The sequence below is a fragment of the Providencia sp. NPDC089933 genome, from assembly GCF_049545585.1.
GTDB lineage: Bacteria > Pseudomonadota > Gammaproteobacteria > Enterobacterales > Enterobacteriaceae > Providencia > Providencia huashanensis.
On the sequence record NZ_JBMWDT010000007.1, the window covers coordinates 115,344 to 173,014 of the forward strand.

Consider the following 57,671-nt stretch of genomic DNA (forward strand, 5'->3'; position numbering starts at 1 on the left):
ACGACCATGAGCCTGCTAATGAGGAGGAACGCTGGCAACAGCGAATGGCAGAGTTGGATTTCCATGCCGTCGTTGCCAGTTACTCAGATAATGTTCTCTTAGTGTTTATCTGCCATTTTTTACAGCGTTTACTTAAAGATTTAGCGGTTTGTAAAGACATTTACCTGAAACCCGAACCAGTAGATAGATGCCAAGGCATTGAATATCAGTATCAATTAATAGAGGCATTACGCCGTAAAGATGCCGCTAAGGTACAGGCGGTGATGGAAGAGCACATGAATTATGCCGAGCAGGCAATGTTGGCTCTACAAGCCACACTGCAAGAACGTTTTTTAAGTGAAGATAGGTAACATAATGATAGATAAAGCATATCTAACCTCAGTATTAAAGACACTTTTATGTACACCTAGCCCGGTGGGTATGACTGAGAAAGCGGTCGCACAAACGCACCAATGGTTGACTGAGTTGGGTTTTACACCGCAGTATACGCGCCGTGGAGTGTTATATATTACATTCGGTAATGATGAACCCAAACGGGCACTTGCAGCCCATTTGGATACCTTAGGGGCAATGGTTACTCAGCTCAAACCTAACGGGCGGTTAGCGTTACGTAATACGGGCACTTGGGCTGCGCGCTTTGCTGAAGGCGCTCGAGTCACCGTGTATGGTGATAATCACCAGTATCGCGGCACCATTCTACCGTTAAAAGCATCAGGTCACCGCTTTAATACCGAAGTGGATACTCAAGTGGCTGATTGGGATAACTTAGAAATTCGCCTTGATGCCCCATGTTATAGTGCGGAAGATCTACAATCTCATGGTCTGAATGTGGGGGATATGGTGGCAGTTGATGCCCAACCTGAATTTATTGACAATGGGTTTATTGTTTCTCGTCATTTAGATGACAAAGCAGGCTGTGCGGTGATGTTAGCGGCATTAAAATCGCTAGTGGACGATGGTGTGCTACCGGCTGTTTCTTGCCAATTGATGTTCACGATTTCTGAAGAGGTCGGGATTGGAGGGACTCATGGCTTTGGTGAGCAAGTTCAGGAATTATTAGCGATTGATAATTCTGTTTCAGCGCCTGATCAAACAACACGTGATGACGCATTAACATTGGCATTTCGTGATAGAACGGGGCCATTTGATTTAGCGATTACGCGCCACTTACTGCAATTATGCCAGCAATATAACATCCCTCATGTGCGCGATACATTTAAACATTACCGTTCTGATAGTGCGGCAGCTATTGATGCTGGGTGGGATATTCGGGCTGCATTAGCATGTTTTGCCTTAGATAGCTCCCATGGTTGGGAAAGAACGCATATTGATTCACTGGTTGCGTTAGCAACATTGGTACGACGTTATATTGAAAGTGATTTAGTGCCATTACCGGGGCAGTAATTTTAAAGCCATCTTCTGATAAAAAAAGAAGATGGCTTTAATCCTATGTATCACTAGCTTAGTTTGGCTTGCGATAAATATTTATCCATCTCATCTTGCGGTACCATACCGCCACCGGTCGCCCAGACAAGGTGGGTGGTATTGGCCATGACTTCTGGTGTCAGTGACTTAGACTGTAAATAGTCTGTGTTTTGGGTGACATGAACACTGCCGGTCATACCTGCTAGTGCGGAAGGCTCGAGCTTAATCGACTCCGTTTGATTAAGTAAGCTTAATAGGTTGTACATCTCGGTATCATCAATCGTGTAATAACCATCAATTAAACGTTCCATTGCACGCCCCACAAACCCTGACGCGCGGCCCACTGCAAGGCCATCAGCAGCCGTGATGTTATCAATGCCGATTTCTTGTACTGAAATGGCATCATGGAGCCCTGTATGCACGCCAAGCAACATGCAAGGTGAATGTGTGGGTTCGGCAAATAAGCAATGTACCGCATCACCAAAGGCTAACTTCAAGCCAAAGGCAACGCCACCCGGGCCTCCGCCGACACCACAAGGCAGATAAACAAACAGCGGGTGTTGGTTATCAACAATAATGCCTTGCTCTACAAATTGTTTTTTCAAACGTAAACCTGCAACCGCATAGCCTAAAAATAGTGTGGTTGAGTTTTCGTCATCAATAAAGAAGCAGCGCGGGTCTTTTTCAGCTTCTTTGCGGCCTTGTTCGACCGCAATGCTATAATCCTGTTGATATTCAACAACATTTACGCCGTGAGAACGTAACTTATCTTTTTTCCACTGACGTGCATCCGCCGACATATGTACACTGACACTAAAGCCTAATTTTGCACTCATAATGCCAATAGACATGCCTAAATTGCCGGTTGAGCCAACGGCGATACTATATTGGCTAAAGAATTGTCGAAACTTATCTGAGGATAGAATTTCATAATTATCATCAATTGATAATAAACCGGCTTCTAAAGCGAGCTTTTCCGCATGGGTCAAAACTTCATAGATACCGCCTCGCGCTTTTATTGAGCCCGAAATAGGTAGGTGGCTATCTTTTTTAAGTAACATTTCCCCAGTAATTGGCGTTTCATAACGTGTTTCAAGAGCACTTTGCATATTGGGAATAGCAACCACGTCGGATTCTATGATCCCTTGTGTGGTTTGCGTTTCAGGAAACGCTTTCATTAAATATGGGGCGAAACGTGTTAAACGTGCCTCGGCGTCTTGCACATCCTCGAGGGTCAACCCCACATAGGGTAAACCCGCTTGTGTGGTGGTTGAGTTTGGGTTAAACCAAGTAACTTGCTTTAAATCGATTAAGTCCTGAACTAAAGGGGTGTCAGCAATTAACTTATCAATATTTATCTGAGTCATAATTACTCTCTTTTAAATCACAAATGAAAGTGCAAAGGTGCCTGCCAGCGCAACGAGGGATGCGATAAGTGTGGCGACACTGTAAAAACGAAATGTTTCAGCTAAGGTGGCATTACAATATTGTTTGACCAGCCAGAACAAGGAGTCCGTCACGATGGTACAGCCAATTGCGCCTGAGCCGATGGCTAATGTCATGATCTCAGGGCTGATATGCGGGTACATTGGCATTAATGGGGCAACAATTGCAGTGGCGCCCATCATGGCAACGGTCGCAGAGCCTACCGCAGCATGTAGAATGATAGCTACTAACCAAGCCAATAGGATTGGGTGCATATCAATGCCTGAAAGAACCAGCGCAAGGGAATCGCTTAACCCACTTCCTTTTAAGATGCCATTAAACGCCCCTCCCGCACCAATGATTAATAAAATATTGGCGATGGAACTAAAGCTTTCTTCCGTTTTACTGAGTAGCACGCTCATGCCCATATTACGGCGAATGCCCAGTACGTAATAAGCGACAAATGCGGCAATAAACATGGCAGTGATTGGGTTACCAATAAACTGTAAAAGGGTAAATAATTGATTGTCTTTGCTCATGTTCAAATCTGCTGCGGTTTTGATCAACATGAGAATAATTGGCAGTAAAACGGTAAATAAAGTGGCACCTAGCGAGGGTAAATCTTTTTCTTCACGGACTTCTAAGTCAGAAAAGGCTTCTGGTACCGTTTTAAAAGGTAAGCGCTCACCTAAGAACTTTAGGAATAATGGCCCGCCGACCAGTGAGGCGACTAAACCAACGGCTAAGCCCGCAACAATCACAGTGCCAATATCTGCCCCAAGTTCATTAGTGACAAATAGTGCAGCAGGGTGTGGCGGAACGATACAGTGTACGGCCATCAGCGCAGTACATAGCGGGATAGCCAGTTTTAATAAAGAGGTATTGGTTTTTTTGGCGATGGAAAATGCCAGTGGGATCAACAAAACAACCCCCACCTCAACAAATAGAGTGATACCACAGATTAAACCAATTAGTACCATGGTGACGTCTGGAGTTAACCAACGGCTTTTCTGTAGGGTGATCCCGATGCGCTCTGCTGCACCTGAAATCTCCATCATTTTCCCTAGTATGGTGCCTAGTCCAATAATAGCGGCTAAAAAACCGAGTGTACCGCCAATCCCATTTTCGATAGCATTCACCATCTCTAACGGGTTCATTTTCATTGCAATACCGACAAAAAAGCTGGCGAGTAACAGGGCTAAAAAAGGGTGAAACTTAAATTTAATAATTGAGACTATGATCAGCAAGATACTAATAACCAGAGTACCGAGCATCCACATTGTAGAGTCCATATCCTACCCCTAATCATTTTGTTGTTGTACTTCTATTGGATAATAAATATGCAAGGGTGACAAACGATGAAACCTAAGCTTTAGATGAATTCAATTAACTCAAGTGCGTGATATGGGTCATATAAAATACCAATATTAGGATTTGCATCATATAAATTCACCTTAAAGGCGCTATATTGTTGATAGCGACGAGCTGGGTCATTTCTCAAATAAGGGGGGAAGAGGTTGGTGTCATCGAATTTGAATCAATTTGAACAATCCGGTTTTATTCAATGGAATAAGCGGTTATCGAGCTATCAATTATCCCGCCTACATACCTTTGAAGCTGCGGCGCGACATAGCTCTTTTGCCCTAGCGGCGCAGGAGCTTGCCCTCACACCCAGTGCGGTAAGTCATCGTATTAATACCTTAGAGGGAGAACTGGGTTTTAAATTATTTGAGCGTTTTCATCGGCGTATTGAGTTAACTTCCGATGGTGAGCGTATTTATTGGGCGTTACGTAAAAATCTGGATGATATTAACCAAGAAATTATTGATATCAAAAACCAAGAAATTTCTGGGGAATTAACAGTTTACTCACGCCCATCGATTGCCCAGTGCTGGTTGATCCCGAAAATTGCAGATTTTGCTAATCAATACCCATCGATTCAATTAAATTTATTAACAGGGAACGATGATGTTAATTTTCGCGGCTATGGTATTGATGTGGCAATTTATTATGATGATATGACAAGGTCTAATCTCTATTGTGAAGACCTGATGTCAGAGTCGATGGTTCCAGTGTGTAGTCCGAAATATGCCCAGCAATATGATTTGCTGAATAATATTCATCAACTAAAAAACTGTACGTTACTGCATGACCGGCAAGCATGGAGCAGCAATTCCGACTATGATGAGTGGAAAGCATGGAGCGAATACTATCAGCTACCCTTGTTTCCCCACCGCCGAAACCTGTGTTTTGACCGTTCAGACTTAGCTATTGTAGCCGCAATGAACCACGCAGGTGTAGCAATGGGGCGCAAGCAGTTGGTGGAAAAGCGGATTAAAAGCCGTGAGCTCGTGATGCCTTTTGGCGATACGCCATTAACCTGCCAACAGCGGTATTACTTTGCGATGCTTAATGATAAGCGGCACCCAAAAGCGGATATTTTTATTCAGTGGTTAAAACAGCAGGTTAGCTGAATATCGCAAGTAAAATACAATAGCTTACCGCAGGGCACAGTACTTTCCCCTGTAACCGTTAATACAAAAATTATTGCGGATTAACTAAACAAAAAAGGCAGGGCCTAATGTCAGCACTGCCTTTTTATCGATATAAAACCTTAATTAGCGGCTCAGTGCATCCGCCACGGATTTAAAACGAGCAAATTTATCGCGTAATTGCTGATGCCCAACGGCATTGGGTTGGTAAGTTGTCATTTTCGCTGTACTGGCTGAAATGGCGACATCGAAGCCGGAATAATAACTTGTTCCAACGGCAGCACACAGCGCCGCCGCTTGGCAGCCAGACTGTTGTATGTTGACGACATCTAACGGTAAATTACTCGCATCACAGAACATTTGCATCCACAATGGGGAGTGGGTTGGGCCACCCGTAAAGCGAATGGACTCAGTGGTATTATCGAGCCCAACAATGCGGTCTTGATGCAGCAAGTGAGAGAACACAATACCTTGGTAAATCGCGTAAACAATATCTGCATCTGTATGGTGAGAACTTAAACCTAATAGGCCGCCATGCAGGTTACTATGGTAATTAGAGCCATATAGCCAAGGGAAAAATAGGATATCATTTTGCCTTGTTGCCCCTTCGGCTACGCAATGGTTAAGTACCTCATAGTCCTGTAAGCGTTGATTGAAGAAATGGCGCGTAAACCACGCGAGGTTACTGGCTGACGTTGGGCTTCCTTCATGGACAAAATAAGTACCTGGAATACAGTATTTGCTCCAAACATACGGGTAATCTGATGGGATAATTTCATCAAAAACACGGGTGGAGATTGTCCATGTCCCAGCAACTGCACTCAGTTTATCTTTTTGATTGACGCCCGAAGCCAAGGCTGCACCGACAACATCGAAGAAACCACCAAAGACAGGCGTCCCTTCTGTCAGGCCACATTCTGCTGCTGCTTTATGCGTTACAGTCCCCGCAAGTTGGGCTGAATTGATCACTGGTGCTAATTTGTCATTGACCTCGTCAATACCAAATAGTTTGCATAAGCTAGGGTCGTAACTTGATTTAGTTTGGTTAAATAATTGGCTACCTGAAATATTAGTTTCTTCACAGGCAATTTGGTCAGTAAGGCGATAGCGAATATAGTCATGTACCATTAAAACATGACCTGTACTCCGGTAGTTATCGGGTTCGTTTTCTTTTAACCAGCGTAGTAATGCGACGGGGTGAGAAGCCCAGAGCTGCTGTAAACTCAGCGGATAGGCTTTGTCTGCCGTGCCATTTTTATGCCATTCATCAACAATGGCCTGAGCGCGGGAATCCGAAGATACAATCCCATTTCTAACGGGTTTGCCGTGTTTATCGAGTAAATAGAGGCCCTTACCGTGCGAAGAAAAGCTAACGCCCGAAATTTGTGAAGCATTCAAGCGGCTATTTTTAATCGCTTCGCGGATCACGCTACAGGCTGCTTCCCATAGCACATCCATATTTCGTTCACTAAACCCTGCTTCAGGGCTCTCAGTGGGGAAAGGGTGCTCTGCAACAACAATTTCTTGGCCTTCAGGTGTGTAGACTCCCGCTTTAATAACAGTACCACCAAGGTCGACACCCATAAAAAATGCATTCATTGTGGGCTCCTTTAAGCGTTGTACCAACCAGCTTGTTGCATTTTATCTTTTATCCAATGGCGAGCCTTAATGATTTCAATCAATGGTTCTTCTGCTTTTTCTGTCCACATTTCAATCAAAAAGGTACCGCGATAATTTAAACGCTTTAATAGTTTGAATAAATTCACAAAATCGACACAGCCTTCCCCAAAAGGGACATCACGGAATTGGCCTTGGCAGGTTTCTGTTACCGCGTAGGTATCTTTTAAGTGAATAGCCGTGACGTGCTCAATACCTTGTGTGAATTCCTGTTCGACATTATTCCCCCATGCGGTCAAGTTACCCACGTCAGGGTAAACAGAAAACCATGGAGAGCGAATTTTGTCAGATAGGGCTTGCCACTTAGTGATGGAATTCATAAATGGCGTATCCATGATCTCTACGGCACACATTACCTGAGCCGCTGCGGCAACTTCACTGACCCATTGCATCCCTTTTTCAAAATGGGCAATGGTCTGTGCATCTTGCTCTTCATAATAGACATCGTAACCTGCAAGTTGGATAGTCCGGATCCCAAGGTCTTGCGCTAATTTGATGGCTTTTTCCATCAAGGAATAAGCCATCATGCGAGTTGCTTCATCGTGGCTACCGAAAGGGAAACGGCGGTGACCAGATAAACACATTGTTGGAATACGCACGCCAGTTTGCTGGATGGCTTTGACAATGTCTAGGCGCTCAGCTTGGTTCCAGTCCAAGCGTGCAAGGCGTTCGTCGGTTTCATCCACTGACATTTCAACAAAATCAAATCCAGCGGCTTTAGCTAACGCTAACTTCTCTAACCAACTGCTATCTTTAGGTAATGCTTTTTCATAAATTCCAATTGGATGCTTGCGCATGGTGTTCTCCCTGAAAAATTTAACTTTGTGGTGATGTTTTATTAAGGCGCTGGTTGCGGGTCATGGCTCGTTTAGCACTCCATCTTTCTTTGAAGAATTTGAACGCCAGTGCCAAAATTAGGGTGATCCCCCAAACCGCAAGGTTAAAGTGCAGGCTGACTCCCAGTAGGCTTAAACCCGTTGCGATGACTTGTAAAACTAATAAAGCGCAGAATACACGGCTAACTTTCCCAACTCCGCCAAATGGGTTAGTCCCACCTAATACAATGGCAAGGATGGTGAGTAATAAATAAGAGTCACCATAGCCCATACGTGCAGAGTTAAAGCGTGCCATCATAATGAGGCCTGCAAGTACGCACAGAAGGCTAGAAATGGTATAGATGGCGATCATTACGCGGTCTGTACGAATACCGCTGAACCATGTGGCATTGATATTACTGCCACTCATGTAAATGTTTTTCCCTAAGCGTGTACAACCTAAAAATAGGGCTAACAAGATAGCGGTGACAATAAAGATAATCATAGCAATAGGGACACCAAATACAGTGTCAGCACCAATAGCACGTACAATCGGTGGCATACCGCTGAGTGCGGCACCTTTAGTAAGGTAAACCCCAATACCACTGATAATGGTCATCGTACCAAGTGTGACTAGAATTGGGTGGGCACCGATATGGGAAATCATTAGCCCTGTCAGTGTGCCAATAATTACCGCGATGACCGTTGCACCGACTAATGCCAATAATAACCACATTAATTGCGTACCAGTTCCTGCCTCCACGGGTAGGTAATTAATAAAGACCCACGCCATAAATAAGCCCGTTAAGTTAGCGGTGCTGATAATCGCAAGGTTTAAACCACCGCTTAACATCGGGACAAACATGGCAAAAGTGAGTAAACCTAGCTCAGGTAATTGGAAGGTAATACTTAAAAAAGTATTTTGCGTAAAAAAATGCCCCGGCATAGCGATGCTGAATGCAGCTATCGCCAATAAGAAGATTGAAAGCAGTCCGATAACAGAGCCATCAATTTTAAAAAAAGCGTGTTTTTTCATGGTGATATTCCTGTTAAACAAAACCTACGTCCGTCTCTTTGCGTTTTTTGTAGTGAGTAATACAAATCGCAATGAGGATAACCATGCCGATGACGATATTGACGAAATAGTTAGAGACGCCAATTAAGTTGAGGCCATTCTTTAAGATACCGATCAGGAAAACCCCCATGAGCGTACCGATCACCGTACCGCGTCCCCCCGACAAACTTGCCCCTCCTAACACCGCCGCAGCAAGTACATCGAGTTCTCCTCCTACGAGGGCACTGGGTACCACTTCACTCATTCGGTAAGTTTGCAACATGCCACCAATGGCTGCCATAGCACCTAGATAGCCATAAGCGAACAAATAAATGACGGAAACTCGAATACCAATACGAGTCGCAGACTCTTGGCTGCCCCCAACCGCATATAACTGGCGGCCAATATGGGTTTTATTCATTAAAATCCAAGTCAGGAAGGCAATACCAAGCATCACTAAAAGAGGCAGGCCAACTTGGTAGTATTCCCCATCGACTTCGAACGGCAAGATAGTCACAGGGTCTACCCACCAATCGGGTAAATCATAAATACTATGACCATTTGTTAACCACATCAGCATGCCAAATAACAATGATTGCATACTGATGGTGATAATGATGGAAACCACATTGAGGGAGTAAATTAATATTGCATTGATTAAACCAAAAGCGATACCAATGATTATTGCCAATGTGATACTCAGGGCTGGGCTAGCAATAATTCCTTGTAATAACCATGTTGCTATGACGTATTGAACGACGGAAGCTACGGCCGCAAAAGAAATATCTATCCCACCAGTGACTAAGACGACAAATAACCCTAAAGCAAAGACACCTGTGACTGCATAGCTTTCACTTAGGTCGAGTAAGTTTTGAATAGTCAGAAATTGTGGGCTCATAGCAGTAAAGAAAACCACCATAATGATAATGACCCAAATTAACCAACCTTCAACTGATTGTGGTCGAAGTTTTTGCCAATTAGCCATTGATGATTTCCTCCAACTGTTGCTCATTGATGGAATCTGTCATGATTTCTTTGACGATAGTTCCTTGTTTCATATGTAAAATTCTGTCGCAGTTATAATAAGCTTCGGAGGCTTCATCGGTAATTAGAAGAATTGAAATCCCCACACCAGATAAACGGTGAATTAATTTATAAATACTGTCTTTTGCACCAATATCGACACCCACAGTTGGGGAGTCTAAAATCAATACTTTTGGGCGAGTTAAAATCCATTTAGCAAGAACCACTTTTTGTTGGTTACCGCCAGATAGCGTGGAAAGGGGGTTATTGGGGTCAGTTACTTTAATATCTAAGTCAGCAATCCACTCTTGGACAATGTCTTGACATTGTTTTTCATCAATCAAATGCAATGGGGTTTTTAAACGGTCAAGAATGGAAATGACCATATTATCGGCGATAGATTGCTGTAATATCGCACCTAACGTTAGGCGGTCTTCGGATACATAGCCAATACCGTGTTTAATCGCTTCGGTATTGTTCTTCAGCTTAACGGGTTTACCTTCAATACGTAACTCACCATTATCGGGGTGAGTAATACCAAATAAAGAGAGCGCTAGCTCAGTACGGCCGGAACCGAGCAAACCACATAAACCTAATACCTCACCGCGTTTTAAACTCAACGAAATATCTTGATATTGGCCTGAGCGGCTGAAGTTTTTAACTTCTAGAACCGTACGTCTATCTTCCGCATTGTTTGGGGGTTTGCGTTCATGAACGATGTCTAAACCGGTCATGAGTTCGGTAATTTTGCGGGTGGTTAAGCCTTCAGCAGGCCATGTGCCAATTTTTTGCCCATCACGGATCACCGTAATGCGGTCAGATATTTCCTTGACTTCTTCAAGTCGATGACTGACAAAAACGACGGTGATCCCTTTGTTTTTTAAGTAGTTCACTGTCGATAGTAATTGATTTACTTCGGTTCGAGTGAGGGACGCCGTTGGCTCATCCATAATTACTAGGCGAGCATCCGCGACTAAGGCACGGCAGATAGCGACTTGTTGGCGCTGAGCAATGGGTAAAAATTGAACTGGCGTATCTGGGTTAATGGAAAAAGCGAGTTCATTGAGTATTTCTAACGCTTTTTCGCGCAATTTCTTTTTTTGGAACCAACCAAAATACCCTTTGAGGTTCAGCTCAAAAGCGATATTTTCAGCCACCGTTAAGTTAGGGAATAGCGATAAGTCTTGATAGATAACCTGTACGCCTAATTCACGAGCTTTATCGGGTGTTAACCGGTGGTAATTTTTGCCATCAATCTCGATTTTACTGCCATTATCAGGAGCGTACACACCGCTGATAGTTTTGATCAGGGTACTTTTTCCACACCCATTGGTGCCTGCTAAACAGTGCACCTCACCTTTGTTTAGCGTCAAATCAATATTGCGTAATGCACGATGACCCCCAAAGCTTTTGGAAAGGTCTCGTAAGGTGATGAGTGGGTCGGATTTGTCAGCTTTTGAGGTGGTTGTCATAGGTATAATTCCTACTGCAAATAAATTGGTGTTGGCTTGTTTGTCATAGCGCAAGCTGTTGCGTTGTTGGCTACAACTCGCGCTATACAAAACAGTAAATTCAAAATGCTAATTAATATTGTATTTTTGTTTTAAATGTTATTTTGCTAGTGAAGAATTACAGGCCGACTTCAACCAATTTTTTGGTGTTTTCGATATTCAGATTGACAGGGTTATCACTTAAAATGGTATTGCCACTGACTTTAATTTCACCCATATCACCGATTGAAACGCCATCTTTAATTTCTTCACCGTTCATCATTGCAGTCGCAACTTGAACGAAGACTTGTCCTGCAACTTTAGGATTAGAAATGTAGCCACCATCAATAGCGCCTTTTTCTAGTAACTTAATGCCTTGGCCTGGGGTAAAGGTGCCGAATACACAGGTGGTATCATTTTTGCGGCGCTTATCAATAGCACGACCTGCACCGATAGGGCCTTGCGAGCCAAATGACATAATGCCTTTTAAGTCTTTGTGCTTAGATAACAGGTCATTAGCGGTACGCATTGAATCATCAACGGATTCTGCAACACCAAAACGGTCATCTACCATTTGCATTTTTGGGTAATTGGCTTTTTGATAAGCAATGGCAGCATCCGCCCACTCATTAACAAGAGGGACCGTTAAACTGCCGACGAACATGGCGTATTTACCTTCTTCACCCATACAAGCTGCCATATCTTTCATATGGTTAGCTCCCATGCTTTGGGTATCAAGTAATTCAAAGTCCCAGTCTGCGTTGGTTTGATTTGGAGATTCGTGAGTAATGACTTTAATACCAGCTTCTTGAGCGCGTTTTAATACAGGCTCAAGTACTTTTGCATCGTTAGGAACGACACCAATGACATCCACTTTTTTGGCGATTAAATCTTCGATGGCACGAACTTGTTCTGCTGGATCAGCCGTTGTAGGGCCAACTTGGAATGCGTTAACGCCCAGTTTTTTACCTTCTTCGGTGATCCCTTGTTCCATAACGTTAAACCAAGGAATACCACCGACTTTAACGACTACGCCCATCGTGAATGGCTTTTGTGCTTTTTGTGATTCGGCCATTGCGACATTGGAAAACAGTGCAACGCTCATTAAACAAGGTAAAACTAATTTTTTCATGTTCATAGTTGTATTCCTTAGTGTAGATGGATACTAAATAGAGATCTCTCATCAACATAGGGTCAATGTTATTATCTCATTTAGGTATGCCTATAATTAAGCGCTAAGGAATTATGGGTACATAATATCCCTGCACTTTTTAATACAGAAAATAAATGAATGATTATTATTTTACTTACATCACGGTTACGGACTTTTTATATTTTAATAAATTACTTATCACACTCGATAATATTTAAATTCGGGAATTGTTTTTGAAAATTAGTATCATTAAGCTTGTTAGTAATGAGTACGTTAATATCCTCAAAGGTACAAACTTGGCTAAAAGCATATTTTCCGAGTTTACTGTTGTCGGCGAGCAAAACTTTATTCTCTGAAACTTGCAACATAATATTTTTCAGCTTTGAATTTATTTCGCTACCATCACGAATACCATTTTCAATATTAAAACCTTGGCATGATAAAAATAAGGTTTTTATCTGAAAGCTACGAATAATACTTTCTGCAATAGGGCCATGAAAATCATCATGACGTTCTGAGTATTCACCACCAATCCCAATCACTCGTACACGATCACGGCAAGCCAGTGCTTGGATAATTTTGACCGAATTAGTGACAACAGTAATATCGATATCAGGTATTTGCCGTGCTAAAAACCAGCAAGTACTGCTGTTATCTAGCATAATACAGTCGCCGGGTTGGATAAACTTCAGTGCAGCCTTAGAAATTTTCATTTTCGCATCAGGGTGTTCTTCGGTTCTTTTGCGAAAGGATTCTGCACCATCGACCATTTGACTGAGTTTGACCGAAGAAGGTATTACATTGACCATTGGCATTTCTTCTTGGTCAATGGCAACGGCACCGCCGAAGCTACGAATAATTCGGTTTTCTCGCTCTAGTACTGTTAAATCACGCCGGATTGTTTCTTGGGAAACAAGACATAACTGAGCTAATTCACGCACTAACGCCGAACCATTTTGTGAAACATGAGAACAAATTAATTTATGGCGTTCGGCTTGTAACATGTTTAACTCCTATTTTTTCCACGATATTTATTCTGCCTGTGTTGCTTTTTTTTTGTCGTGATTAGATTCAAGTATTCCATTCTTGAAAAAAACAAAGCCGTTTAAAGTGATCTTGTATAGCTATATTTGAAAGCAATATGTAATCGTTACATTTTAGTTGTGATGTACGGCGCATTATTTGCAGTATCTTTCTGTGTTACTCATAAGAAACAAAAAAAAATGGGCTAACTCGGTCATATTTCCACGCCTAAATATTGACTTAATGTGACCAATAGTGACCGATTATGACCGATTGACTGTGGTTTGTTGCGAGTTTGTAAATGTGACCGCTTTTTAAATCAGCAAAATCTGTTTACCTTAATAGGTAGAGACAGGTTATCAACACACAAAATATACCCAGAGAATAAATTTTTGTTGTTGATATTAAAGCAAATTTTATAGCTAGGGGATTATTATGTTAGAACAATTGAAGCAACAAGTCTTTGAAGCAAACCTCGCATTACCAAAACATAACCTAGTGACCTTTACTTGGGGAAATGTCAGTGGCATTGATCGCCAAGCAGGGTTAATGGTAATTAAGCCATCCGGTGTGGATTATGAAACCATGAAAGCAGAAGATATGGTGGTTGTCTCACTGGGAACGGGAAAAGTTGTTGAAGGTAATTTTCGACCGTCTTCTGATACAGATACCCATCTGGCACTTTACAAGGCATTCCCTGAAATTGGCGGTATCGTGCATACTCATTCGCGTCATGCCACTATTTGGGCACAAGCGGGGCAGCCATTAAGTGCATTAGGCACTACACATGCAGATTATTTCTATGGTGAAATTCCGTGCACGCGTTTAATGACAGAAAATGAAATTGCTGGGGATTACGAAAGGGAAACGGGTAATGTCATCATTGAAACATTTAAAGAAAAAGGTATCACAGCCAAAGATGTTCCCGCAGTATTAGTTAACAGTCACGGCCCATTTGCATGGGGGACAAACCCTGATAATGCGGTGCATAATGCGGTTGTCTTAGAAGAAATCGCTTATATGAATTTATTTACTCGTCAATTACAGCCTGCTGTAGGGGCAATGCAGCAAGAACTGTTAGATAAACATTATTTACGTAAGCATGGTAAAAATGCCTATTATGGGCAAAAGTAAAGAATTAAATGTAGTGTAATTGACATAATAAATTGATTAAAAATAACAAATACTATTTCTTGATTTTTATTATAGTCAAGGAAGGGGTTATTATACAAATAACCACAAAGAAATGCAGTGTGATTATTACTGTTATTAAAATAATACCCCTTAAAGAGATACCATCATAAAACTGTTCATTAAAGTTTAAATATAATGTTTATATACCCATATCCTAAAATAGAAAATAGGCGGTAATTAATTATTATCTATAGGGAAATGAAATTAAGACAATAGAATAGGTTAGAAGCGCCCCTATTGTTTCCTAATAGCGAAAACAATAGGGGGCAGTTTATTCTAAAGTGTGACGCCCATTTTAAAAATGGCTAATTCGCGGAAGTCATTCACTTCATTTTTGGTTTGTTCTCCATTTACGACCTTAACCACATGTTGAATAAAGTCAGCCAATAACTGATCCATGGATTTACCGGTTAATAAGGCACCTGCATTAAAATCAATCCAATGGGGTTTTTTGGCGGCCAGTTCATTATTAGTGGCAATTTTTAATGTTGGTACAAACCCACCATAAGGAGTTCCACGACCCGTAGTAAATAGCACTATATGGCAGCCTGCGGCGCCTAATGCACTGGTTGCAATCGCATCGTTACCTGGAGCACTTAATAGGTTAAAGCCCGGTTTTGTTAGGCGTTCGCCGTATTTTAATACATCCATTACTTGGCTGGTTCCCGCTTTTTGAGTACAACCAAGGGATTTTTCTTCTAGCGTAGAGATACCGCCTGCTTTATTACCCGGAGAGGGGTTCTCATAGATAGGTTGATCATGAGCAATAAAATATTGTTTGAAGTCATTGATCATATTTACTGTTTTTTCGAAGGTTTGTTGGTCATGACAATGGTTCATTAAAATCTGCTCAGCACCAAACATTTCTGGCACTTCGGTTAAAACAGTCGTTCCATTATGGCTGACAAGGAAATCAGAAAAACAGCCTAATAGTGGGTTGGCGGTGATCCCTGATAACCCATCAGATCCACCACACTCAAGGCCAAATTTCACTTCACTAAGCTTGCCTGACACACGTTTATCTTGTCTAACTAATTGATAAAGTTCATTAAGGTGTTCAACGCCCGCTTCAATTTCATCTTCCAATTGTTGACATACCATAAATTTAACGCGATCAGTATCGAAATCACCTAATGTTGCTTTAAACTCAGCCACTTGGTTATTTTCACATCCCAACCCAATCACCAGAACGCCCCCTGCATTAGGGTGTTTTACCATATCTTGCAAAATAGTACGGGTGGTTAAGTGGTCATCGCCTAATTGAGAGCAGCCTAAGGTATGGTTGTAAAGATAGACCCCGTCAATATCAGTCGCTTCATTGTGCTGTTTATTGAAGCGTTCGATCATTTTTCTTGCAAGGGCATTGACGCATCCAACCGTTGGGATCACCCAAATTTCATTACGGACGGCAATGTCACCGTTATTGCGGCGATAAATTTGTACTTCAGGGTCAGGGAGAGTTGCCGCAATTAGGTTACATTCTGGGTCATATTCATAGTCATTTAATGCACTTAAATTTGTTGCAATATTATGAGTATGCACATGCTCACCAGCACTAATTGCAGTGGTTGCATGACCAATTGGGGAACCGTATTTTAAGATATTGTGATCTTTTTCAATCGGCACTAATGCGATTTTATGACCGCGGGCGACATCCTGTTTTAGGGTGACGGAGTGGTTATCAATAGTGATAGTTTCTCCTACTTGCCTATCAGTTAGCGTAACAGCGACATTGTCATTGGCATGTATTTTAATTATATCTTTTATCATGTTTAGTTCCCTGGGCTGGAAATCGGATGTAATGGGATCAACCAATCATATCAAGGTGTGATCAATCATTTTATTGACTAAATTTCAGGCATTATACTATTTGGTTTATATCTTTTAAAGGTGTTATACCAATTTAACTGTAATTTCTTTTCTTAACATTTTCTATTTCACCCAGACATGGTAAATTTCGTTATACTTAGAGCGTTTAGATGCTGGTTACACAGGGTTGTATTGCGAAAGGAGAAAATGATGAGCTCACAAGAGAGTGAACCACGCTTATATCAGCAAGTTGCCGCTTTGGTTAAAGATAGAATTGAAAATGATGCGTACCCAATAGGGACAAAACTCCCCGCAGAACGCTTACTTGCAGACGAAATGAATGTCAGCCGTACGGTGATCCGTGAAGCCATTATTATGTTAGAAGTCGAAGGTTATGTGGATGTTCGCAAAGGCTCAGGTATACATGTTATTAGTAACCGGTCTAACAACTCGGTTAATACGGACAGCGGGCTCGAGTTTAGTCGTTGTGGCCCATTTGAATTACTACAAGCAAGGCAATTGATTGAAAGCCATATTGCAGAGTTTGCCGCGACTCAAGCAACTAAAGAAGATATTTTAAAACTGGTTGATATACAAAAAAATGCACGGAAAGAAGACCGCTTTCGTGATTCAACGTGGGATTTAGCATTCCATATGCAAATTGCAGCATCGACTCATAACAGCGCCATGGTAATTATTGTTGAGCAGATGTGGAGCCAGCGCTTGCGTAACCCATACTGGTTAAAACTTCATGAGCACATTGATAATAGGTCGATTGAAAGTTGGTGTGATGAACATGACCAAATTTTACAGGCACTTGCACGCCGTGATGCAAAGGGGGCAAGGCAAGCAATGTGGCAACACTTGGAAAACACTAAAAAAATGTTGTTTAATGCCACTAGTGATGACTTCGAATTTACCATGGATCGTTACTTTTTTGCGGATAGTCCAACCGTCGATCATAACGATTAGTTATTCCTCATCATCTTCAGAGATTTGCTTTAATGCGGGGAGATTCACTAAGATAATTTTCCCGTATTTTGCATCGATCCAACCTAATTTTTCCCAAGCAACCAAGCGCTTATTGATGGTTTGTCGAGTGGTATTAATGATCGTTGCTAGGTCATCTTGTGTTAGGTATAGGCTAAGTTGGATGCCTTTCTCATGGGGTTCTCCGTACCCTTCGGCTAAGCTAAGCAGCCGTTTAGCTAACCGAGCAGAAACTGACAATAAAGCGCTGTCATTGATAATGGTAAAAGCGTTGCGAATGACCTTACACAGTAAGATATTCAATGATTGATAAAAAACAGGGTATTTCTCTAAGATTGTAGCTAAGTCTTTTGGTGAAATCGTCAACAAAATTGTTGGGCTAATCGCTTTTGCATCGTGAGTACGGGCGGATTTATCTAACATGGCAATTTCGCCAAACCAGTTCCCGGGGGAAAGATAGCGGAATACACATTCACGCCCATCAGTAGAGATGGAACTCACTTTAACGGAGCCTTGAATGACGGCGTATAGCCCTCTAGCTGGGTCGCCTTGGTAGTGAACCATTTCGCCATCGTTATAAAAACGTAGCGTTGCGCATTCCATTAATATACTAATCAAATAGTCAGGTAAGTTATTAAACCAGCTATTGGTTTGTAAAATTTCAAGAATGTTTGCATGGGGCAAAACTAACTGGCTATTTTGTACTGCAATGTTCATCTGAATGCTCCCTGCATGAAATAAGCTGACTTTATCATGACATTTGGTAGGGGTATGTTCAATCCTGAACCACCGCAATATTTGATTAAACCTCTTTGTGTAATAAATGAAAGCTAATGTTGCCATTAATTAAGTAAAAACGAGCCACCGATGGTGGCCCGGGAACAAAGATTTAATCTTCGAATCGTTTTTCAATACCTAATCGTTTTAATGTCAGTATTAAAATACCGCCAATAAAGGCAACGAGCGCGATAAAGTACAACCCAGCTCGCGCAGATTCAAACGTCGTTTCTGCCCAGACTCTTAAGTTTGGTGCCACAAAACCGCCTAAGTTGCCCACGGAGTTAATTAAGGCAATACCGGATGCCGCAGCGGTTCCACCTAAGTAAGCCGATGGGAAGCTCCAGTACAGAGGTTGCATCGCTAAGTGACCTGCTGCTGCCACACACAGTGCAATAATGGCAATGACTGGAATGCTATCGAACAAGCCGGATACAGCAATCCCCGCAGCCCCTAACATAAAGGTAATCGCAGCCACTTTACGACGCTCTTTTAGGCGTTCAGAAATGCGCGGGACATAGTAAACTGCGATAGCCGCACACAGAGGTGGAATTGCCGTCACGAAGCCGACTAATATTCCAACTTTACTGCCTAATAGCGTCCCGATTTGGGTTGGCAGGAAGAAATAAATACCGTAACCACATACTTGAACAGTGAACCAAATTAAGCATAAATAGAGAACTCGCATATCTAATAGCGCACTTAAAGCGCCTTTTGGACTATGCCCTGCTTTGGCATTTTCTTCTGTGGCTAATTTAGCGGAAAGCGCACTTTTTTCTTCTGCTGTCAGCCATTTTGCTTTTTCTGGACGGTCATCAAGGTAGAAAAATACCCAAATCCCGACGAGAGAGGCGAGTAACCCCTCGACAACAAACATTAACTGCCAACCATATAAACCGAATGCGAATGATGAGCCTTCTAGTGCGAGTAATGAACCGGATAATGGTCCTCCAATAATAAAGGCTAATGGTGCACCAAATAAAAAATAGCCAGTGACACGGGCACGAATATTTTGTGGGAACCAGAAAGTTAAATACAGAATAACCCCTGGAAAGAAGCCCGCTTCACTCACGCCTAATAAGAAACGCAAGACAATAAAGGTAGTTTCATCGTGAGCGAACATCATTGCCGCTGAAACTAACCCCCATGTGACCATAATACGTGATAGCCATACACGTGCACCTATACGGTACAGTAAGATATTGCTTGGTACTTCAAATAGTGCATAACCAATAAAAAAGATCCCTGCACCAAATGCATAGGCGGCGTCACTTAACCCTGTTGTTAATTGAAATTCTTGCTTTGCAAAACCGATATTTGAACGGTCTAAATACGCTAATATGAACATTAATACCACCATGGGTATTATTTTTCGTATTGCTTTGCTGGTAGCCGATGATAAATGATCAGTATTGGTGGACATGGTTCACCCCAGTTTTGTAAGGTAATAATGTTATCTATTCATTTTTATTACGTGTTTAGCCCACCGCTGAGTTATCAGCAGGGTAGAGTATAGAGCTAATGAATAAGTAACTTAAAATGAATAATTCTTGTTATTTATTTCCCTTTCTCGTGGTGTTAGTGATGAAATAGCGAAAAAGGGAATTATTATTATTTCACGTTAAATTTAGCCAATGCTTCCGGTTTTAACGTCGTACCGGCTCCCGGAGCCGTTGGGGTGGTATAAACACCATCAATGACTTCAACTGGGTCAACAAAGCAATCCAATGTCCATGGAATAAATTCCAGTAATGAACAGGCTGGATGTGCCATGACTAAGTGCAATTGTGCTTGCATCATATCGCCATGGTGCGGTGTTACTGGTAAGTTAAATGCCATACCTAAATCCGCAATTTCCCATACCGCAGTTAAACCGCCGCAACGGGTTGCATCTGGTTGTAGGTAATCAACCGCGCCAGCAAGGACAAATTCTTTAAATGAATCATTGTGATACAGTAATTCACCTAACGCGATTGGTGTATCCATGTAAGCTGCTAGCTGCTTGTGACTTACCACGTCATCGTGCCACAGTGGCTCTTCAAACCATTTAATGTTGAAATCATTTAAACGGTGGCCATATTGCTTGGCGATGCTGATATCCCATTTACCGTTAGCATCGACCATTAGGTCAATATCATCGCCAATTGCATGGCGAACGGCTTCGATTCTTTGTAAATCTTCACGTGGATCTGGCTTGCCAATTTTCATTTTGATCGCTTTAAAACCTTCTTCGAAGATCATTTTTTTACAATCATCAACGAGATCGTCTTGGCTACGAACCAGCCAACCGCAGTCAGTATTATAAGCGTTCACTTTATTGTGTTTTGAACCGCCAAACAGTTGCCATAGTGGCTGATCGGCAGCTTTCGCTTTGAGATCCCACAAGGCAATATCAATGGCAGAGATAGCCATTTGCATCAAGCCACCACGACCTACCCAAATATTGGTCGAACTACGAGTGAGCTTACGATGTAAATAACGTACTTCAGTTGGGTCTTCACCCAGCAGCATGGGGCCAAAAACATCTTCAATGATGGTGGTAATTAAACGATCTGTAGTGATATCCGCATGTGTTCCTGTATGACCATAACCGACTAACCCACATTCAGTTTTGATCATGACACCCGGCATTCCCCAATGGGTAATGCTATGCGTCGAATCACCAATTAGATCATTAGTGACCGGAACGTGCATGATAAAGGTACTAATTTCTTTTATTTTCATTGTTATTCCCAGGTGTTGAAAGGTGGTTGATTGCCAATCTAACAGTGGGAAATGGAATTAACTGTCAAATGATTTACAGATCGTACCTTGAAAACGTTTTTTACTGATAAACATGAGCTAGATCTCTTTATTTTGTATGATACATCAAGGTTAAACCACCTAATTGGTATAATAACTTTTGTAAGAAATAAACACTGATTAAAATGAGTATTGGGGCTAAGCTGTAAGGGGGGTTAGCTGCTTGATAAAGAAAGTGAGGTAACAGGGGGGCGACCTCTCAATAAAAATTTTTCATGGGGTATAGGGTTAATTCTTCAGTAGGTTTAGAATAATTAATGCAAACTTTGTTGGTAATGGATAAAAAATGTGTAAACAATTACTTGTTTTATTTTTAGTCTTATTCATAAATTCTATTTCCCCATCTTTAGCCACAGTTGTTGAGCATAATACGCAGGATTGGCGGTTAGCCGATATTCCCCCTAAACTAATCCAAACCCAAAAAACAGAAATTATTTTTTCAAGGGTCGCGGGTGAAATGCGTGCGGTGGCTGAACTTAACCATAATCATGGGTTCTATGCTTATAACTCTTCAGGGGATTATAGCGCGATGCAATTTGGTAATGATTATGCGTTTGTAAAGGCAACAGCACTTGCGAATAAACCCCCTCGTTATATTCCAGATATTGATAGGTTAAATGACTTACAAAAACCCGTTTATGATTATCTAATCACACGGCAAAAAACGCCTGTTTATCAATCAGCTGATAGCAGTGGCCGGCAAATTGCCTCTTTATGGGCAAACTTACGTTATCCGGTCGTCGCTAGAATGATAAAAACCGATAAAATAGGTACAAAGACAGCTTGGCTGACAATTCGCTTAGGTGACAGACTAGGGTATGTTCATCTGGATGATGTTGCGTTGGATAAAGGTATTCCAATCTTAACTTATCACCATATTTTACAAGATAGTGAAAATAAACTGTTTCGTGAAACATCGACAGCCACTTCAGTGGAAGCATTCAGTGAACAAATGAATTACCTCAAGCAAGCGGGTTATCAAACCCTTTCTTTGCAGGATGTGGAAGATTATTTGAATAAATCAGCTAACTTGCCCGGCAAAGCCGTGGTATTGACTTTCGATGATGGTTTGAAATCCGTATACCGTTATGCGTTACCGATTTTAAGGCAAAATCATCAGCAAGCAACTTTGTTTGTTATTTCTTCAAGGGTCAAAACTCATCCAGAAAAGTGGTCTGCAGATTCGTTACAGTTTATGAGCAAACAAGAAATAAAAGATAGCCAAGATGTATTTAATATTCAATCGCATACGCACTTTTTACATCGTTTGGATAACCATAACTCACCGATTATTTTTAGCCGTAAACAACACACGGCCATGTTGGATTTTAAACGCTCAATGAGGCTACTTAGCCATTTTGAGCCAGAGCAGCGCTATTTAGCCTACCCCTTTGGTGGCTATAACCAATCTGCAATGGATGCCGCAAAAGAAGCGGGCTTACACCTAGCTTTGACGACAATTCAAGGGAAAGTGAAGCTAGGGGATAACCCATATGCCTTAAAACGCTTGTATGCATTTCGTACCGATCCCCTCGACAAATTTTCTCAGATGGTTGGGAATAGCGAACAGAATGTGGTTAATCAAAATATTATTATCGACAGGTGATATCCCGTTTAATGCACTGAATTCCTTTCTATCGGTATTCAGTGCATATCGGCTTGTTTGCCAGTTCCCATTTCCTTTAAGAACCGCTGCTGGTAGATAAACAGTTCCTTGGCATTGATACAGTGATATTCCATTGAGAACTGCTTTGCCGTTTGTTCGATGATCTTTGCAAGGGCAGGGTAGTGGCGGTGATTCCAGTTGGGAAACAAATGATGAGTTAAGTGCAAGTTTAAACCACCTAGCCAATAGGTGAGCCAACGAGGCGTGGTATGCCAATCATAAGTGGTTGAAAATGTATGTGTATAAAACCCGTGGGGCATATTACCTTCTTGGGGTGGGGTGTAGAAGGTTGCCTTTGCCCAGTGTGTGCCGAGTATCAAAACAACAAATATGAGTGATGCAAACATTTGGCTAAGCAAATAAGTGAGCAGCAATGTACCTAAGCTGATATCACTAACAACTAAGATAGGGATAATAATAGCGATAAACAGATGGAGAAATTTTGCCAATAAAAAGGTACTAAGCCCTTTCTGCCCTTGATGGCGCATATGTGGGGCGACTCTCGTGAAGTGAAACCTATCTAACCAATCAAAAAACCAGATCAACGCCGGAAATGTCATGGCTGCAACCAAGGGCCAGTACAGATGTTGCGCCCGCATAAAAGGGTACCAGCGTTGGTATGGGGTCTGCCGTAGCACAAAATTTTCTTCAATATCTAGGTCATAGTGACGAATATTCGTGTGGGCGTGATGAAAAATAATGTGTCTAACACGCCAACACTCAGGGTCTAGGCCAAGTGGGATAGTGACCCAGAAATTAAGCCAATAGTTGGCTTTCCCATGTTTAAAAATCGCATTATGGGAGGCATCGTGGACCAAATTAATCGCCAACAACAGGGCAAAACAGATAAAGAGCGGATAAAAAGTGAAAAAAGCCCATTGCGCATTCGCGCACAAGGCTACGATGTAACTGCCGAAACAGCACAATACTAAAACTAGGCTTTTTAAATAGAAGCGTAGATCTGCAAAACGGTGATCTGAACGGTCTTTTAAATACTGCATAGCAGCATTGTTTAATGCTTTTTGAAAAGCCTGATCATGGCGATGTTGATAACCTAATGGTCTTAGTGGCTCATTAGACATTGAGCACCTGCACTGGTTTACGACCAATGCCAATGAGCATCAGCAAACTATGTAACCACAGCGCACTGGTCGAAATTATCCAAAATGGGCTTGTCCATTGCCAAATAAATAGAATACAAATAAGTAATAAGCAGGCTATAAAAAACCAGCTTATTAAGCCACTTTTACGGCCATCTGATATCCCTGATAGGGCAATAGTTCCCAGTGCTAATAAAACAAATAAAATGACTTGTTGCTGTGTTGTACCTTGATAACCGTAGCCGTATAGGTAGACATAACCAATTACTAATATAAATAGCAGAAGTGTTCCTATCACAAGAGCAAATTGGTTAGTGCGAAATAACGGTGATGGTTTTTGGGTTGTCTGCCGGCGGCGATTAATAATTTTCCAAAAAGGTAAATTGCTATCAATAAATGGGTTCTCGGATGCTGGTGCACCCTTGATACCAAAATGGTGCTCTGTTTCTGGTAGCTTGGAAAAAGTGCCAAATAGCTTATCCCAAAAAATAAAACTACCTGCAAAATTACGGTTCGAGTAGTGCCCTTCCTTTACATGATGAACTCGGTGATGCTGTGGTGTCACCATAAACTTTTCTAACCAACCAAGGCGTGGGATCAACGCGCTATGGTTAAAAAATTGGATGGTATAGTGCAAAATGGAAACAGTAATAAAGACTTCTAAAGGCACCCCGATAAGAGCCAATAACATAAAAAATGGGATTGAGGTTAGAGATGAATACCATGAATTACGTACACCTAATGATAGGTTGTAGTGTTCACCTTGGTGATGTACTACATGTACTGCCCATAATAGGCGGTAAGTATGGTGTAAGCGATGCAGCCAGTAAAAGCCAAAGTCCCACGCTAAAATAGCAAATATCCAAATTAAAGCTGTTGGCCAGTTTTCAACAAGGTTGAATGAGTAGTGTGTAACGACAAAGCCATAACAAAAAAGCTCTAACCCTCTAAATAGCCACAACATAATATGACCAGAGTTCAGGTTAAAAACCAATTCCTGCCAACTTACCGACCCCTTTTGTGTTTTGGCGATCACTAAGCCTTCAACAATGACGACCGCTAACATAAAAATAATCGGAAAGGTTAATTCATTCATGAGCGTTTTCTCTCTAAGCCGTATTTTGCCATGTGGACAACCAACAGCGCTCCACAAGCGGTTACTGCTCCAGTGATAACATCAATAAATAAGTGGCGTTTTAGTACCAACACAGACACACAAATGGCTGCGGCCCATAAAAAGTACAACAGTGTTCGAAATTTATATTTTACCGACCATAATGCATTCAGTACGACAAGAGTCAATGAGACATGTAGAGAAGGTAATAAATTTTGAGGGCTATCAATCTTGATTAAAGCGGATAAAGCGTGAGCCGAAAATGAGGTTAAATCATAATCGTAATATTGCATTGTGGTTGGATACAGTAAATAAACAGCGCCAGAGACTAAGGCACATAATTGCATAGCAAACATTAATGACCGAGTTCGTTCTATTGGGCTGCAAAAATAGCCTAATGGGATAAACAAAAAGAAGGATAGATAAAACCAAACCGCACTAGGGGAGAACGGCACCGCGCTATCAACCGCACTTGGAGCCAGTAGATGGACATTATCTGTATTTTGACCAGTATAACTATACACAATGCCGACTGTTCCCCAGCCGATTAAGCAATATAACGCCCTAATGAATAACGTTTTAGTATTCATTGCTCTTCCTTTCGAATAATCCGGCGTTTTTTAATAGAGAGAGCTTGTTGAATTGGCTCAGATGATAATTGCCAGCGTAACTGAGTGATATCGACTTGCTGACGAGTGAAATAGTTTTCGAGTTGCTGTTGGCAATCATTTAATTCAAGCTGTGTACATTCCGCTTGTAAAATTAATAACTGGCCTTGCTGGGTCAACCGAAAGTCAGCGGTAAGGGGAATGCTATTGGCAATGACTCGGGCGCAGGGGTCTGCAAAGATAGTCACCGTATTCCCTTTTTGGTCGGGGAGTTGGAGTAAGTCATCACAACGGCCTTCGATACGTTCAATCGCTAATTCAGGGGAACCGCAGGGGCAAGGTGTTTTTTTCACAACTAAAACATCATCGAGTTGATAACGGACAATCGGCTGAGTTTTCCGCGTGAAATCAGTGATAATCGGAGAGAATCGTTCATCATCGATCCAGTTAGGTTCAATATGAATAAAGGCTTCATTTAAATGTAGAGTTCCATGCGAACAAGTACAGCCTAAAAAACCTTCAGTGGCTTGGTAGACCTCACCAACACTCGGGAAGCAGTTCTGTAATTTTTGTTTATCATGTTGTTCAAGCACTTCCGCCACTGAAATGACTTTTTGTACTTTTAATTGAATTTGTTGGCGGCTAATCGCTTGGGCAATAGCGCACAGCACTTGAGCTGGGGCAACAATAATAGAAGGTTGATATCTTTCTAGTTCGATTAATTGTTGTTGAAAATCCGCGAAAAGGTCATAAAAACGCAGGGATATCCAGCGGTTATTGACGCTTTCATACAGGTTATTATTGGCTCTAAGAAATAACGCAATACGCTCACCGTTGAACAGCCCACTCGGTAACATTTTGGCTAACATACTGCCAGACCAGATATTTTGCTCCTCAGGACTAACAACAAAAAGGCCGCGGCGACCTGATGTCCCAGAGGATAACCCAACACTATATTTCCCTACTTTAGGGGCAAAATCGCGAGATTGCTCACTTTTTTGTGCACAATCGAGTAATGTTTGGCGAGAAAGCCCTGCGGTATTCATCGTATCAAAATGACTCATCATGATGTGTTTATTCATGATGGGAAAATCATGGAGTGGTTGATGAATATACGGGGAAAAATAGCGGCTATTAGCCAATGTTTTTTGCTTGAATTGTGTTAAGCGCTTTTGCTGATAGGCTTCAAGTTGTTCACGGTTTTCAAATTTTAGACGGCGTGCTCGCCAATAGTGCCAAAGCATGGAAAAGATCACTGCAATTCACCCTCGTGACAAAGTTGGATGACAATATTTTGCTTATCAATTTCATGTAATTTATTCAGCGTTTCATAATACGCTTGCTTATCATCCATGATGATATTAGCAATCGCCATTGGCCCACGTAATTGTTTATAGTTGGTTGGTGACCACGCGGCATCCCCCGCAAGGAGCACCCAACCTGTATTCGTTAAAACGCATAAACCAATGTGACCTGCTGCATGACCAGGAAGCGGTACAATTAATAAGGTCTTTTGCTTATTTACGGCGTAACCTTCGCCTAATATTTGCAATTCATGAGGCAAAGAAACACGCTCAAACCCTTCATAAAACACAGTGCGTTGTTCAAAATCATCGGGTAATAACCCGCTGACAAAGGCATTTTTTAAGGCGGCAAAACCAGTTAAGTGACGTGTTTTTGCCCACCCATCACCAGAGCAAATAATGGGGATCTCAGGGAAGTCACGTAGCCCTGCGATATGGTCACCATGAAAGTGAGACAAAATAACGGCATTAATATCTGCGGGTTTTATTCCATCATCAGCCAGTTGATTAACTAATGCCTGTTTACTGTCGAAGTAAACTGGGGTAATGGCTCGATATAACCGCATAATTCCGTGGCGAGTATGATCATAAAAATGCGTCGCATAACCAGTATCAAATAACCAACGTTGGTTTTCATCGTTAATTAACCATGCTCTGGCAGGAAATTTACAGGATTTAAAGCTCGCACCTTTAAGGGCGACGCAACCTGGGTGTGTGCAATACCCCACTTCATACTGGTAGATGGTTAACATAAATTCTCCTGCTGTTTTAACCATTTCGCCGTTAATTTGACCCCTTGTTGCATCGTATATAAAGGGTAATAACCGAGTTCTTGTTGTGCTTTTTGGTTATCAAGTGTCATGGTGAAATAGGCGGCTCCAAGGCTATAACGCGTCAGTAAGGGTTCTTTTCCTGTTATATAGCCAATCGCTTCTAAAAGAGTTGCCAGACCATACAGTAACGGGTAAGGCGCAGAACGAATTTCACACTTTAAATTCAATTCACTAAACAATTGTTGAAGCGTTTGCTTTAGCGCTTGAGGCTGTTGATTGGTGATATTGTAGGCAGCTCCACTTTTAAGTCCATTTTTAACAGTCGCTAATTGCATACTGTGAACCACATTTCCCACATAAGTGAGGTCGAAATGGTTATTTCCCCCATTAGGTAATATCAATTTACCTTGGCGTGATTTTATTTGTGCTAATAACCTCGGTAAAAGTACACGGTCATGAGGTCCAAATAACCCCCTTGGACGTAAAATAGTGTAGCGTGTTGTTGGAAACTGGCTCACACACTGTTCGATAACGGTTTCTGCTAAATATTTTGTTCTTGCATATTGATTGGCAAAATGGGTATTAACCGTCGATTCACTAATATCTTGCTGGTGTGTGAAATTGAAATAAATTGCAGGGGTAGAAATATGAATAAAGCGCGAAACGTTAGCTTCACCAGCGGCAGTTGCTAAGGTTTGAGTCGCATGTATATTTGTTTTTTCAAAGTCTTGGCGCTTTCCCCAAGGCGAAGAAAGTGCGGCACAGTGCCATATTGCATCACAGCCGGCCATTAGTTTTTTGGCATCTTGCTGGGTTAAATCGGCCAATTCTACTGAAATAAATTTAGCACCCATTTGGCTCAGTTGTTGACCTGCTTGTTGATTACGACCACAAGCAATGACTTCAATCCCCCTTTGCAGTAAATATTCGCTAGCATTGCGTCCTAGCCCACTGGTTGCGCCGGTGACTAATATTTTCACGGGATAAGTACCATTGCACATAGTGCTAATCCTGCTGCTGTTCCGATTAACATTGCACTTTGCTTTTCATAAAACCGACCGCTAATAATCGCCTCATGTAATGCTGAGGGGATAGATGCTGCGACTTGGTTACCACGATATCGATAGATATCAATCAATTGGTCTGTTGTTACCCCGACACGTTGGCGCATATGCTCTAACGATAAATGACTAGCTTGGTGTGGAATAACTGTCTCTATTTGCTTGAGTTGTAAGCCTGATTCATGAAAAACCTGTTGCATAAAGTCTTCAATTAAAGAGGAGGCTAAGCGGAATAGTTTTTTACCTTGCATATGGAAAAGGAAATCATCCTCAGTCATACCTGAACGCGGATTACGCCTTGTACCGCCAGCTCGGATTTCACAAAAATCAATGCCAGCAGTATAAGTTGTATGGGTATAAGAAATAATACCGCTAGTTCCATCGCCTTTTTCAACGATCACACAAGCTGCACCATCCCCAAAAATCAATGATGATTCCTTGTCCTGCCAATCAATTCCCCGTGAAGCAATATCTGCAGAGACGATAGCAATTCGCTGATAAGCACTGGTTGCGAGTAAGCCCGCGGCAACTTGTAATGCGGTAATAAAACTAATACAACTGGCATTGACATCAAAGCATGCAATGCCTTCCCTTAAGTTTGATTGCTCTAGGATATGCGCTGCGGAGCAGGGTAACGCCTGAACAGGGATAGCAGAGGCATTTATTAGCATATCAATACTTTGAGGATTGATATGACTAGCGTCCAGTGTGTTTTGGATCGCCTGAGCTGCCAGCTCGGCTTGCGAATCAGTATTACTGGCATGATAGCGGTATTCAATGCCTGAATGTTTTTCAACAAACCCTATCGATTTATTGAGTTTTTCATCAAGCATTGAAGAAAAAATTTTATTCTTAGGCAGTGCTACACCAGAAGCTATGATTTTAAGTGGGGTGATTAAGCTATTACCAGACATATAAAGTAGTGCCTATCTAACAAAGATGGGGGTAATAAATATCAGAGTTCTACCATTTAATATATAGGAATTACGGAGTTATTATTATCGGTAAACTCTTTATGAACCTCGTCAATTAGCGCGTAAATAATTGTTTGCCATGCTTTAGGTAATGACGATTGCCAAACAACGTCAATTTGCCATTGGGCTTGCTTGTGATGTTGAATAGGAATAAAGCAGATATCTTCCCGGCTAATATGCCTCGCACTGTATGGAACAAGGCTTACGCCTACTTTAGCGGCAACCAATGCAATAAGAGTCTGAATATCATTAGCTTCCTGCAATGGGGTAATTTTAACCCCCTCAGATTGCAGGTAGCGCTGAATTTGCTGATATAGACCTAAACCGCGTTGAGCCCGTAATGTAAGTAATGGATATTGCGCTAAGTAGTCATTTATTGTGTTTTTCTTCTGATGACCTTGGGCTATAGCAAGAGCGAGTACTTCCTGTTTTAATTTCTGGCTTGTAAGTGTTTTTGTAGCGGCTGTATCAAGGTGGCGAGTAAAGGCAATATGCAGTTGATGTTCTTGAAGCTGTTTTTCCATTTCATGGGAGGGCATATCATCTAGTTGAATCGCAATATTAGGTAATTTTTCACGAAGCCGTGCAACAAAAAAAGAAGCTTCCTGAAAAGTTGAAATCCCAAAGCCGACATTTAAGGACAATGGTGGTTTTTCTCCAAGAGCGATAGCTTGGTTAAGCAACTCCATTATTTGGTTAATAGCTTGTTTTGCATAAGGTAATAATGCTTGGCCCGATTCGGTGAGTACAGCACCGTGGCGACCACGCTGAAATAATATTATACCTAATTGGTTTTCTAATAATTTTATTTGCTTTGTTAAAGCCGGTTGGCTAATACAGAGGCGTGACGCGGCTTCACGATAGTTTGCCGTATCAGCGAGGGTAATAAATGCACGAAGAAGCCGAGTATCCATTATGGTTTGCTGCACACCTCTTAGTTGAAATGTATTAACTCTATAATATCCACCTTATTAATAAGATACTATAGAGTTTCCGGTCTTATGGTTTAGTGCTTTTACTTGGGTTAGGCACTGAAGGTGGTGTCTGGCAAGCAAAACGAACACGACGAATATCCGTTTCATTGCCTATTGTTTCATTGATCATTCGGTAAAGTTCTGGCCGTCTTCCCGTTAGCCAACGTCGACCACTTGATGTTGGCAGTAAGTTGAGGTCAAGATCCGCAATGACCATATCATCGTCAATGGCTAAGCTTTCGTTGATAATCCGCCCATAAGGGTCAATTATCATCGCATTTCCAGTACGAATTTCATCATCATCTAAACCTACGCCATTACTGAATAGGTAAAACACACCGTTATCATGGGCTCTAGCTGGTAGCCAGCGCATCAGCCATCCACGCCCATGTTCCCCTTGAAATGCATCAAATAATGCTTGTGGGTTATTTTGCCTATTTTCCCAAAGGTTCAGGTCGAGTGGTTTCATTCCATATGGGCTACTTGAATGAGTTCCTCCTGTTTGATGGGGAGCAAGAATAATATCAGCACCTAGCAGTGCGTTGATCCGCGGGTTTTCTATCAAATTATTATCCCAGCAAATTAAGATCCCCACTTTAACCCCCCATGGGGTATCGAATACCGTATAGCTATCTCCACTATGGATAACGGGGTGTTCAAAGGCATGTAATTTTCGATGAGCATGGTATTGCCCATCCGGCATGCAGGCAACCCAAGTATTGTAGCATTGCCCATCTAAGCCTCTTTCAATTAACCCGACACCGATGAGCATATCTAATTCTTTAGCCCGCTGGCGGATTAGGGACAATGATGGGCTATCGTGTAGTGTTTCACTGAGCGCATAAACGGCAGGAGCAGCTAGTTTAGGAACATGCCAGTAACCAGTTATGCACATTTCAGGCAAAACAAGTATTTTTACTTTTTGTTTTGCGGCTTGGGTAATGAAATGGTGAATACGCTCTAGGTTATAAGCTTTGTCGCCAGGTTTATGTTGGAATTGCACTGTTGCAACGCGAAGTAATGATTGTGTTTGCATAGAATCTCCTTGGTTAAGGAGATCAAAGCAGGTTATTCGCACAAAAAATAATGAGTTATTTTCTTGTTCAATTACTATTTGTTATCGGAAGGGTGTCCTTAGTTGTTATCAAATATATATATCGATAAATAAATATTTTTAAATATATTATTTCGCATAGCATTCAAAAAAAGACTTTTCTTGGTGTTGATATCTTTATAGCGTTATTGATCTTAGTTTAACCCATTGACTAATATATTTTCTGCCAAGCTATGAATTTTATAAATAAACGATGAAAGTGATAGCTATTCTAAGTATTGACTCACTGAATTTCCCCTAAAATGCTTTGAGGAGCAGCCATATTCTGTGTTTTATGAATGGTTTTTACTGTTTAAGAGATATCTTACAAGAATAAACATCGATTTTATGCACTTTTTACCAGCTAAGGTGATAATTATTATGTTTTATTTTTGTTAAATTGTTTTTTTATAGCTCTTTTGGCAATAATATTTCTTATTTTGTTACATTTGGAAATAAATATAACCGATTGTTATTTAAAGGTTATTTTTCCAATATTAATTTATTAAATCTAAAAAATGGGGTATTTAACTATTTGATAATAGTATTACTCGCTAAATGAGAATTACACGGTTTTTATGAGTCAAAAATAGATGTTTTAACCTATTCTCTGATTTTTTATCTTTCGCACTCTTAATGGGAGTATGGAAAATTGACTATCAATTCCATTATAAAAAATGATAAAAATAAAAATACCACTGACAATGGTTTTTTTAAAATAAACTAAAACAATGTAAAAAATAAATTAATTTATAATTTTTTTATATAAAAATACTTATTAATCAATGGCTATATTATTAAATACCTAAAAATCATCTGAAACTATCAAGTAAGGTTACTTGAGTCTCATTTTTATATATTACCATCATGGGTTGTAATATAGTCTAATTTTACTTAAATCAACGTGTTAGGATTATAAATATCATATGAATAATAAGGTGAAGTTGTATTATTTAGGTGATTTTCTTTTTAGTGATAAAGCTAAATTTAAATGAACAAATATTGATAGGTTTCACTGACTTGAATTGATTAAATTGATCGTTAGAAACAGTTTTACTTTTATATATTGAAATTTATAATTAACTCAAATTACGAGTTTTAATTAATTTGTTCTATTTTAATTTGCATTTGTAAGTACAAATTTTATTATACTAAAGGTTTTTGATCTGTTATATAGTTTAGCCGTTTAATATTTTAGGTTATCTTGGGCTATCGTTGATGACAAACGTTAATAGAATAGTAGGAAAAGAGATTAGAAAAAGAAGAAAGCACTTGGGGCTTTCTGGTTTTGAATTGGCAAATCTTGTTGGTGTTAGCCAGCAACAAATTTCACGCTATGAAAGGGGGGAGTGTAACATTAATATCGAAAATTTACATGTTCTCGCTAATGCGCTGGAGACGGAGATGATTTGTTTTTTCATTGATGATGTATTTATAAATAAAGAAAATAATCATATATAAATATTAAAATTAGTCTAATTATAAATACTAAAATAATCATCCATTAGTATGGATGTATTAAGATAAATTCACATTTCATAAAAATAATTATTTTTAATAACGGTGTATTACTATATTTATTGTATATAGTAAATGCCTGCTTTTTTATTACACTCTTAGCAAAAAAATATCAACTTAATAATTATCTTGATTATTAGGTGATTGGTACATCTGTCGTCTTTTTATAGGAAAATATAAATGAAATTAACCAAAATTGCATTAGCTACAATTATCGCATCTTCATTTGGCATTGCAAATGCAGCACCAGTAGACCAAGGTAGCGGGATTATTAACTTTACGGGTAAAGTTATCAATGCACCTTGCTCACTTCCTGGTGATGGCACAATCAATGTAGACCTCGGCCAAGTTGCAAATAAAGTATTAGAAACCGGTAATAAATTTAGCCAAAGCGTTCAGTACAATATTGCTTTAGAAAACTGTGACTTAGGTGAAGTTAAAGATTCTAACGACCAAGTTGTTTTCCCTGCGGTTAGCAAAGTTAAAGTCACTTTCACAGGTACTCCAGACACTACGGCTAAAGAATTATTAGCAAATACAGGTACTTCTAAAGGTGTTGGTGTTCGTTTAATCAACGCTGATGGTGCGACAATGAAAGTAGGTGATACAAGTGTTGAGATGCCATTAGCTGATGGTCCAAACAAACTGGCATTCAGTGCTCGTGTTGAAGCAAATGGTGACAAAGTTGAAACAGGTAGTATCATTTCTCAAGCAACTTACGCTTTAAACTACCTGTAATTTATATTTTTAATAACAGGCATGTATTTGCCTGTTATTTTCCTTTGTTATTTGCTTTTTATTTTTTTGGCAGGGAACTCCATGTCTTTATTGCCTCATTTTAAAATGAATAAAATATTATTTTCTATTGTATTGGCATTTTCTATTTCAGAAATATCCAATGCTGTGGAATTTAATATGAATATTATTGATGCAAAGGACAGAGATAATATTGACTTGAGTCAGTTCTCAAACCCTGATTTTATTCCAGCCGGTGAATATCTGACAGATATTACGTTGAATGGCCGAAAGTTATCTGGTCAACACTTAATTAAGTTTATTGAAACGAGTAAAGATAATTCAACACTCTGCATTACACCAGAAATGGTAGATATTTTTGCACTAAAAAAGAAGGTTAAGGAAGAACTTCTGCAAAATAATAATGGCCAGTGTGTTGAACTATCTAAAAATTTAGATATTACATATCGCTTCGACAAGGCGAATCAAAATATCTTATTTTCTATTCCTCAAGCTTGGTTAGAGTATGACGACCCTTATTGGGTTCCACCATCTCAATGGGAGAATGGCATTACAGGGGCTTTTCTTGACTATAACCTATTTGCGAATTATTCCTCTCCTAAAAATAATAGTGAAACATTTAGTGCCAGTAGTAATGGTACCACTGGTATCAATTTAGGTGCTTGGCGTTTTCGTGCAGACTATCAATATCAATATAATCGTTCTCAAGGGAAAACAAACGAACGTTTCGATTGGACCCAACTTTATGCTTTTCGTGCATTACCAGAAATGGGTGCGAAAGTATTGTTAGGGGAGTCTTATTTAAAAACAAACCTATTTGATAGTTTCCGTTTTATTGGTGCTTCTGTTTTCAGTGATAATCGCATGTTACCGCCTTCTTTGCGTGGGTATGCGCCACAGGTAACAGGGATTGCAAAAACAAATGCAATGGTGATTGTTTCACAAAATGGGCGAGTGATTAAGCAAGCAAGGGTAGCTCCAGGGCCATTTAATATCCAAGATATTACAGAAGCTGTACAAGGCACCTTAGATGTGACTATCGAGGAAGAGGATGGGTCAAAAACGACGTATCAAGTGACTGCGGCATCATTGCCGTTTTTAACTCGCCAAGGGCAATTTCTGTATAAATTTACGGTCGGTCAGTCCGATCCATTTGGTCGCTCGCAGAAAGTCGACCCGCGGTTTATTGCGGGTGAGATATCCTATGGGTTATTTGGAAATACCTCTCTTTTTGGGGGCTTAATAGCGACTATTGATAATACTAATTACCAAGCTGTAAACCTTGGTATTGGGCAAAATATGAATATGTTTGGTGCGATCTCACTGGATATTACTCGCACACACGCAAACTTAGATAATTTTGGTTCTTATTCAGGTAATAGCTATCGTTTAAATTATTCTAAGCGCTTTGAGTCTACGAATTCCCAGGTGACATTCGCTGGCTATAAGTTCTCTGAAAAAGAATTTTTAACCATGCCGCAATATATTGATGCAGCTAATGGAGCGCTGGACTTTAGACGCGATAAAAACGTGTATACGGCATCTTTTAATCAATATATCAGCCCATTAGATTTAACTATTTATTTTAATGCGTCACATCATCAATTTTGGAATAGTGAATCTACAACTAACTTTGGGATGAGTTTCAGTAAATTGTTTAGTGTTGGGCAGATTAAAAATATTTCTGGGACATTGTCACTTAATAAAATTAAATATGAAACGACAGATGATAACCAAATTTATTTATCATTTTCTATCCCATTAGAAGGCGGTAGCTCCATCAGTTATGACGCGCAATATGCTGATAATGACCACAGTTTTGGGCAGTCTGTTGCGTACTATAGCGAGAATGTGAATAACAACTATTGGAGTATGCGTGTTGGCGGTTCTCAACATGAACTTGGACGCGCAGAGCCAAATATTAGCGGTAGCTATCAGCATTCATCTCCTTACGGCGTATTAAACGTCAATGCGACGGAAAATATTAATTCTTATCGTGCATTTGGCGGTAGTTGGTATGGTTCGATGACAGCCACAAAATACGGCGCAGCAATGCACCGCAATGGAACCAATAATGAGCCGCGAGTTATGATTGATAGTGACAATGTTGCTGGTATTTCTATTGATAATGGCGAGTCAGTGACGAACCGTTTCGGGATTGGAGTGGCGACAAGTTTGAACAGTTTCTCCAATTCAGATGTATATATCGATATGAATACATTACCAGATGATGTTGATGTTAATGACAATATCATTGGTAAAACATTAACTGAAGGTTCGATTGGTTACCAAAAAATAAAGGCAAATCAAGGGAAACGTATTTTAGCGGTTATTCGCTTGAGTAATGGGAATTATCCACCATTAGGGACGAGTGTTATTGAAGTGAATACCGGTAGGGAAGTCGGCATCATCGCAGATAGTGGGGTGACTTATTTGACCGGTGTTAATCCAGAAGAAAACTACATTGTTAAATGGGCCAGTGGCGCGAATCAGTGTCGTTTAAATTTACCTAATATTGCCGAAAAAAATCAGGGGAAAGTCCTGATCCCTTGCCAATAAAGGAATGATGTATGAGTAAAAAGTATGTAGTAGCTTTAGGGCTTTCACTCGTTTTTGTCGGTATGCAATTTGCGTCCGCAGCAATCAATATTGACCGTACCCGAATTATTTTTCCGGGCAAAGATAAGTCGATTAGTTTGGTTATTAATAATCAAAGTAAAACAATGCCATATTTAGCTCAGTCTTGGATGGAAGATGAAAAAGGGAATAAGGTTTCAGAACCTTTTACGGTACTCCCTCCTATACAACGGGTTGAACCAAATGCGAAAAACCAAATTAAAATCATCAAAACAGAAGGCGTTGATTTACTTCCCCAAGATAGAGAATCGCTATTTTATTTAAATGTACGTGAAATTCCGCCTGTCGCTGATAAAGAAAATGTCGTGCAAATTGCGATTCAAAGCCGTTTGAAAATGTTTTATCGCCCACCTCAGATTGAAAATAATAGCGATAAGGTTTGGGCAAAAGAATTGAAATATACTCATACAGGTAATCAATTACTCATTGAAAACCCAACAAAATATTATGTGACATTAGGTTATTTAAGTAACAACAATAGAAAAAATTTCCCCGGTTTTGAAAGTGTTATGGTGGCACCTCTTTCGAAAGAACGTGTTGTCGTGCCGAGCGAAGGGTTTACTCAATTGTACACCGGGTACATGGATGATTACGGCGGTATGAAGATGTTGACTTATCGATGTGCTGCTTCGACATGCCAATTGTCAAAAGAGAGTCAATAGGATTTTAGAAATGAGAAATTGTTACTTTTCAATATGTTTTTTCATGTTGTCTTTGGTTGGAAATCATTCTTACGCAGACAGTAGCATGATGAGAGGAGACCTTAATTTTACAGGGAATGTTATTTCATTACCTTGCAAAATCTCATTTTCCTCTATTGATCAAAATATTGAACTTGGCCCAATTTCTCTGAACTATTTTAATGAGATCGGGGATCGAAGCCCTAAGCATGAGATCAAATTAAAATTTGATGATTGTATTTTTCCCAAACGCGACCGTGATGATAGAGACCCTGTTGTTCGGCTTATGTTTATTTCAGAACCAACCAGCAGCACAGACCGTAATTTATTTGGCGGTAAAACAATTTTAAATGGTTATGGTATTCGGTTAATGGATAAAGATGGAAATATTGTGCCAAATGGTGAATATCGCAGTTATCCGATTTATTTTGATGATAACCAGCAAATTACTATCTATTCCATGCTCGAGAGTTATCTTTCAAGAAGTGAATTAACAGTGGGTAATATAAAAACACAGATTACCTTGAATATTACCTACCTATAAAAGGTGTATAAATCATGATACACAAGTTTATTACAAAATATGGTTTCTACTTTTTATTTTTATTTATCTTTATAAGCCCAAAGACATTTGCTTTAGATTGTGTAGAAGCAGGAACAGGGGTTGTGATTAAGCCTCCAGTACCTGTTGGGCAATTAGCTATTCCTTCTGATACACCGGCAGGTACCATTATTTGGCAATCAGACCCAATGACCGTAACGGTATATTGCGATAATGTTTTGGGAAATATGGTTGACGTTGTCCATATGTATTTTAATCCGACGTCCCAAAAATTGGGCACCGGTTTATTACTTGGAGCGAATTATCAAGGCGAATTACTTGAGCGCGATAAACAAAGAGTGAATTTAGGCACACCTCCGATTAGCGGCAAGCAAAACGTTACCGTGACAGTCACTTTCACGTTATATATTAAAGTAACGGGTATAGTTCCGCCATCAGGTAATTATGAGGGAGATAACCAGTTTACGGTTTTCCAGTTTGATGGTAGTGGAGGAATAAACATGACACCGGGAGCGAAAAACCTACGATATGCAATATCGGGGCTAAGGGGGATTCGTTTTTTAAAATGCGGTGCGGATATAAAAGTGTACCCTGAATCACAGCAGATTGATTTTGGCCAGATGATGATCACTGAGCTGAACCAAGGTAAAGAGTTTAAAAAAAGTTTTCAAGTTCAAGCTGTGAAAAGAGGCTGCCTCGATAATTTTTCCATGAATATTAATTTTGAAACCACCGATCCGTTAAATGGTGAATATGCGATTGATTTAAAAAACGGAACCAATCTAACGATTATGGATGATAAAAGTAACCGTATAAAATTTAACTACTTTCAATTTTTTGGGAGCTTGCCTCAAGGAAGTACATCTGTAACTCGTGACTACAGTGCGTCGATTAAAAAAGTTAGCTCAGTGAAAACAGGGGCATTTAACGCCTCAACTATCGTTCGTATTAACTACTATTAATTTGCATATATGTGAAAAGAGCAGGCTTTGAACCTGCTCTTTTTCTATGGTGCACAAAGAGACAAACTAACGAAAGTGAATGTAATTCATTACTTAGTATAGAGAGTCTTATTTAACACATTTACGGCAGCTTTTATCTTGAACTTGCTCAAAGAAATTATTTCCTTTGTCATCCACAAGAATAAAGGCTGGCAACCCTTCAACTTCCATTTTCCAAATCGCTTCCATTCCTAATTCTGGATACTCAAGGCAATTTAAACTTTTCACATATTCTTGAGCGAGGATCGCAGCTGAGCCCCCGATACTGCCTAAATAGAAACCGCCATGTTTTTTACACGCATCAGTCACTAATTGAGTCCGATTACCTTTTGCAAGCATCAACATGCTACCACCATGGGACTGAAACAAATCTACATAAGGGTCCATGCGGTTGCCTGTTGTTGGGCCTAAAGAACCGGAGACCATGTCTTCTGGTTTTTTCGCTGGCCCTGCGTAGTACACCATATGGTCTTTAAAGTATTGCGGTAACTCTTCGCCGTTATCTAAACGCTCTTTAAGCTTGGTGTGAGCAATATCACGAGCAATAATGAGTGGACCACTGAGGGAAACTCGAGTCGATACAGGGTGTTTACTTAGCTCGGCCAAAATATCTTTCATTGGACGGTTAAGGTCGATATGAACCACTTTCCCTTCTGTTTGGTTACGCATCGATTCAGGGATATATTGGGCTGGATTATGTTCCATTTTTTCAAGCCACAAACCGTCTTTAGTGATCTTAGCCTTGATATTACGGTCAGCAGAGCATGAAATGGCTAACCCGATTGGGCAAGAGGCTCCGTGGCGTGGTAAGCGAATAACACGGACATCATGAGCAAAATATTTACCGCCAAATTGTGCACCAAAGCCAAGGTGACGTGAGGCTTCTAATAACTCATTTTCTAACTCAATATCACGGAAAGCACGGCCGTACTCATTACCTGTTGTCGGTAAGTTATCGTAGTATTTAGCAGAAGCCAATTTGGCTGTTTTCAGCGTAGTTTCAGCAGAAGTACCGCCAATAACGAATGCGATATGATATGGAGGGCAAGCGGTTGTCCCCAAATTACGCATTTTATCAATTAAGAAGTCTTTTAATTTAGCAGGAGTTAGCGTTGCTTTGGTTTCTTGGTAAAGGGCTGACTTATTAGCAGAGCCGCCGCCTTTGTTGACGAACAGGAAGTGGTATTCATCACCTGTAGTCGCAAAAATATCAAATTGTGCAGGTAGGTTCGTGCCTGTGTTGACTTCATTGAACATATCAAGTGGAGCATTTTGAGAAAAACGTAGGTTTTCATGTTGGAATACGTTATAAATCCCTCGAGAGAGGTATTCTTCGTCATCGCAGCCCGTCCAAACTTGCTGGCCTTTTTTACCAACAACAGCAACTGTTCCGGTATCTTGGCAGTTTGGTAAAATGCCTTTTGCAGATATATCAGCGTTACGCAGCAATTGTAGTGCTACGTATTTATCATTTTCACTGGCTTCTGGGTCATGCAATATAGCTGCAACTTGCTTTTGATGAGCAGCCCTTAGAAAAAATTGTGATTCATAAATTGCGCGTTCAGCAAGAAGTGTTAGTGCTTCAGGCTCTATTTTTAAAATTTGTTTACCCGCGAATTGCTCGACAGAAACATATTTATCAGAAACTTGGGTATATTCAGTTTTATCCTCAGATAAAGGATATGGTTCTTGATAAAAAAACTCTTTATTAGCCATTTTGATCACTCACATATTAATTTCAGTGGAATATCCAAAAAATCACCCGTAGGCTTATGTTTATTCTTAATTAATTCAATTTGAAAGACACAAAGTAAAATTTATAGGTGTAATAATAAAACTAAGCTTACAAAACAAGTTACTAAAGGTTACAATTTAAGCTGATATTATATCAATTTGGCCCGTATATTCAAAGGGATGCATGAGATTATATGACGAGGATTAAATTTATAGGGATAAAAGTCATTGATTAATAAAAATTAGATTCAAATCACATAATATTATTAATAACTAAGGTTTTAACCATTTGTTATAGATGTTATCGATTATTGACTATTTAAGTGCTTAATCATGATAAATAGCTATGGCTACATTTTTTCAATTAAAACGATTCAGTTAATCCAATGCTTATTTTCATTTTATTTTTTGCAGCAATATGTGATTTAAAATCATACGGTATTTATAATCCAAGGGTTTTAAATAAATGAAAATGATTATTTACATAATTAAGTTCTATTTCCTATTAGATATTTTAAGCATATGAAAAGCATTGAATTTAACTTAAGTTTAGTGTGTGAATATACTAAGAAAATCTATAGATATCGATAAATTGATAGCATATACCTCTATGTTGCTTATTTTTATCAGAAATCTGATTTATTTATTGATAATTCATAATGAAAGGCAAACGAAATGGCGAAAATGGCTTTCAATTTACAAAAACTGTGTTTATCATGCAGGGCTTATGAACTATAAAATGGCGCTACTGGTTTTGGGCTTTGCTGGGGAAGGATGAAGAGTATATCTCCGACAAGCTTATACAGTCTTTAACGGTGGCGGTTCTATCTGCATTATTCCTAGGGATAGAGTGTATAATAAATGACTGAGACAACCTCTCTGACACCACTCGTCGAATTAAAATCTTTGAATAAAGGTTTTGATGGCAAACAAATTATTTCTGAACTTGACTTAACTATTCAAAATGGTGAGTTTTTAACCATTCTTGGGCCTTCAGGTTGTGGCAAAACGACGGTTTTACGTCTTATTGCTGGGCTAGAAGACGTCGATGATGGGAAAATTATTCTTGATGGTCAAGATATTACGGATATTCCCGCAGAGCAGCGCTTTGTGAATACCGTATTCCAAAGCTATGCTTTATTTCCTCATATGACCGTGTTTGAAAACGTAGCCTTTGGTTTACGCATGCAGAAAACACCTGCGGCTGAAATTCAAAAGCGCGTTGACCAAGCCTTGCGTATGGTTCAATTGGAAGATTTTGCTGAGCGTAGACCCAACCAACTGTCTGGTGGTCAACAACAGCGCGTGGCAATTGCTCGTGCCGTTGTTAATCGGCCGAAAGTCTTGCTGCTGGATGAATCATTGTCCGCGCTAGATTATAAACTACGCAAACAAATGCAAAATGAGCTAAAAGCCCTTCAGCGGAAATTGGGGATCACGTTTATTTTTGTTACCCATGATCAAGAAGAAGCTTTAGCGATGTCTGATCGGATCATCGTTATGCGTGAAGGGAAGATTGAGCAAGATGGTACGCCTCGTGAAATTTATGAGGAGCCCAAAAACTTATTTGTTGCTCAATTTATTGGCGAAATTAACATTTTCGATGCAAAAGTCTTGTATCGCCTTGATGACAAACGCATTCGTGCCAACGTCGAAGGCCATGAATGTGATATTTTCACCGAACTTTCTGTCGAGAAAGGGCAGCATGTTAATGTGTTATTACGCCCAGAAGACCTACGAGTTGAAGAAGTGAATGATGCCGATAATTACCCAGGGCTGATTGGCTACGTGCGTGAGCGTAACTACAAAGGCATGACGTTAGACTCAGTGGTTGAGATGGAAGATGGCAAAATTATCATGGTAAGCGAATTCTTCAATGAAGATGACCCTGATGTTGACCACTCCCTTAACCAAAAAGTTGCTGTGACTTGGGTCGAAAGCTGGGAGGTAGTTCTGGATGATCATTCGTAAACATAAAATTTTGCAGAATGTCATCATCACCGGTGTCGTTGCTTGGTTAGTCCTATTTGTCTTTTTGCCAAATGTCATGATTATTGGCACCAGTTTTTTGACACGTAGTGATACTAATTTAGTTGACCTCGTTTTCACATGGGATAACTACATTCGCTTATCTGACCCAATGTATGCAGAAGTGATGCTTCATTCGCTTAATATGGCGCTGATTGCGACCTTCTTCTGCTTAGTCATTGGGTACCCGTTTGCTTTTATATTGGCTAAGTTACCAAAGCGTATCCAACCCCTGATGCTATTTTTGTTGATTGTACCTTTTTGGACTAACTCACTAATCCGTATCTATGGTTTGAAAGTTTTTCTTAGTACCAAAGGGTACTTGAATGACTTTTTACTTTGGGTTGGCATTGTTGATAAACCTTTGAGAATTATGTACACGCCAGAAGCGGTAATATTGGGGCTTATCTATATATTACTGCCGTTTATGGTAATGCCGCTTTATTCAAGTATCGAAAAACTGGATAAATCATATTTAGAAGCGGCAAGGGATCTTGGTGCGAATAAATTCCAGCGGTTTGTAAAAATTATCATTCCATTAACGATGCCTGGGATTATTGCGGGCTGTCTATTAGTTCTGCTGCCTGCAATGGGGTTATTTTATGTTGCAGATTTAATGGGCGGAGCAAAAAACCTGTTAATTGGTAATGTGATTAAGAGCCAGTTCTTGAATATTCGTGATTGGCCATTCGGGGCAGCAACCAGCATTTTCCTAACTGTGATGATGGGGTTATTGCTGTATGTGTATTATCGAGCGGCTAAGCTTCTGAATAAAAAGGCATATGAAGAATGATCGGACGTACTTTGCGTGGTGGCTTTATGGCCATCATTTACGCTTATCTTTATATTCCAATTATTATTTTGATTATTAACTCTTTCAATGAATCTCGTTTTGGTATTCAGTGGCAAGGGTTTTCAACAAAATGGTATGAATTACTCAGTAATAATGACAGCTTATTGGAAGCAGCAGGGCATTCGTTGACAATGGCTATCTTGTCAGCAACTTTTGCCACAGTTATTGGTACATTAACGGCGGTTGCTTTGTTTCGCTACCGTTTTAGAGGAAAGCCTTTTGTGGGGGGAATGCTGTTTGTGGTGATGATGTCCCCCGATATCGTGATGGCCATTTCCTTATTAGTGCTATTTATGATACTAGGTGTTTCACTGGGCTTTTGGTCATTGCTGTTTTCTCACATTACTTTCTGCCTGCCGTTTGTGGTTGTTACCGTATACGCAAGGCTCAAAGACTTTGATGTGAAGATGCTCGAAGCGGCACGTGACCTCGGTGCGGGTGAATTTACTATCTTACGTAAAATCATACTGCCTTTAGCATTACCTGCTGTTGTTGCTGGGTGGTTACTGAGTTTCACATTATCGATGGATGATGTGGTGGTTTCGTCATTTGTTACGGGGCCGAGTTATGAAATTTTGCCATTAAAAATTTATTCGATGGTGAAAGTGGGTGTTTCTCCTGAAGTGAATGCATTGGCAACCGTGTTGCTGATAATGTCCCTATTGCTTGTCTGTTTAAGTCAGTGGGTGATGCGGGATAAATACTCAAAAAAAGCCAAGTAATAAGTTAAACGATGGTGCTGTGTTTTGTTGTATTGCAGCATCTTTTTTAGTGCCATTAGGCGAGAGGGTGGGCTCCAATTGAGTCCATAAGATACATACCCTAAATAATTCAAGTTATTGCTTGAGATATGCGGGGGTAAAAACACGTTGTTGAGGGAAGCTCAGTCATGAAAAAATGGTCCTATCTACTGGCGGCAGGCTTAATGGCTGCAAGTATTGGCACGGCAACCGCCGCTGACGATAATAAAGACGTACTGTATTTCTATAACTGGACAGAATATGTTCCCCCCGGTTTATTAGAGCAATTTACCAAAGAAACGGGTATCAAGGTAATTTACTCCACCTATGAATCAAACGAAAGTATGTATACCAAATTAAAGACCTATAAAGAAGGTGCTTATGATTTGGTTGTACCATCTACTTACTTTATCGCCAAAATGAGCAAAGAAGGGATGCTGCAAAAGATCGATCAAAGTAAATTAAGTAATTTCAAAAACCTTGATCCAAATTTAATTCATAAAGAATTCGATCCAAATAACGATTATTCCGTGCCTTATATTTGGGGCGCTACGGGGATCGGGATTAACGGTGAAGCGGTTGATCCAGGCTCGGTGACTTCGTGGGCTGACTTTTGGAAACCTGAGTATAAAAATAGCCTACTAATGATGGATGATGCGCGTGAAGTATTCCAAGTCGCGTTGACTAAACTGGGCTATTCAGGGAACACGACCGACCCGAAACAAATTGAAGAAGCTTATAAAGAGCTACAAAAACTTCGTCCGAATATTTTAGCCTTTAACTCTGACAACCCAGCGACACCATTTATCGAAGGTGAAGTGGATGTAGGTATGTTATGGAATGGCTCTGCATTTGTGGCAAGGCAAGCAGGTCTACCTATTGAGGTCGTATGGCCAAAAGAGGGTGGGATTTTCTGGATGGATAGCTTAGCCATCCCAGCCAATGCAAAAAACGTTGAAGGTGCCCATAAGCTAATTAATTTCTTACTGCGCCCTGAAATTGCGGCACAAGTTGCTGAATCTATTGGTTACCCAACACCAAATTTAGAAGCTAAGAAAATGTTACCTGCGGAAATTGCTAACGACCCATCCCTTTACCCAAGTGAAGAGGTGCTGAAAAAAGGCGAGTGGCAAAGCGATGTCGGGAATACCAATATTCTGTATGAAGAGTATTTCCAAAAGCTAAAAGCAGGCCGTTAATAATCTGATTATTAGGTTTATTTTATGTAAAGGGCACTGGTTGAGTGCCCTTTTTTATGGGCGGCATATTGCCAACCCACTTATTTACTCACAATATTATGTGCCACAAACTTTGCAAAGGTATCGGCCCAAGGTTGTAAGAAATCTTTGCTTTTTGGTGAGATATTTCCCTGCTCATCCACCATGCCGTCATACCATTTCAGGTAACATTCGGGTTGGTTCATGGTAGGCATATTTAAGAATGCAAGGCTATTGCGTAGGTGCTGTTGGGCTATCGCGGTACTGATATTACCAATAGAAACACCTAAAATGCCTGCTGGAATGCCATCCCATGAATTATCACCCCAAGGGCGGGAACCTTGGTCAATGGCATTTTTCAACACGCCAGGGATTGAGCGGTTATATTCTGGGGTAGCAAAAATAATTCCGTCACAAGCTTTAATCTGCGATTTAAAATTTGCGACCACAGTTGGCACACTTTGGTCTGCATCTTGGTTGTAGAGAGGTAAGTCACCGATGTTGATAAACTTAAAGGTAAAGTTTGCTGGGAACAACTTGGTAATGGCCTTAGCCACGGTTAAGTTGTAAGAATCTGCACGTAAGCTACCAACAATAACACCAATACTATATTGATTTGACATGATAAAACCTCTTCTATCGACAGTTGATCATTAATACTTCATATGATTTGTATTTTGTCAGAACGTTGTTTCTTTTATTAAACATCATAATATGAACAGGTGCAAAATCTAAGTTAAATTAAAACGACAGAATAAGTGAAACAAATATCAAAAAAAATTGAATTTTTTAAATTAATTATAGTGATATGAATTATTACGATGGGATATTGTGAGTCCTCTTCCAGTATTTCTATTTACCCACTGACAAATCATAGTTACTTGATTTTAGTCAAAATGAAACATACCGACTGGTCGGTATCATTCGTTTCATGAATAAAACGGCACAGCATAGAAAAAAAGATCCCGCCAAACTCCAAGTTGAGTTACTCAAAGCGGCTCGCATTATTGCTGGTAGAGAAGGGATTTCTTCGTTATCTCTTAATGCTGTGGCAAGAGAAGCGGGTGTCAGTAAAGGCGGGTTGATGCACCACTTCCCAAGCAAACAGGAACTCATCCATGCGTTGTTTCTCCAATTATTGGGAATTATGGATGAGCGAATTCATTTGATTATGGAGAATGATCCGAATCCGTATGGGCGTTTCTCTCGTGCATATTTGCACTATATTGGTGAACTTAAAGAATCGGATGAAAGTTTTCAACTTGCTTTGCTGTCTTTAGCTATGCCAACAGAGCCGGTATTACGTCAATGTTGGCGAGATTGGGTGTTAGGCCATTTAGCAAATGGGGATGAATTTGATAATAGTTATTTAGGGGCATTAGTCAGGTATGCCGCTGATGGGTTATGGCTTTCGTCATTGACTGAAGGGGAAACATTATTACAACAAGAACGCGCTGCTATTGTAAGTCGGTTGACACAAATATCATTTGAAAAACTACCTGAGGAGTAACGGTAATACCAGCAGTGTAATTTTATTAATATAATAAGCACATGAGGCGATAGTGAAATATAAAATCAATGCCTTCATTATATATGATGCAGTTGATGGCACTTTATCTTTGAAAGAAGGTGAGGTGGACACGCAATTGTCTATCACTGCTAATGCATTATTATTTTATTTTATACAACATAATGGTGTTTTATCCCGAGACGATATATTGAAATCTGTATGGGATGATAATGGCTTAGTGTCATCGAACAGTAATTTAAATCAATACTTAAGTATTTTAAGAAAAGCATTCCGTCAATATGGTATTGAAAATATTATCGTTACTGTTGGTAGAGGCTTATTAGAATTCAATTCTGAAGTCTCCTTAGAATTAATTGATGATATTAAAATCAACCCTCTTGAGTTAATTAGTAATCTTAATGAAATTGATGGCGCAGAGGTCGTTTTATCTTCTGTTGCGAATTCAGCCCCACATCCCCTTGAAGAACCACAAGTTATTACTTCATTAACCCCAGAAAAAAAAGAAATTTGTTGGTATTTAGCTAGTGCTGCCTTATTGCTTTGCTCAATTTTATTAGCCGTGATGGCTTATCTATCCAAGCAACCATCATCACCAATTAGTATGACGGTGTTGGAACACAATAATTGCGATGTCTTGTCAAATGAGAAAATGATTAATGGCACTGTTGCCCTCAACTATATACAAAATTTTGACAAGGTAAGAAATAACTTGAAACTAGACTGCATAGAAAAGGAGCGATTTGTTTTTTTCTATGGTGATAAGTTACAAACGAATGGATTAGGGCGAGTTTTTCTGGCCCATTGTGCTGTGAATGAAGATAACCCATTTAGTTATTGTGATAATTACTTCTACTATTCATGGAATCCATCATGAAGATTTCAGGCAAGGTATTATGCTTACTGAGTGGTTTACTATTTATCATAGTAGCGGTTTATACTCAGTCAGTGTTATTTTCAAATCAACAAGATGGTTTGATGGTCTGTTCGACTAAAGGCATTATGCGCTTTGAAAATATGATAGATGAAAATGTTAATGGCAACATTCATTTCAATTTTGGTTCTAATGGCAAGGGCTCGATTGTTGTGGAAGGTTATACAGACTCCAAAGCAGGGTGGCTATATTTACAACGTTACGTAAAATTTAGTTATACTACCCAACGAGTATCCCCAACAGAAAGGCATTATAATATCAGCCAATGGGAATCACGAGCATCTTCTATTGATGAATCCCCCGATGTTATTTTCGATTACTTTATGCGAGAGATGTCAGATAGCCATGACGGTTTATTTCTTAATGCCCAAAAGCTCAATGACAAAGCATTATTGTTAAGCTCAATAAATTCCCCTCTTTATATCTGCACACTTAAACCTGGCAGTAAATTTGATTAATGGTCTGAAAATAGCTTAAAGAAAAGGGCGCTATGGGCTCTTTTCTTTCAGTATTTTATGCGTATAGAGATGCTCCCCCGCGTTTTATCCAATAGCTCATTGGAGCTTTACTTAGTTTAAACTAATTATGCCTATGCAGGGTTCCTCATAGTGGTTTCGTGAATGAGATTAGCCAAGTTGGTATTGAAGTTGGCAGTTGCCCAATCGCTATCTCACAAATAAATACTTAGCTAAGCTTATAAGCAAGTGAGCCCTTCCACAGTTATCACTCCCTAAATTACCCCGCCTTATCAGCTCAATAATATCTTGTTAACAATTTCTTTGATTAATCGTAAATCAACTTTTAGCCCTTTTTTCATCTCCAGATAGAAACGTGAATTTTTGGTTTTTTCAGTGAGGTTACATAAAAAATCAAATAAATCACGCTAATTTTTAGAGTAAAACACTAAGTATTAATCATTCATGGATTTATATTTTGTTTTGTTTTTTAGGCTCTATAGTGAGTTTGAAGCCAAAGGCTGCGTTCAATAAATCACCGCGCAGACACCCTTGGCGCAAATGATTACCCCGATATTTCAAAGGACATGTACTCGGACACATCAATTTGAATTATCAGCGGTAAAGAAAAACAAAGAAGGTTTCTCGGAGGAAATAACAATGGGTGATGCATTAGGTCTTATTGAAACTAAAGGTTTGGTGGCTTGCATCGAAGCAGCGGATGCCATGTGCAAAGCGGCGAATGTTGAGCTAATTGGTTATGAAAATGTCGGTTCCGGTTTGGTAACTGCAATGGTTAAAGGGGATGTAGGCGCGGTTAAAGCGGCTGTCGATTCCGGTGTTGAGTCTGCTCAGCGTGTTGGGGAAGTTGTGACCTCTTTGGTGATTGCGCGTCCACACAATGACATCAACAAAATTGTTATTAAACATAAAGCATAACTTTTTCCGGAGGAAAAAACATGGGTGACGCATTAGGTCTTATTGAAACTCAAGGGTTAGTGGCCTGTATTGAAGCCGCAGACTCGATGTGCAAAGCCGCAAACGTTGTGCTGATTGGTTATGAAAATGTTGGGTCAGGGTTAGTTACCGCCATGGTCAAAGGCGATGTAGGTGCAGTGAAAGCTGCAGTGGATTCAGGTGTTGAATCCGCCTCTCGCGTTGGCACCGTCGTGACATCTTTGGTTATCGCGCGTCCTCATAGCGATATTCAAAAAATCGTCGCCCAGTATAAAGTCACGGAATAAAAAAGGAAATCACTTATGAAAGAAGCACTTGGTCTAATTGAAACCAAAGGTTTAGTGGCTTGTATTGAAGCGGCTGATGCGATGTGCAAAGCGGCGAATGTCGAGCTAATCGGTTATGAAAATGTTGGTTCAGGGCTCGTGACAGCAATGGTTAAAGGTGATGTGGGTGCCGTTAATGCTGCTGTTGAATCCGGTGTTGAGGCTGCAAAACGTATCGGAACAGTGGTGACTTCACGCGTTATCGCAAGACCACACAACGATATTGGCAAAATTGCGCAGCAACACAAAGCGTAATTATTGGCTAATAAATCAATAAAACAACAAGTTAATGAGTTAATTTTGACTCCGATACGGGGGAAGACATGGTTGCATTAGACAAAGATCTGCAATCCAGACAGCTAGCAAGAGAGCTAGTTCGAAACGCGAAGCAAGCGCAGAAAGAATTCGCGACATTTTCGCAGGAAAAAATCGACAGTATTGTTAAACACATTGCTATTGAGTCTGCACTTCATGCAGAAGAGTTGGCAAAAATGGCCAATGAAGAGACAGGGTTTGGGAAGTGGCAAGATAAAGTCCTGAAGAATACCTTCGCTTCAATGCGTGTTTATGAGCACATCAAAGATCTAAAAACCGTTGGCATCATTAATGATGACAAAGTCAACAAAGTTATGGATGTGGGGGTACCTCTTGGTGTTATCACAGCGTTAGTACCTTCTACTAATCCGACATCAACCATCATCTACAAAACGTTGATTGCCTTGAAGGCTGGTAACGCAATCGTCTTCTCCCCTCATCCAAATGCTAAAGCATGCAGTTTCCGTACGTTAGAAATAGTCAAAAAAGCCGCACTAGAAGCGGGCGCACCAGCAGGTATCGTTGATGCAGTCACTATGTTGACTCTTGAAGCAACGAAAGAACTGATGCACAGCAAAGACGTTTCATTAATTTTGGCAACGGGTGGTGAAGGCATGGTACGTGCAGCCTATGCATCAGGCACACCAACCATTAGTGGCGGCCCGGGTAATGGCCCTGCATTTATTGAACGTAGTGCTAATATCAAGCAAGCAGTCAGTGACATTATCACCAGTAAAACTTTCGATAATGGTGTGATCTGCGCATCTGAACAATCCATTATTGTTGAGCGTTGTATCTATAACGAAGTCCATCGTGAACTCCTTGCCCAAGGTGCTTACTTCATGAATGAAGAAGAAGCGAAGCGTATGGCATCCATGTTGCTTAGAGCGAACGGCACTATCAACCCTGAAGTGGTAGGTAAAGATGCGATTACTTTAAGCCAACGAGCAGGTTTCGCTGTCCCTGCGAATACCCGTGTATTAATTGCATTACAAGATACCGTTTCCCCTAAAAACCCGTACTCCCGTGAAAAATTGTGCCCAATTTTAGGGATGTATATCGAAGAAGACTGGCAATCAGCTTGTCATCGTGTGGTTGACTTACTGACCAACGAGGGCTTAGGCCATACCTTGGTTATTCACACTCAAAACGAAGATGTTATTCGCCAGTTCTCTCTCGAAAAACCCGTTAACCGCATTTTAATTAACACACCAGCGGCGCTTGGTGGTATCGGGGCAACCACCAATATTACGCCTGCATTAACATTGGGGTGTGGCGCAGTGGGTGGGGGTTCTAGCTCAGATAATGTAGGGCCAATGAATCTACTGAACATCCGCAAAGTGGGTTATGGCGTACGTTCAATTGAAGATTTAAGGCAACCCACTCAGCCTTGTACAACTGCACAACCTGCGGTGTCTGCAACGGTAACTCAACCGCAAGTCAGTATTTTTGATGATAACCGCTTCCGTAACCCTGTTGCGGCGACAACATCACCCGTAGCTGTCCATCCAATAGGTGATGACCGATTTGGTGGTGCGGTGACAACGGCTGCGGTTACTGAGGCTGTCGTTTCTCACGGTGATATCAGTGAAGAAAATGTTGAGCAGATCATCAAGGCCGTTCTCGGACGCCTAAATAAGTAACTCATTGGAATAAGGCGGTATAAACCATGATCCTTGCAAAGGTAGTCGGGCATGTTGTTGCAACGCAGAAATGCCAAGAACTTAGCGGCAGTAACTTACTGATGGTAACAAAGCTAGGGGATGACCTTGAACCGTTGAAAAACAAAACGTATGTGGCAGTTGACAGTGTTGGTGCTGGTATCAATGACATTGTTTTAGCTGAAGCTTACTTCGCTTTGAATAAAGACAATTACAAAGCCATGTCAGTGGTTGCCATTGTGGAAAAGGTTTATACCAAGGAGTAAAAACAGCATGAACCAGTTTTTGATTAAACCTAAAGTCCAATTCGGTGCTAACGCATTGGATTTTATCTCACAAATGAGTGCTCACCATGCATTTATCGTCACTGACAAAGCGATGGTGAAGTTTGGCTTAGCTGATGAAGTCACTCGCAGGCTAACCCAAAGTGGCATCACCTTTTCGATTTACGATGATGTTGTGCCAGATCCAGACATTTCAGCCATCGTTAACGGCATGAAAATAATGGATAGGCAATACCCAGATGTGGTGATTGCACTCGGTGGTGGGTCGGTGATTGATGCTGCGAAAGCTGTTATTTACTCCCTTTGGCACACGAAAAAAGACCCCAATCGAGTTAAACCGCAGTTTATCGCTATTCCAACCACCAGTGGAACAGGCTCTGAAGTGACATCATTTTCCGTGATCAAGTCTCAGTCTGAAAAACTGGTTTTGGTTGATGAGTTTATGTTGCCAGATGTAGCTATTTTAGACCCCGCACTAGTGAAATCTGTGCCAGCTTCTATTACTGCGGATACAGGAATGGATGTGCTGTGCCATGCATTGGAAGCGTATGTTTCGCGTACCGCTTCTGATTTTTCCGATGCATTGGCAGAAAAAGCCGTGCAATTAGTCTTTGGTCATTTAATTGATTGCTACCGTGAAGGCAGCAATTTAGTGGCTCGCGAAAAAATGCACAACGCGTCATGTATTGCAGGAATGGCTTTCACTAATGCCTCCCTTGGGATAACGCACAGTTTGGCTCATGCATTAGGTGGTGTGTTCCATATCCCACATGGCCGCGCCAACGCTCTGTTAATGGCACAAGTGGTTGCTTTCAATGCAGATTTAGAAGGCCGTTGTGACACTGAGGCAGCGAAACGCTACGCCAATCTTGCGAAAAATTTAGATTTACCCGCGTCATCAATACGTGAAGGCGTTGAAAGCCTGATGGTGGCGATCAACGTATTGAAAGATGAAATGAACCTGCCAAAAGGCATTCAAGCAACAGGTATCAATGAATTCGATTTTAACGCCCGTTTAGGGGAAATGGTTGGGCAAGCACTGCGCGATAGTTGCACGCCGACCAATCCACGGGATGTGAGCAAGGTGCAACTGGAAGCGCTGTATAGACAGTCTTTTTAACAGTTAACGCTTTATGTGATGAACAACAAACTAGAAAGAACATCAGGATAGGCTAACATGAATAAATATGCTTTGACCCCACGCGTAAAAATGCTGGCTGAACGCTTAAGTGCCCGCAACAGTTCAATTATTACTGAACGAGCTAATATTTTAGAAGCATTGGGTAACCAATTATCCGGTGCGCCGCAGGCGATTAAACCTGCTCAACGTTTTTATGAGTTTATCCGCCATTTTCCAGCCTTTATCGGGCAAGACGAGTTGATTATTGGTAGCCAATCATCAACCCCACGTGGTGCTATTTTCCATACTGAAAATGAAATTAATAGCCACAGTATTTATACCTTTTTAGCAGGCGACAGTAACGTCGATGCGCCAGATTACTTAGCAGTATTAAACGTAGGCTTTTTAGCTATCAAAGCGCAGCTAGAAAATAAAGTGAGAAATATTGGTAGCGCAGTGAGCCGCAATAGCATTGATGAGGCAAATAATTGCCGCTCTGCGATTTATGCGTGTGATGCAGCAATCCACTTTGCGCAATCTTTAGCGACGAAAGCTGAAAGCATGGCAGCAATCGAATCGAACCAATATCGCCGTGCGGAGCTGCAAGAAAGCGCAGCAATTTTGCGCAATGTGCCTGCTAAACCTGCGCAAACTTTCAAGGAAGCTTGCCAAGCCTTTTATTTATTACAGCTGATCTTGCACTTAGAAAATGGCAGCTATGCGGTTAATCCAATGGGATTTGATAAAGCCGTTTATCCATTCTACCAACGCGATATTGAACAAGGCCGTTTAACTCAGGCGCAAGCTTATGAAATTGTAGAAAGTTTATGGCTGAAACTGGCTGAGCTTTCAGAAGTTCGCTCAACCAAGCAAGTTGATGGCTACCCAATGTTCGATGCATTAAAAGACGGTATCTATCTGAATGATCCTTGTGTTTGCATTAACGAGTTGTCTGGCATGATGTTATCCGCTAATGAAAATATCAGTGCTATCAATAATGGGTTAAAAGTCCGTTTATATTGCGGTAAAAACAGTGTTCAGCCGCAATACGCAGCGCCAAATGCGAATTATATTGCTCCAACAGCACAAGCGGAAACTGAATTCAAAGTTATGGAAGGTTTAACGCCCCGCTTACAACGCTTGCGCAATCGCTACTTAGAAGCGCGTCCAAGTGTGTCTATCTACCGCGCACTCGCCTTCACTGAAGTTGTCAAAAATAACCCAGGTTTACCGCCAATTTTATTGCGTGCGAAAGCGTTCCGCCGAGCTTGTGAAACGGCACCAATCCTAATTCAACCCGAAGAGCTGATTGTGGGTCATCCATGTGGTAAAGCCCGTGCGGGTGCATTCTCACCGGATATCGCATGGCGTTGGGTAGTCGAAGAACTCGATACCATGAGCACGCGTCCACAAGACCCATTTGTTATCTCAGAAGAAGACAAAAAAGTGATCCGCGAGGAAATTGCTCCGTTCTGGGAAGGGCGCTCTCTGGATGAAATTTGTGAAGCACAATACCGTGAAGCGGGGGTATGGGAATTCAGTGGTGAAACATTTGTCAGTGACTTGTCTTATCACCAAATCAACGGTGGTGGTGATACCTGCCCAGGCTATGACGTTTTATTATTCACCAAAGGAATGAATGGCATTAAAGCGGATGCTCAGGCGAAATTAGCTGAGTTGAGCATGGAAAACCCAGATGACATTGACCGCATTTATTTCTATAAAGCGTCAATTGAAACCTGTGAAGGGGTTGTTGCTTATTCACATCGTATTGCTGCACATGCGCGTGAATTAGCCGTACTTGAATCAGACCAAAAACGCCGTGAAGAATTACTGACTATCGCGCAGGTGAATGAAAATGTACCTGCTAACCCGCCGGTGACATTACAAGAAGCATTACAAAGCATTTGGACGGTTGAGTCATTATTTGAAATTGAAGAAAACCAAACCGGTCTTTCTTTAGGGCGTCTCGACCAATATTGCTTACCAATGTATGAAAACGACATCAAAACAGGCCGTTTAACTGAAGACCAAGCATTAGAGATGATGCAGGCATTTATCATCAAGTGTGCCGAGTTAATGTGGATGTCGAGTGAGCTAGGTGCGAAATACTTCGCAGGTTATCAGCCATTTATCAACTTAACTGTTGGTGGACAAAAACGTTCTGGTGGTGATGCTTGTAACGATTTGACCTATTTAATAATGGATGCGGTTCGCTTTGTGAAAGTGTATCAGCCATCTCTGGCATGCCGTATTCATAACCAATCACCACAGAAATACATGGAGAAAATCGTTGATGTGGTGAAAGCCGGTATGGGCTTCCCAGCCTGTCACTTCGATGATTCCCACATCAAAATGATGCTACGTAAAGGCTTTGATTTTGAAGATGCGCGTGACTACTGCTTAATGGGGTGTGTAGAGCCACAAAAATCAGGCCGTATTTATCAATGGACATCAACAGGTTATACCCAGTGGCCAATTGCGATTGAATTTGTGCTAAACCGTGGTCGCATGGTGTTATTTGATAGCTATCAAGGCTTAGATACGGGTGACTTACGTGAGCTGAAAACTTTCGAAGACTTTGATAATGCAGTAAAAGCACAGATTGGCCACATTGTTCGTTTATCGGCTATCGGGACTGTTATCAGCCAGCGTGTACATCGCGATGTAGCTCCAAAACCCTTGATGTCTTTACTGGTAGAAGGTTGTATGGAAAAAGGGAAGGACGTTGCAGCTGGCGGGGCGATGATCAACCACGGCCCAGGGCTGATTTTCTCAGGCCTTGCCACCTATGTTGACTCGATTGTTGCTATTCGTAAATTGGTTTATGAAGAGGGCCGCTACACGCTTGAGCAAATCCGCGATGGCTTACTCGCAAACTTTGAAGGCTATGACGAATTACGTCGTGACTGCTTAAATGCGCCTAAGTTTGGTAACGATGATGACTATGTTGACCAATATGCGCTGGATATCACCGAGTGGACAGAGCGTGAGTGCCGTAAATATGACATGTTGTATTCAACATTGAGTCACGGAACCTTATCCATTTCCAACAATACCCCAATTGGTGAATTGACCGCAGCAAGTGCTAACGGCCGTTTAGCGTGGATGCCACTCTCGGATGGTATCAGCCCAACACAAGGTGCGGACAAACAAGGCCCTACTGCCATCATCAAATCAATCAGCAAGATGAATGTTGAGACGATGAACATCGGTATGGTGCATAACTTTAAGTTCTTAAAAGGCTTATTGGATACACCGGAAGGGCGTCATGGCTTAATCACGTTACTGAGAACCGCCTCTATTTTAGGTAACGGGCAAATGCAGTTTAGTTATGTAGATAACGAAATGCTGAAAAAAGCACAGCAAGAGCCTGAAAAATACCGAGATTTAATCGTTCGTGTTGCAGGTTACAGCGCATATTTCGTTGAGCTTTGTAAAGAGGTTCAAGATGAGATTATCAGCCGTACTGTAATTGAGAAGTTCTAAACCAGCGTTGGCAGGTATGACTTCATACCTGCCGTTTCATAATAACAATAATAAATTTGAACTGATTTTAGAGGTGTAGTGATGAGCGCGGCAGAGATTAAAGGTCGGATATTTAATATCCAAAAATACTCAATTTATGATGGCGATGGCATTCGAACGCTGATTTTCTTAAAAGGGTGCAATATTCGCTGCCCATGGTGTGCTAATCCAGAAGGACTAAGTAGCCAGTTTCAAGTGATGTTTTCTCACGACAAATGTGTGAATTGTGGGAAATGTGTCGATGTTTGCCCTACCGGTATCCATTACAAAACCATTAATGAACAAGGTGAACAGATTCACCGTGTCAATCGCAGTATTGACTGTATTGGTTGTCGTAAATGCGAAGAAGTGTGTATTGGCGGTGCGTTAGACATTATGGGCAAAGATGTCACGGTAGCCGAAATGATGGAAATCATTATGCAAGATTATGATTTTTATATCTCTTCCGGTGGTGGTGTAACAATCGGTGGTGGCGAAATGAGCCTACAAACCGACTTTGCTGTTGCCCTACTGCGTGAGTGTAAAAAAATGATGATCAACACCGCCGTAGAAACACAAGGAACAACCTCATTAGCCAACTATGAAAAGCTAGCTGAAGTTGTCGACCTATTTTTGTATGACATTAAACATATCGATACGGTACAGCATAAAAACTTATTCGGTATTGGGAATGAAAATGTTCGCCGTAATCTTGAAAGGTTGGTGGAACTTGGCGCTAACATCGTCGTTCGTATGCCGTTAGTCCGTGGATACAACGATTCATTTGATGCCATTACTGGTGCGATTAATTATGCGATGGAATTATCCAAACGCGGCAATGTAAAGCGCATCGATATTTTACCTTATCACCAGTTGGGTCGTGGCAAATACGACAAGTTAGAGATGATTTACCCGGTTAAACAAGACCCAACCTATAGTGCTGAAGAGTTAGATCAACTTGAAGCGTTCTTTAAGCAATTCGATTTCGATATTCGACTGGTTCGTCACTAAGTCACAAAGTAGGAGAGACAGATGAAAAGTT

52 protein-coding genes (2 of these 52 cut by a window edge) are annotated in these 57,671 nt (G+C 40.7%); 28 read left to right on the forward strand and 24 right to left on the reverse strand.

The genetic code is table 11. The features are described 5' to 3' along the window. Together ACPEH5_RS11690 and ACPEH5_RS11695 are read left to right on the forward strand one after the other, a co-directional pair. Positions 1–350 carry the 3' portion of a FadR/GntR family transcriptional regulator gene (locus ACPEH5_RS11690; protein WP_042845532.1) on the forward strand. It extends 421 nt beyond the left edge of the window, so only the last 350 of its 771 coding nucleotides appear in the window; the start codon falls outside the window, past its left edge; its stop codon occupies positions 348–350. Positions 351–354: 4 nt separating this feature from the next. After that, positions 355–1,404, forward strand: coding sequence for an osmoprotectant NAGGN system M42 family peptidase (locus ACPEH5_RS11695; RefSeq protein ID WP_048605980.1), 1,050 nt, complete (start codon positions 355–357; stop codon positions 1,402–1,404). A gap of 53 nt (positions 1,405–1,457) precedes the next feature. On the opposite strand, the gene ACPEH5_RS11700 is transcribed toward ACPEH5_RS11695, so the two are convergent. Both ACPEH5_RS11700 and dsdX read right to left on the reverse strand, forming a co-directional pair. Continuing rightward, the gene (locus ACPEH5_RS11700) at positions 1,458–2,792 is read right to left on the reverse strand and encodes a D-serine ammonia-lyase (RefSeq protein WP_272692500.1); all 1,335 of its coding nucleotides are present in this window, start codon (positions 2,790–2,792) and stop codon (positions 1,458–1,460) included. 12 nt (positions 2,793–2,804) lie between these two features. Then, on the reverse strand, positions 2,805–4,142 hold the full coding sequence (gene dsdX, locus ACPEH5_RS11705) for a D-serine transporter DsdX (RefSeq protein WP_042845526.1): 1,338 nt from the start codon (positions 4,140–4,142) through the stop codon (positions 2,805–2,807). A 228-nt stretch (positions 4,143–4,370) separates the two neighbouring features. Between dsdX and dsdC the strand changes: the two genes are divergently transcribed. Then, positions 4,371–5,324, forward strand: a complete 954-nt coding sequence (dsdC, locus tag ACPEH5_RS11710) for a DNA-binding transcriptional regulator DsdC (RefSeq protein ID WP_129466481.1) — start codon at positions 4,371–4,373, stop codon at positions 5,322–5,324. A gap of 144 nt (positions 5,325–5,468) precedes the next feature. Here the strand turns inward: dsdC and ACPEH5_RS11715 are convergent, their stop codons facing one another. The 7 genes from ACPEH5_RS11715 to ACPEH5_RS11745 all read right to left on the reverse strand — a co-directional run bounded on the left by ACPEH5_RS11715 (position 5,469) and on the right by ACPEH5_RS11745 (position 13,558). After that, positions 5,469–6,941, reverse strand: a complete 1,473-nt coding sequence (locus tag ACPEH5_RS11715; protein ID WP_166686590.1) for an FGGY-family carbohydrate kinase — start codon at positions 6,939–6,941, stop codon at positions 5,469–5,471. Between the two features lie 11 nt (positions 6,942–6,952). After that, on the reverse strand, positions 6,953–7,816 hold the full coding sequence (locus ACPEH5_RS11720; protein WP_281110724.1) for an L-ribulose-5-phosphate 3-epimerase: 864 nt from the start codon (positions 7,814–7,816) through the stop codon (positions 6,953–6,955). A gap of 19 nt (positions 7,817–7,835) precedes the next feature. Beyond that, positions 7,836–8,870, reverse strand: coding sequence for an ABC transporter permease (locus tag ACPEH5_RS11725; RefSeq protein ID WP_042845514.1), 1,035 nt, complete (start codon positions 8,868–8,870; stop codon positions 7,836–7,838). Positions 8,871–8,883: 13 nt separating this feature from the next. Further along, a complete protein-coding gene (locus ACPEH5_RS11730) occupies positions 8,884–9,873 on the reverse strand; it encodes an ABC transporter permease (RefSeq protein WP_042845513.1) in 990 nt (329 codons plus the stop codon). Beyond that, positions 9,866–11,383 (reverse strand): sugar ABC transporter ATP-binding protein, encoded by a 1,518-nt coding sequence (locus ACPEH5_RS11735; RefSeq protein WP_210786967.1) that lies wholly within the window; start codon positions 11,381–11,383, stop codon positions 9,866–9,868. The genes ACPEH5_RS11730 and ACPEH5_RS11735 overlap by 8 nt, the downstream gene beginning before the upstream one ends. Before the next feature lie 157 nt (positions 11,384–11,540). After that, the gene (locus ACPEH5_RS11740) at positions 11,541–12,533 is read right to left on the reverse strand and encodes a substrate-binding domain-containing protein (protein WP_042845921.1); all 993 of its coding nucleotides are present in this window, start codon (positions 12,531–12,533) and stop codon (positions 11,541–11,543) included. A 212-nt stretch (positions 12,534–12,745) separates the two neighbouring features. Beyond that, a complete protein-coding gene (locus tag ACPEH5_RS11745) occupies positions 12,746–13,558 on the reverse strand; it encodes a DeoR/GlpR family DNA-binding transcription regulator (protein ID WP_042845509.1) in 813 nt (270 codons plus the stop codon). A 454-nt stretch (positions 13,559–14,012) separates the two neighbouring features. On the opposite strand from ACPEH5_RS11745, the gene araD reads away from it, so the two are divergent. After that, a complete protein-coding gene (gene araD, locus ACPEH5_RS11750) occupies positions 14,013–14,711 on the forward strand; it encodes an L-ribulose-5-phosphate 4-epimerase (protein ID WP_131680073.1) in 699 nt (232 codons plus the stop codon). Positions 14,712–15,047: 336 nt separating this feature from the next. Here araD and ACPEH5_RS11755 read toward each other — a convergent pair whose 3' ends face one another. Next, positions 15,048–16,541 carry a UxaA family hydrolase gene (locus ACPEH5_RS11755; protein ID WP_042845506.1) on the reverse strand — a complete coding sequence of 498 codons (1,494 nt, stop codon included), beginning with the start codon at positions 16,539–16,541 and terminating at the stop codon, positions 15,048–15,050. Positions 16,542–16,790: 249 nt separating this feature from the next. On the opposite strand from ACPEH5_RS11755, the gene exuR reads away from it, so the two are divergent. Beyond that, positions 16,791–17,552: a transcriptional regulator ExuR gene (exuR, locus tag ACPEH5_RS11760; protein WP_042845504.1), complete on the forward strand. Its 762-nt coding sequence runs from the start codon at positions 16,791–16,793 to the stop codon at positions 17,550–17,552. Here exuR and ACPEH5_RS11765 read toward each other — a convergent pair whose 3' ends face one another. From ACPEH5_RS11765 to ACPEH5_RS11775, 3 genes are all read right to left on the reverse strand, one after another. Next, positions 17,553–18,287: a Crp/Fnr family transcriptional regulator gene (locus ACPEH5_RS11765; RefSeq protein ID WP_042845502.1), complete on the reverse strand. Its 735-nt coding sequence runs from the start codon at positions 18,285–18,287 to the stop codon at positions 17,553–17,555. It lies immediately after the preceding gene. Positions 18,288–18,459: 172 nt separating this feature from the next. Continuing rightward, positions 18,460–19,770, reverse strand: a complete 1,311-nt coding sequence (locus tag ACPEH5_RS11770; RefSeq protein WP_166684978.1) for an MFS transporter — start codon at positions 19,768–19,770, stop codon at positions 18,460–18,462. A gap of 188 nt (positions 19,771–19,958) precedes the next feature. Next, positions 19,959–21,071, reverse strand: coding sequence for a mandelate racemase/muconate lactonizing enzyme family protein (locus ACPEH5_RS11775; RefSeq protein ID WP_281110725.1), 1,113 nt, complete (start codon positions 21,069–21,071; stop codon positions 19,959–19,961). Between the two features lie 364 nt (positions 21,072–21,435). Here ACPEH5_RS11775 and ACPEH5_RS11780 point away from each other — a divergent pair, with 364 nt between their 5' ends. Then, positions 21,436–22,755 carry a polysaccharide deacetylase family protein gene (locus ACPEH5_RS11780; protein ID WP_042845498.1) on the forward strand — a complete coding sequence of 440 codons (1,320 nt, stop codon included), beginning with the start codon at positions 21,436–21,438 and terminating at the stop codon, positions 22,753–22,755. Positions 22,756–22,793: 38 nt separating this feature from the next. Here ACPEH5_RS11780 and ACPEH5_RS11785 read toward each other — a convergent pair whose 3' ends face one another. The 9 genes from ACPEH5_RS11785 to ACPEH5_RS11825 all read right to left on the reverse strand — a co-directional run bounded on the left by ACPEH5_RS11785 (position 22,794) and on the right by ACPEH5_RS11825 (position 31,759). Then, entirely contained in the window at positions 22,794–23,897 is a 1,104-nt protein-coding gene (locus tag ACPEH5_RS11785) for a fatty acid desaturase family protein (protein ID WP_048606001.1), read from the reverse strand. Further along, a complete protein-coding gene (locus ACPEH5_RS11790) occupies positions 23,890–25,011 on the reverse strand; it encodes a sterol desaturase family protein (RefSeq protein WP_166684975.1) in 1,122 nt (373 codons plus the stop codon). Before ACPEH5_RS11790 ends, ACPEH5_RS11785 begins: the two co-directional genes overlap by 8 nt. Then, complete coding sequence (locus tag ACPEH5_RS11795; RefSeq protein WP_048606004.1) at positions 25,008–25,619, reverse strand: phosphatase PAP2 family protein; 612 nt, start codon at positions 25,617–25,619, stop codon at positions 25,008–25,010. Before ACPEH5_RS11795 ends, ACPEH5_RS11790 begins: the two co-directional genes overlap by 4 nt. Beyond that, positions 25,616–26,881, reverse strand: coding sequence for a F390 synthetase-related protein (locus tag ACPEH5_RS11800; RefSeq protein WP_131680218.1), 1,266 nt, complete (start codon positions 26,879–26,881; stop codon positions 25,616–25,618). The genes ACPEH5_RS11795 and ACPEH5_RS11800 overlap by 4 nt, the downstream gene beginning before the upstream one ends. A gap of 8 nt (positions 26,882–26,889) precedes the next feature. Next, on the reverse strand, positions 26,890–27,693 hold the full coding sequence (locus ACPEH5_RS11805) for an MBL fold metallo-hydrolase (protein ID WP_166696477.1): 804 nt from the start codon (positions 27,691–27,693) through the stop codon (positions 26,890–26,892). Next, entirely contained in the window at positions 27,687–28,694 is a 1,008-nt protein-coding gene (locus tag ACPEH5_RS11810) for an NAD-dependent epimerase/dehydratase family protein (protein WP_129466669.1), read from the reverse strand. The genes ACPEH5_RS11805 and ACPEH5_RS11810 overlap by 7 nt, the downstream gene beginning before the upstream one ends. Further along, positions 28,691–29,689 carry a 3-oxoacyl-[acyl-carrier-protein] synthase III C-terminal domain-containing protein gene (locus tag ACPEH5_RS11815; protein ID WP_042845492.1) on the reverse strand — a complete coding sequence of 333 codons (999 nt, stop codon included), beginning with the start codon at positions 29,687–29,689 and terminating at the stop codon, positions 28,691–28,693. The genes ACPEH5_RS11810 and ACPEH5_RS11815 overlap by 4 nt, the downstream gene beginning before the upstream one ends. Before the next feature lie 56 nt (positions 29,690–29,745). Next, on the reverse strand, positions 29,746–30,663 hold the full coding sequence (locus ACPEH5_RS11820; protein ID WP_129466464.1) for a LysR family transcriptional regulator: 918 nt from the start codon (positions 30,661–30,663) through the stop codon (positions 29,746–29,748). A gap of 85 nt (positions 30,664–30,748) precedes the next feature. Next, complete coding sequence (locus ACPEH5_RS11825) at positions 30,749–31,759, reverse strand: nitrilase family protein (RefSeq protein WP_131680119.1); 1,011 nt, start codon at positions 31,757–31,759, stop codon at positions 30,749–30,751. A gap of 1,275 nt (positions 31,760–33,034) precedes the next feature. Between ACPEH5_RS11825 and ACPEH5_RS11830 the strand changes: the two genes are divergently transcribed. The 6 genes from ACPEH5_RS11830 to ACPEH5_RS11855 all read left to right on the forward strand — a co-directional run bounded on the left by ACPEH5_RS11830 (position 33,035) and on the right by ACPEH5_RS11855 (position 38,931). Next, the gene (locus tag ACPEH5_RS11830) at positions 33,035–33,277 is read left to right on the forward strand and encodes a helix-turn-helix domain-containing protein (protein WP_042845488.1); all 243 of its coding nucleotides are present in this window, start codon (positions 33,035–33,037) and stop codon (positions 33,275–33,277) included. A gap of 237 nt (positions 33,278–33,514) precedes the next feature. Beyond that, complete coding sequence (locus ACPEH5_RS11835) at positions 33,515–34,072, forward strand: fimbrial protein (protein WP_042845487.1); 558 nt, start codon at positions 33,515–33,517, stop codon at positions 34,070–34,072. Positions 34,073–34,153: 81 nt separating this feature from the next. Beyond that, positions 34,154–36,649: a fimbria/pilus outer membrane usher protein gene (locus ACPEH5_RS11840; RefSeq protein ID WP_129466463.1), complete on the forward strand. Its 2,496-nt coding sequence runs from the start codon at positions 34,154–34,156 to the stop codon at positions 36,647–36,649. 11 nt (positions 36,650–36,660) lie between these two features. Further along, positions 36,661–37,389, forward strand: coding sequence for a fimbrial biogenesis chaperone (locus ACPEH5_RS11845; RefSeq protein WP_281110726.1), 729 nt, complete (start codon positions 36,661–36,663; stop codon positions 37,387–37,389). An 85-nt stretch (positions 37,390–37,474) separates the two neighbouring features. Next, positions 37,475–37,951 carry a fimbrial protein gene (locus ACPEH5_RS11850; RefSeq protein WP_226619077.1) on the forward strand — a complete coding sequence of 159 codons (477 nt, stop codon included), beginning with the start codon at positions 37,475–37,477 and terminating at the stop codon, positions 37,949–37,951. Positions 37,952–37,965: 14 nt separating this feature from the next. Continuing rightward, positions 37,966–38,931: a fimbrial protein gene (locus ACPEH5_RS11855; RefSeq protein WP_166684973.1), complete on the forward strand. Its 966-nt coding sequence runs from the start codon at positions 37,966–37,968 to the stop codon at positions 38,929–38,931. A gap of 108 nt (positions 38,932–39,039) precedes the next feature. Here the strand turns inward: ACPEH5_RS11855 and ACPEH5_RS11860 are convergent, their stop codons facing one another. Beyond that, complete coding sequence (locus tag ACPEH5_RS11860) at positions 39,040–40,686, reverse strand: fumarate hydratase (protein WP_042845480.1); 1,647 nt, start codon at positions 40,684–40,686, stop codon at positions 39,040–39,042. Between the two features lie 879 nt (positions 40,687–41,565). On the opposite strand from ACPEH5_RS11860, the gene potA reads away from it, so the two are divergent. The 4 genes from potA (at position 41,566) to potD (ending at position 45,524) form a co-directional block, all read left to right on the forward strand. Further along, positions 41,566–42,675, forward strand: coding sequence for a spermidine/putrescine ABC transporter ATP-binding protein PotA (gene potA / locus ACPEH5_RS11865; protein WP_166686596.1), 1,110 nt, complete (start codon positions 41,566–41,568; stop codon positions 42,673–42,675). Next, positions 42,662–43,525, forward strand: coding sequence for a spermidine/putrescine ABC transporter permease PotB (gene potB, locus ACPEH5_RS11870; protein WP_042845478.1), 864 nt, complete (start codon positions 42,662–42,664; stop codon positions 43,523–43,525). Before potA ends, potB begins: the two co-directional genes overlap by 14 nt. Next, positions 43,522–44,307, forward strand: a complete 786-nt coding sequence (gene potC / locus ACPEH5_RS11875; protein ID WP_042845477.1) for a spermidine/putrescine ABC transporter permease PotC — start codon at positions 43,522–43,524, stop codon at positions 44,305–44,307. Before potB ends, potC begins: the two co-directional genes overlap by 4 nt. A 167-nt stretch (positions 44,308–44,474) precedes the next feature. Beyond that, entirely contained in the window at positions 44,475–45,524 is a 1,050-nt protein-coding gene (potD, locus tag ACPEH5_RS11880; RefSeq protein WP_042845476.1) for a spermidine/putrescine ABC transporter substrate-binding protein PotD, read from the forward strand. An 80-nt stretch (positions 45,525–45,604) separates the two neighbouring features. Here potD and ACPEH5_RS11885 read toward each other — a convergent pair whose 3' ends face one another. After that, positions 45,605–46,165, reverse strand: a complete 561-nt coding sequence (locus tag ACPEH5_RS11885; protein WP_042845475.1) for an NADPH-dependent FMN reductase — start codon at positions 46,163–46,165, stop codon at positions 45,605–45,607. A gap of 308 nt (positions 46,166–46,473) precedes the next feature. Between ACPEH5_RS11885 and ACPEH5_RS11890 the strand changes: the two genes are divergently transcribed. The 12 genes from ACPEH5_RS11890 to ACPEH5_RS11945 form a co-directional block, all read left to right on the forward strand. After that, positions 46,474–47,052, forward strand: a complete 579-nt coding sequence (locus ACPEH5_RS11890) for a TetR/AcrR family transcriptional regulator (RefSeq protein ID WP_042845473.1) — start codon at positions 46,474–46,476, stop codon at positions 47,050–47,052. Positions 47,053–47,104: 52 nt separating this feature from the next. Continuing rightward, complete coding sequence (locus tag ACPEH5_RS11895; protein ID WP_166684972.1) at positions 47,105–47,947, forward strand: transcriptional regulator; 843 nt, start codon at positions 47,105–47,107, stop codon at positions 47,945–47,947. Next, positions 47,944–48,462 (forward strand): FidL-like protein, encoded by a 519-nt coding sequence (locus ACPEH5_RS11900; RefSeq protein WP_042845470.1) that lies wholly within the window; start codon positions 47,944–47,946, stop codon positions 48,460–48,462. Before ACPEH5_RS11895 ends, ACPEH5_RS11900 begins: the two co-directional genes overlap by 4 nt. Before the next feature lie 657 nt (positions 48,463–49,119). Beyond that, on the forward strand, positions 49,120–49,398 hold the full coding sequence (locus tag ACPEH5_RS11905; protein WP_004249182.1) for a BMC domain-containing protein: 279 nt from the start codon (positions 49,120–49,122) through the stop codon (positions 49,396–49,398). 20 nt (positions 49,399–49,418) lie between these two features. Then, entirely contained in the window at positions 49,419–49,703 is a 285-nt protein-coding gene (locus tag ACPEH5_RS11910) for a BMC domain-containing protein (RefSeq protein WP_042845468.1), read from the forward strand. A gap of 15 nt (positions 49,704–49,718) precedes the next feature. Beyond that, complete coding sequence (locus ACPEH5_RS11915) at positions 49,719–49,997, forward strand: BMC domain-containing protein (RefSeq protein ID WP_004259063.1); 279 nt, start codon at positions 49,719–49,721, stop codon at positions 49,995–49,997. 68 nt (positions 49,998–50,065) lie between these two features. Next, entirely contained in the window at positions 50,066–51,700 is a 1,635-nt protein-coding gene (locus ACPEH5_RS11920) for an acetaldehyde dehydrogenase (acetylating) (RefSeq protein WP_053083841.1), read from the forward strand. A 26-nt stretch (positions 51,701–51,726) separates the two neighbouring features. Next, the gene (locus tag ACPEH5_RS11925; RefSeq protein ID WP_004259057.1) at positions 51,727–51,984 is read left to right on the forward strand and encodes a EutN/CcmL family microcompartment protein; all 258 of its coding nucleotides are present in this window, start codon (positions 51,727–51,729) and stop codon (positions 51,982–51,984) included. A gap of 7 nt (positions 51,985–51,991) precedes the next feature. After that, entirely contained in the window at positions 51,992–53,122 is a 1,131-nt protein-coding gene (locus tag ACPEH5_RS11930) for a 1-propanol dehydrogenase PduQ (RefSeq protein ID WP_071548630.1), read from the forward strand. 57 nt (positions 53,123–53,179) lie between these two features. Beyond that, the gene (gene cutC, locus ACPEH5_RS11935) at positions 53,180–56,611 is read left to right on the forward strand and encodes a choline trimethylamine-lyase (protein WP_166696480.1); all 3,432 of its coding nucleotides are present in this window, start codon (positions 53,180–53,182) and stop codon (positions 56,609–56,611) included. Between the two features lie 81 nt (positions 56,612–56,692). Further along, positions 56,693–57,640, forward strand: coding sequence for a choline TMA-lyase-activating enzyme (cutD, locus tag ACPEH5_RS11940; protein ID WP_198860937.1), 948 nt, complete (start codon positions 56,693–56,695; stop codon positions 57,638–57,640). Between the two features lie 21 nt (positions 57,641–57,661). Beyond that, a protein-coding gene (locus tag ACPEH5_RS11945) for a BMC domain-containing protein (protein WP_042845463.1) crosses the window boundary here: on the forward strand, positions 57,662–57,671 show its start. The gene runs 428 nt beyond the window's last position; the window shows 10 of its 438 coding nt (coding positions 1–10); its start codon is at positions 57,662–57,664; the stop codon falls past the right edge of the window.

Excerpts from the sequence above, each read along its gene's own strand:
- ACPEH5_RS11695 (WP_048605980.1), top strand. The coding sequence starts at position 355 with ATGATAGATAAAGCATATCTAACCTCAGTATTAAAGACACTTTTATGT.
- ACPEH5_RS11700 (WP_272692500.1), bottom strand. The coding sequence starts at position 2,792 with ATGACTCAGATAAATATTGATAAGTTAATTGCTGACACCCCTTTAGTT.
- dsdX (WP_042845526.1), bottom strand. The coding sequence starts at position 4,142 with ATGGACTCTACAATGTGGATGCTCGGTACTCTGGTTATTAGTATCTTG.
- ACPEH5_RS11715 (WP_166686590.1), bottom strand. The coding sequence starts at position 6,941 with ATGAATGCATTTTTTATGGGTGTCGACCTTGGTGGTACTGTTATTAAA.
- ACPEH5_RS11720 (WP_281110724.1), bottom strand. The coding sequence starts at position 7,816 with ATGCGCAAGCATCCAATTGGAATTTATGAAAAAGCATTACCTAAAGAT.
- ACPEH5_RS11725 (WP_042845514.1), bottom strand. The coding sequence starts at position 8,870 with ATGAAAAAACACGCTTTTTTTAAAATTGATGGCTCTGTTATCGGACTG.
- ACPEH5_RS11730 (WP_042845513.1), bottom strand. The coding sequence starts at position 9,873 with ATGGCTAATTGGCAAAAACTTCGACCACAATCAGTTGAAGGTTGGTTA.
- ACPEH5_RS11735 (WP_210786967.1), bottom strand. The coding sequence starts at position 11,383 with ATGACAACCACCTCAAAAGCTGACAAATCCGACCCACTCATCACCTTA.
- ACPEH5_RS11740 (WP_042845921.1), bottom strand. The coding sequence starts at position 12,533 with ATGAAAAAATTAGTTTTACCTTGTTTAATGAGCGTTGCACTGTTTTCC.
- ACPEH5_RS11745 (WP_042845509.1), bottom strand. The coding sequence starts at position 13,558 with ATGTTACAAGCCGAACGCCATAAATTAATTTGTTCTCATGTTTCACAA.
- araD (WP_131680073.1), top strand. The coding sequence starts at position 14,013 with ATGTTAGAACAATTGAAGCAACAAGTCTTTGAAGCAAACCTCGCATTA.
- ACPEH5_RS11755 (WP_042845506.1), bottom strand. The coding sequence starts at position 16,541 with ATGATAAAAGATATAATTAAAATACATGCCAATGACAATGTCGCTGTT.
- exuR (WP_042845504.1), top strand. The coding sequence starts at position 16,791 with ATGAGCTCACAAGAGAGTGAACCACGCTTATATCAGCAAGTTGCCGCT.
- ACPEH5_RS11765 (WP_042845502.1), bottom strand. The coding sequence starts at position 18,287 with ATGAACATTGCAGTACAAAATAGCCAGTTAGTTTTGCCCCATGCAAAC.
- ACPEH5_RS11770 (WP_166684978.1), bottom strand. The coding sequence starts at position 19,770 with ATGTCCACCAATACTGATCATTTATCATCGGCTACCAGCAAAGCAATA.
- ACPEH5_RS11775 (WP_281110725.1), bottom strand. The coding sequence starts at position 21,071 with ATGAAAATAAAAGAAATTAGTACCTTTATCATGCACGTTCCGGTCACT.
- ACPEH5_RS11780 (WP_042845498.1), top strand. The coding sequence starts at position 21,436 with ATGTGTAAACAATTACTTGTTTTATTTTTAGTCTTATTCATAAATTCT.
- ACPEH5_RS11785 (WP_048606001.1), bottom strand. The coding sequence starts at position 23,897 with ATGTCTAATGAGCCACTAAGACCATTAGGTTATCAACATCGCCATGAT.
- ACPEH5_RS11790 (WP_166684975.1), bottom strand. The coding sequence starts at position 25,011 with ATGAATGAATTAACCTTTCCGATTATTTTTATGTTAGCGGTCGTCATT.
- ACPEH5_RS11795 (WP_048606004.1), bottom strand. The coding sequence starts at position 25,619 with ATGAATACTAAAACGTTATTCATTAGGGCGTTATATTGCTTAATCGGC.
- ACPEH5_RS11800 (WP_131680218.1), bottom strand. The coding sequence starts at position 26,881 with ATGCTTTGGCACTATTGGCGAGCACGCCGTCTAAAATTTGAAAACCGT.
- ACPEH5_RS11805 (WP_166696477.1), bottom strand. The coding sequence starts at position 27,693 with ATGTTAACCATCTACCAGTATGAAGTGGGGTATTGCACACACCCAGGT.
- ACPEH5_RS11815 (WP_042845492.1), bottom strand. The coding sequence starts at position 29,689 with ATGTCTGGTAATAGCTTAATCACCCCACTTAAAATCATAGCTTCTGGT.
- ACPEH5_RS11820 (WP_129466464.1), bottom strand. The coding sequence starts at position 30,663 with ATGGATACTCGGCTTCTTCGTGCATTTATTACCCTCGCTGATACGGCA.
- ACPEH5_RS11825 (WP_131680119.1), bottom strand. The coding sequence starts at position 31,759 with ATGCAAACACAATCATTACTTCGCGTTGCAACAGTGCAATTCCAACAT.
- ACPEH5_RS11830 (WP_042845488.1), top strand. The coding sequence starts at position 33,035 with ATGACAAACGTTAATAGAATAGTAGGAAAAGAGATTAGAAAAAGAAGA.
- ACPEH5_RS11835 (WP_042845487.1), top strand. The coding sequence starts at position 33,515 with ATGAAATTAACCAAAATTGCATTAGCTACAATTATCGCATCTTCATTT.
- ACPEH5_RS11840 (WP_129466463.1), top strand. The coding sequence starts at position 34,154 with ATGTCTTTATTGCCTCATTTTAAAATGAATAAAATATTATTTTCTATT.
- ACPEH5_RS11845 (WP_281110726.1), top strand. The coding sequence starts at position 36,661 with ATGAGTAAAAAGTATGTAGTAGCTTTAGGGCTTTCACTCGTTTTTGTC.
- ACPEH5_RS11850 (WP_226619077.1), top strand. The coding sequence starts at position 37,475 with ATGATGAGAGGAGACCTTAATTTTACAGGGAATGTTATTTCATTACCT.
- ACPEH5_RS11855 (WP_166684973.1), top strand. The coding sequence starts at position 37,966 with ATGATACACAAGTTTATTACAAAATATGGTTTCTACTTTTTATTTTTA.
- ACPEH5_RS11860 (WP_042845480.1), bottom strand. The coding sequence starts at position 40,686 with ATGGCTAATAAAGAGTTTTTTTATCAAGAACCATATCCTTTATCTGAG.
- potA (WP_166686596.1), top strand. The coding sequence starts at position 41,566 with ATGACTGAGACAACCTCTCTGACACCACTCGTCGAATTAAAATCTTTG.
- potB (WP_042845478.1), top strand. The coding sequence starts at position 42,662 with ATGATCATTCGTAAACATAAAATTTTGCAGAATGTCATCATCACCGGT.
- potC (WP_042845477.1), top strand. The coding sequence starts at position 43,522 with ATGATCGGACGTACTTTGCGTGGTGGCTTTATGGCCATCATTTACGCT.
- potD (WP_042845476.1), top strand. The coding sequence starts at position 44,475 with ATGAAAAAATGGTCCTATCTACTGGCGGCAGGCTTAATGGCTGCAAGT.
- ACPEH5_RS11885 (WP_042845475.1), bottom strand. The coding sequence starts at position 46,165 with ATGTCAAATCAATATAGTATTGGTGTTATTGTTGGTAGCTTACGTGCA.
- ACPEH5_RS11890 (WP_042845473.1), top strand. The coding sequence starts at position 46,474 with ATGAATAAAACGGCACAGCATAGAAAAAAAGATCCCGCCAAACTCCAA.
- ACPEH5_RS11900 (WP_042845470.1), top strand. The coding sequence starts at position 47,944 with ATGAAGATTTCAGGCAAGGTATTATGCTTACTGAGTGGTTTACTATTT.
- ACPEH5_RS11905 (WP_004249182.1), top strand. The coding sequence starts at position 49,120 with ATGGGTGATGCATTAGGTCTTATTGAAACTAAAGGTTTGGTGGCTTGC.
- ACPEH5_RS11910 (WP_042845468.1), top strand. The coding sequence starts at position 49,419 with ATGGGTGACGCATTAGGTCTTATTGAAACTCAAGGGTTAGTGGCCTGT.
- ACPEH5_RS11915 (WP_004259063.1), top strand. The coding sequence starts at position 49,719 with ATGAAAGAAGCACTTGGTCTAATTGAAACCAAAGGTTTAGTGGCTTGT.
- ACPEH5_RS11920 (WP_053083841.1), top strand. The coding sequence starts at position 50,066 with ATGGTTGCATTAGACAAAGATCTGCAATCCAGACAGCTAGCAAGAGAG.
- ACPEH5_RS11925 (WP_004259057.1), top strand. The coding sequence starts at position 51,727 with ATGATCCTTGCAAAGGTAGTCGGGCATGTTGTTGCAACGCAGAAATGC.
- ACPEH5_RS11930 (WP_071548630.1), top strand. The coding sequence starts at position 51,992 with ATGAACCAGTTTTTGATTAAACCTAAAGTCCAATTCGGTGCTAACGCA.
- cutC (WP_166696480.1), top strand. The coding sequence starts at position 53,180 with ATGAATAAATATGCTTTGACCCCACGCGTAAAAATGCTGGCTGAACGC.
- cutD (WP_198860937.1), top strand. The coding sequence starts at position 56,693 with ATGAGCGCGGCAGAGATTAAAGGTCGGATATTTAATATCCAAAAATAC.